Origin of the sequence: Streptomyces flavidovirens DSM 40150 (assembly GCF_000429085.1) — a bacterium.
GTDB lineage: Bacteria > Actinomycetota > Actinomycetes > Streptomycetales > Streptomycetaceae > Streptomyces > Streptomyces flavidovirens.
On record NZ_AUBE01000016.1, the window covers coordinates 114,223 to 171,749 of the forward strand.

At 69.8% G+C, this 57,527-nt stretch carries 46 protein-coding genes, 1 tRNA gene and 1 pseudogene (1 of these 48 running past the window's edge); 26 read left to right on the forward strand and 22 right to left on the reverse strand.

The annotated features are described in order from the left end of the window. Nucleotides 1-17: 17 nt before the first annotated feature. The 9 genes from G412_RS0121900 to G412_RS0121940 all read left to right on the forward strand — a co-directional run bounded on the left by G412_RS0121900 (nucleotide 18) and on the right by G412_RS0121940 (nucleotide 10,705). The gene (locus G412_RS0121900) at nucleotides 18-2,297 is read left to right on the forward strand and encodes an FdhF/YdeP family oxidoreductase (protein WP_028813951.1); all 2,280 of its coding nucleotides are present in this window, start codon (nucleotides 18-20) and stop codon (nucleotides 2,295-2,297) included. A gap of 50 nt (nucleotides 2,298-2,347) precedes the next feature. Further along, nucleotides 2,348-2,818: a PaaI family thioesterase gene (locus G412_RS0121905; protein ID WP_028813952.1), complete on the forward strand. Its 471-nt coding sequence runs from the start codon at nucleotides 2,348-2,350 to the stop codon at nucleotides 2,816-2,818. Between the two features lie 432 nt (nucleotides 2,819-3,250). Further along, nucleotides 3,251-4,129 carry a trypsin-like serine protease gene (locus G412_RS0121910; RefSeq protein ID WP_028813953.1) on the forward strand — a complete coding sequence of 293 codons (879 nt, stop codon included), beginning with the start codon at nucleotides 3,251-3,253 and terminating at the stop codon, nucleotides 4,127-4,129. Between the two features lie 53 nt (nucleotides 4,130-4,182). Continuing rightward, nucleotides 4,183-4,584: a hypothetical protein gene (locus tag G412_RS0121915; protein ID WP_028813954.1), complete on the forward strand. Its 402-nt coding sequence runs from the start codon at nucleotides 4,183-4,185 to the stop codon at nucleotides 4,582-4,584. 451 nt (nucleotides 4,585-5,035) lie between these two features. Beyond that, nucleotides 5,036-6,268 carry a branched-chain amino acid ABC transporter substrate-binding protein gene (locus tag G412_RS0121920; protein ID WP_028813955.1) on the forward strand — a complete coding sequence of 411 codons (1,233 nt, stop codon included), beginning with the start codon at nucleotides 5,036-5,038 and terminating at the stop codon, nucleotides 6,266-6,268. Nucleotides 6,269-6,394: 126 nt separating this feature from the next. Further along, complete coding sequence (locus G412_RS0121925) at nucleotides 6,395-7,327, forward strand: branched-chain amino acid ABC transporter permease (RefSeq protein WP_028813956.1); 933 nt, start codon at nucleotides 6,395-6,397, stop codon at nucleotides 7,325-7,327. Between the two features lie 5 nt (nucleotides 7,328-7,332). Further along, the gene (locus G412_RS0121930; protein ID WP_028813957.1) at nucleotides 7,333-9,069 is read left to right on the forward strand and encodes a branched-chain amino acid ABC transporter permease; all 1,737 of its coding nucleotides are present in this window, start codon (nucleotides 7,333-7,335) and stop codon (nucleotides 9,067-9,069) included. Between the two features lie 5 nt (nucleotides 9,070-9,074). Further along, complete coding sequence (locus tag G412_RS0121935) at nucleotides 9,075-9,992, forward strand: ABC transporter ATP-binding protein (protein ID WP_106964151.1); 918 nt, start codon at nucleotides 9,075-9,077, stop codon at nucleotides 9,990-9,992. Further along, nucleotides 9,989-10,705 (forward strand): ABC transporter ATP-binding protein, encoded by a 717-nt coding sequence (locus G412_RS0121940; protein WP_028813959.1) that lies wholly within the window; start codon nucleotides 9,989-9,991, stop codon nucleotides 10,703-10,705. Before G412_RS0121935 ends, G412_RS0121940 begins: the two co-directional genes overlap by 4 nt. Before the next feature lie 84 nt (nucleotides 10,706-10,789). On the opposite strand, the gene G412_RS0121945 is transcribed toward G412_RS0121940, so the two are convergent. Then, a complete protein-coding gene (locus G412_RS0121945; protein ID WP_028813960.1) occupies nucleotides 10,790-11,446 on the reverse strand; it encodes an ANTAR domain-containing response regulator in 657 nt (218 codons plus the stop codon). 99 nt (nucleotides 11,447-11,545) lie between these two features. On the opposite strand from G412_RS0121945, the gene G412_RS0121950 reads away from it, so the two are divergent. Next, a tRNA-Leu gene (locus G412_RS0121950) sits at nucleotides 11,546-11,620 on the forward strand. Nucleotides 11,621-11,730: 110 nt separating this feature from the next. After that, on the forward strand, nucleotides 11,731-12,513 hold the full coding sequence (locus G412_RS0121955) for a helix-turn-helix domain containing protein (protein WP_028813961.1): 783 nt from the start codon (nucleotides 11,731-11,733) through the stop codon (nucleotides 12,511-12,513). Between the two features lie 56 nt (nucleotides 12,514-12,569). On the opposite strand, the gene pyk is transcribed toward G412_RS0121955, so the two are convergent. Both pyk and G412_RS35530 read right to left on the reverse strand, forming a co-directional pair. Then, on the reverse strand, nucleotides 12,570-14,006 hold the full coding sequence (pyk, locus tag G412_RS0121960) for a pyruvate kinase (RefSeq protein WP_028813962.1): 1,437 nt from the start codon (nucleotides 14,004-14,006) through the stop codon (nucleotides 12,570-12,572). A 123-nt stretch (nucleotides 14,007-14,129) separates the two neighbouring features. Beyond that, entirely contained in the window at nucleotides 14,130-14,840 is a 711-nt protein-coding gene (locus G412_RS35530; protein WP_037649546.1) for an SIMPL domain-containing protein, read from the reverse strand. Nucleotides 14,841-15,005: 165 nt separating this feature from the next. On the opposite strand from G412_RS35530, the gene G412_RS0121975 reads away from it, so the two are divergent. Next, nucleotides 15,006-16,820, forward strand: coding sequence for a bifunctional metallophosphatase/5'-nucleotidase (locus tag G412_RS0121975; protein WP_028813965.1), 1,815 nt, complete (start codon nucleotides 15,006-15,008; stop codon nucleotides 16,818-16,820). A 110-nt stretch (nucleotides 16,821-16,930) separates the two neighbouring features. On the opposite strand, the gene G412_RS0121985 is transcribed toward G412_RS0121975, so the two are convergent. The 5 genes from G412_RS0121985 to G412_RS0122005 all read right to left on the reverse strand — a co-directional run bounded on the left by G412_RS0121985 (nucleotide 16,931) and on the right by G412_RS0122005 (nucleotide 24,629). Beyond that, complete coding sequence (locus tag G412_RS0121985; protein ID WP_028813966.1) at nucleotides 16,931-18,346, reverse strand: lysine N(6)-hydroxylase/L-ornithine N(5)-oxygenase family protein; 1,416 nt, start codon at nucleotides 18,344-18,346, stop codon at nucleotides 16,931-16,933. Next, nucleotides 18,343-19,773: a pyridoxal phosphate-dependent decarboxylase family protein gene (locus G412_RS0121990; protein WP_028813967.1), complete on the reverse strand. Its 1,431-nt coding sequence runs from the start codon at nucleotides 19,771-19,773 to the stop codon at nucleotides 18,343-18,345. The genes G412_RS0121985 and G412_RS0121990 overlap by 4 nt, the downstream gene beginning before the upstream one ends. A gap of 780 nt (nucleotides 19,774-20,553) precedes the next feature. Then, nucleotides 20,554-23,055, reverse strand: coding sequence for an aminopeptidase N (gene pepN / locus G412_RS0121995; protein WP_028813968.1), 2,502 nt, complete (start codon nucleotides 23,053-23,055; stop codon nucleotides 20,554-20,556). Nucleotides 23,056-23,415: 360 nt separating this feature from the next. Further along, complete coding sequence (locus G412_RS0122000) at nucleotides 23,416-23,730, reverse strand: chorismate mutase (RefSeq protein ID WP_028813969.1); 315 nt, start codon at nucleotides 23,728-23,730, stop codon at nucleotides 23,416-23,418. A gap of 20 nt (nucleotides 23,731-23,750) precedes the next feature. Further along, on the reverse strand, nucleotides 23,751-24,629 hold the full coding sequence (locus tag G412_RS0122005; RefSeq protein ID WP_028813970.1) for a helix-turn-helix domain-containing protein: 879 nt from the start codon (nucleotides 24,627-24,629) through the stop codon (nucleotides 23,751-23,753). Nucleotides 24,630-24,838: 209 nt separating this feature from the next. Between G412_RS0122005 and G412_RS0122010 the strand changes: the two genes are divergently transcribed. Further along, on the forward strand, nucleotides 24,839-26,614 hold the full coding sequence (locus tag G412_RS0122010) for a glycoside hydrolase family 35 protein (protein WP_028813971.1): 1,776 nt from the start codon (nucleotides 24,839-24,841) through the stop codon (nucleotides 26,612-26,614). 168 nt (nucleotides 26,615-26,782) lie between these two features. Here the strand turns inward: G412_RS0122010 and G412_RS0122015 are convergent, their stop codons facing one another. Beyond that, nucleotides 26,783-27,610: a S1 family peptidase gene (locus G412_RS0122015; protein ID WP_051338543.1), complete on the reverse strand. Its 828-nt coding sequence runs from the start codon at nucleotides 27,608-27,610 to the stop codon at nucleotides 26,783-26,785. Between the two features lie 209 nt (nucleotides 27,611-27,819). On the opposite strand from G412_RS0122015, the gene G412_RS0122020 reads away from it, so the two are divergent. Continuing rightward, on the forward strand, nucleotides 27,820-28,728 hold the full coding sequence (locus G412_RS0122020) for a hypothetical protein (RefSeq protein ID WP_028813973.1): 909 nt from the start codon (nucleotides 27,820-27,822) through the stop codon (nucleotides 28,726-28,728). Between the two features lie 23 nt (nucleotides 28,729-28,751). After that, nucleotides 28,752-30,266 (forward strand): ankyrin repeat domain-containing protein, encoded by a 1,515-nt coding sequence (locus G412_RS0122025; protein WP_028813974.1) that lies wholly within the window; start codon nucleotides 28,752-28,754, stop codon nucleotides 30,264-30,266. A 64-nt stretch (nucleotides 30,267-30,330) separates the two neighbouring features. Here G412_RS0122025 and G412_RS0122030 read toward each other — a convergent pair whose 3' ends face one another. The 3 genes from G412_RS0122030 to G412_RS0122040 form a co-directional block, all read right to left on the reverse strand. Further along, nucleotides 30,331-30,726: a guanyl-specific ribonuclease gene (locus G412_RS0122030; RefSeq protein ID WP_028813975.1), complete on the reverse strand. Its 396-nt coding sequence runs from the start codon at nucleotides 30,724-30,726 to the stop codon at nucleotides 30,331-30,333. A gap of 158 nt (nucleotides 30,727-30,884) precedes the next feature. Continuing rightward, nucleotides 30,885-31,817 (reverse strand): SDR family oxidoreductase, encoded by a 933-nt coding sequence (locus G412_RS0122035; RefSeq protein ID WP_028813976.1) that lies wholly within the window; start codon nucleotides 31,815-31,817, stop codon nucleotides 30,885-30,887. Next, nucleotides 31,814-32,617 (reverse strand): SDR family oxidoreductase, encoded by an 804-nt coding sequence (locus tag G412_RS0122040; RefSeq protein WP_028813977.1) that lies wholly within the window; start codon nucleotides 32,615-32,617, stop codon nucleotides 31,814-31,816. The genes G412_RS0122035 and G412_RS0122040 overlap by 4 nt, the downstream gene beginning before the upstream one ends. 56 nt (nucleotides 32,618-32,673) lie before the next feature. Here G412_RS0122040 and G412_RS35535 point away from each other — a divergent pair, with 56 nt between their 5' ends. The 4 genes from G412_RS35535 to G412_RS0122060 are packed head-to-tail and all read left to right on the forward strand — an operon-like array spanning nucleotide 32,674 to nucleotide 36,165. Continuing rightward, a complete protein-coding gene (locus tag G412_RS35535; protein ID WP_051338537.1) occupies nucleotides 32,674-33,477 on the forward strand; it encodes an enoyl-CoA hydratase family protein in 804 nt (267 codons plus the stop codon). Beyond that, a complete protein-coding gene (locus tag G412_RS0122050) occupies nucleotides 33,474-34,322 on the forward strand; it encodes a CoA transferase subunit A (protein ID WP_028813978.1) in 849 nt (282 codons plus the stop codon). The genes G412_RS35535 and G412_RS0122050 overlap by 4 nt, the downstream gene beginning before the upstream one ends. After that, nucleotides 34,319-35,077, forward strand: coding sequence for a CoA-transferase subunit beta (locus G412_RS0122055; protein ID WP_028813979.1), 759 nt, complete (start codon nucleotides 34,319-34,321; stop codon nucleotides 35,075-35,077). The genes G412_RS0122050 and G412_RS0122055 overlap by 4 nt, the downstream gene beginning before the upstream one ends. Then, nucleotides 35,074-36,165, forward strand: coding sequence for an NAD(P)H-dependent flavin oxidoreductase (locus G412_RS0122060; RefSeq protein ID WP_028813980.1), 1,092 nt, complete (start codon nucleotides 35,074-35,076; stop codon nucleotides 36,163-36,165). Before G412_RS0122055 ends, G412_RS0122060 begins: the two co-directional genes overlap by 4 nt. Before the next feature lie 127 nt (nucleotides 36,166-36,292). Here the strand turns inward: G412_RS0122060 and G412_RS0122065 are convergent, their stop codons facing one another. The 5 genes from G412_RS0122065 to G412_RS0122085 form a co-directional block, all read right to left on the reverse strand. Continuing rightward, nucleotides 36,293-38,029 carry a DEAD/DEAH box helicase gene (locus G412_RS0122065; protein ID WP_028813981.1) on the reverse strand — a complete coding sequence of 579 codons (1,737 nt, stop codon included), beginning with the start codon at nucleotides 38,027-38,029 and terminating at the stop codon, nucleotides 36,293-36,295. 89 nt (nucleotides 38,030-38,118) lie between these two features. Beyond that, nucleotides 38,119-38,322 carry a cold-shock protein gene (locus G412_RS0122070; RefSeq protein WP_015607926.1) on the reverse strand — a complete coding sequence of 68 codons (204 nt, stop codon included), beginning with the start codon at nucleotides 38,320-38,322 and terminating at the stop codon, nucleotides 38,119-38,121. Nucleotides 38,323-38,596: 274 nt separating this feature from the next. Then, nucleotides 38,597-39,754 carry an acetyl-CoA C-acetyltransferase gene (locus tag G412_RS0122075; RefSeq protein ID WP_028813982.1) on the reverse strand — a complete coding sequence of 386 codons (1,158 nt, stop codon included), beginning with the start codon at nucleotides 39,752-39,754 and terminating at the stop codon, nucleotides 38,597-38,599. Between the two features lie 40 nt (nucleotides 39,755-39,794). After that, nucleotides 39,795-40,406, reverse strand: a complete 612-nt coding sequence (locus G412_RS0122080; protein ID WP_028813983.1) for a TetR/AcrR family transcriptional regulator — start codon at nucleotides 40,404-40,406, stop codon at nucleotides 39,795-39,797. Nucleotides 40,407-40,471: 65 nt separating this feature from the next. Next, the gene (locus G412_RS0122085; protein ID WP_028813984.1) at nucleotides 40,472-41,278 is read right to left on the reverse strand and encodes an SDR family oxidoreductase; all 807 of its coding nucleotides are present in this window, start codon (nucleotides 41,276-41,278) and stop codon (nucleotides 40,472-40,474) included. A 48-nt stretch (nucleotides 41,279-41,326) separates the two neighbouring features. On the opposite strand from G412_RS0122085, the gene G412_RS0122090 reads away from it, so the two are divergent. The 4 genes from G412_RS0122090 to G412_RS35540 all read left to right on the forward strand — a co-directional run bounded on the left by G412_RS0122090 (nucleotide 41,327) and on the right by G412_RS35540 (nucleotide 45,943). Next, nucleotides 41,327-42,181: an enoyl-CoA hydratase gene (locus G412_RS0122090; protein ID WP_028813985.1), complete on the forward strand. Its 855-nt coding sequence runs from the start codon at nucleotides 41,327-41,329 to the stop codon at nucleotides 42,179-42,181. Beyond that, entirely contained in the window at nucleotides 42,181-43,326 is a 1,146-nt protein-coding gene (locus G412_RS0122095; protein ID WP_028813986.1) for an acyl-CoA dehydrogenase family protein, read from the forward strand. The genes G412_RS0122090 and G412_RS0122095 overlap by 1 nt, the downstream gene beginning before the upstream one ends. Further along, entirely contained in the window at nucleotides 43,326-44,309 is a 984-nt protein-coding gene (locus G412_RS0122100; protein WP_028813987.1) for an acyl-CoA dehydrogenase family protein, read from the forward strand. The genes G412_RS0122095 and G412_RS0122100 overlap by 1 nt, the downstream gene beginning before the upstream one ends. A 134-nt stretch (nucleotides 44,310-44,443) precedes the next feature. Next, nucleotides 44,444-45,943 (forward strand): FAD-dependent oxidoreductase, encoded by a 1,500-nt coding sequence (locus G412_RS35540; protein WP_051338539.1) that lies wholly within the window; start codon nucleotides 44,444-44,446, stop codon nucleotides 45,941-45,943. A gap of 43 nt (nucleotides 45,944-45,986) precedes the next feature. Here G412_RS35540 and G412_RS35545 read toward each other — a convergent pair whose 3' ends face one another. Further along, nucleotides 45,987-46,634: a HutD family protein gene (locus tag G412_RS35545; protein WP_078607250.1), complete on the reverse strand. Its 648-nt coding sequence runs from the start codon at nucleotides 46,632-46,634 to the stop codon at nucleotides 45,987-45,989. Next, on the reverse strand, nucleotides 46,631-47,347 hold the full coding sequence (locus tag G412_RS0122115; RefSeq protein WP_028813988.1) for a VWA domain-containing protein: 717 nt from the start codon (nucleotides 47,345-47,347) through the stop codon (nucleotides 46,631-46,633). Before G412_RS0122115 ends, G412_RS35545 begins: the two co-directional genes overlap by 4 nt. Before the next feature lie 198 nt (nucleotides 47,348-47,545). Between G412_RS0122115 and G412_RS0122120 the strand changes: the two genes are divergently transcribed. Further along, nucleotides 47,546-48,442: a rhomboid family intramembrane serine protease gene (locus tag G412_RS0122120; protein ID WP_028813989.1), complete on the forward strand. Its 897-nt coding sequence runs from the start codon at nucleotides 47,546-47,548 to the stop codon at nucleotides 48,440-48,442. A gap of 153 nt (nucleotides 48,443-48,595) precedes the next feature. Here the strand turns inward: G412_RS0122120 and G412_RS0122125 are convergent, their stop codons facing one another. The 3 genes from G412_RS0122125 to G412_RS0122135 all read right to left on the reverse strand — a co-directional run bounded on the left by G412_RS0122125 (nucleotide 48,596) and on the right by G412_RS0122135 (nucleotide 55,632). After that, complete coding sequence (locus G412_RS0122125; protein WP_028813990.1) at nucleotides 48,596-50,056, reverse strand: glutamate synthase subunit beta; 1,461 nt, start codon at nucleotides 50,054-50,056, stop codon at nucleotides 48,596-48,598. After that, nucleotides 50,049-54,608 (reverse strand): glutamate synthase large subunit, encoded by a 4,560-nt coding sequence (gltB, locus tag G412_RS0122130; RefSeq protein WP_028813991.1) that lies wholly within the window; start codon nucleotides 54,606-54,608, stop codon nucleotides 50,049-50,051. The genes G412_RS0122125 and gltB overlap by 8 nt, the downstream gene beginning before the upstream one ends. 292 nt (nucleotides 54,609-54,900) lie before the next feature. Then, nucleotides 54,901-55,632: a VIT1/CCC1 transporter family protein gene (locus G412_RS0122135; RefSeq protein ID WP_028813992.1), complete on the reverse strand. Its 732-nt coding sequence runs from the start codon at nucleotides 55,630-55,632 to the stop codon at nucleotides 54,901-54,903. A 259-nt stretch (nucleotides 55,633-55,891) separates the two neighbouring features. On the opposite strand from G412_RS0122135, the pseudogene G412_RS35550 reads away from it, so the two are divergent. Together G412_RS35550 and G412_RS35555 are read left to right on the forward strand one after the other, a co-directional pair. Further along, nucleotides 55,892-56,864, forward strand: a pseudogene (locus tag G412_RS35550) (ADP-ribosylglycohydrolase family protein); the annotation flags it as partial. Between the two features lie 400 nt (nucleotides 56,865-57,264). Next, nucleotides 57,265-57,527, forward strand: the start of a protein-coding gene (locus tag G412_RS35555) for an ADP-ribosylglycohydrolase family protein (protein ID WP_244283177.1). 1,138 nt of this gene lie beyond the right edge of the window; only the first 263 of its 1,401 coding nucleotides appear in the window; the start codon lies at nucleotides 57,265-57,267; its stop codon lies off the right edge, out of view.

Below are 57,527 nucleotides of genomic sequence, written 5' to 3' on the forward strand. Positions count from 1 at the left end.
GCTCAAAGGGGAGCGCCATGGCTGCCAAGCCGCCCGCAGGTGACCCGGTCCAGGACGCGCCGCAGGTCGCGGCCCCCCAGCACGCCGCGGCAGGGCTCCCCGCCATCGGACACACGCTGAAGATGGCCCAGCAGCAGATGGGCGTGCGCCGCACCGCGCAGACCCTCCTCAAGGTCAACCAGAAGGACGGCTTCGACTGCCCCGGCTGCGCCTGGCCCGAGGAGGACAAGCGGCACAAGGCGGAGTTCTGCGAGAACGGCGCGAAGGCCGTCGCCGAAGAGGCGACACTGCGCCGTGTCACCCCCGACTTCTTCGCCGCCCATCCCGTCGCCGACCTCGCCACGCGCAGCGGGTACTGGCTGGGCCAGCAAGGACGCATCACACAGCCGGTGTATCTGGCGGAGGGCGCCGACCGGTACGACGCGGTGACCTGGGAGCGGGCCTTCGAGATCATCGCGGAGGAGCTCAAGGCACTCGGCTCCCCCGACGAGGCCGTCTTCTACACCTCGGGCCGCACCAGCAACGAAGCGGCGTTCCTGCTCCAGCTCTTCGCCCGCGAGTTCGGCACCAACAACCTGCCGGACTGCTCCAACATGTGCCACGAGTCGTCGGGCTCTGCCCTGGTGGAGACCATCGGCATCGGCAAGGGCAGCGTCTCTCTCGAAGACCTGCACCAGGCCGACCTGATCATCGTCGCCGGCCAGAACCCGGGCACCAACCACCCGCGGATGCTCACCGCCCTGGAGAAGGCCAAGGCCGCCGGCGCGAAGATCATCTCGGTGAATCCGCTGCCCGAAGCCGGACTCGAACGCTTCAAGAACCCGCAGACCCCCCAGGGCATGATCAAGGGCGCCGCCCTCACCGACCTCTTCCTCCAAATCCGCCTCGGCGGCGACCAGGCCCTGTTCCGGCTGCTCAACAAGCTGATCATCGAAGCGGACGGCGCCGTCGACGAAGAGTTCGTACGCGAACACACCCACGGATACGAGGAGTTCGCGGCCACCGCGCACGCCGCCGACTGGGACGAGACCCTCACCGCCACCGGCCTGGAGCGCGCGAAGATCGAGCAGGCCCTCGCCATGGTCCTCACCTCCCGGCGCACCATCGTGTGCTGGGCCATGGGCCTGACCCAGCACAAGCACGCCGTGCCGACCATCCGCGAAGTCGTCAACTTCCTGCTGCTGCGCGGCAACATCGGCCGCCCCGGCGCCGGAGTGTGCCCCGTGCGCGGCCACTCCAACGTGCAGGGCGACCGCACCATGGGCATCTTCGAACGCCCCGCCCCCGCCTTCCTCGACGCCCTCGACAAGGAATTCGGAATCACCTCACCCCGCCACCACGGATTCGACGTCGTACGGTCCATCCAGGCCCTGCGCGACGGCGAGGCGAAAGTCTTCTTCGCCATGGGCGGCAACTTCGTCGGCGCGACCCCCGACACCGACGTGACCGAAGCCGCGATGCGCCGGGCCCGCCTGACCGTCCACGTGTCGACGAAGCTCAACCGCTCGCACGCCGTCACCGGCGCCCGCGCGCTGATCCTGCCCACCCTCGGACGTACCGACAAGGACGTACAGGCGGCAGGGAAGCAGTTCGTCACCGTCGAGGACTCCATGGGCATGGTGCACGCCTCGCGCGGCAACCTCGCCCCCGCGAGCCCCCACCTGCTGTCCGAGCCGGCCATCGTCGCCCGCCTGGCGCGGGCCGTCCTCGGCCCCGCTTCCGCCACGCCGTGGGAGGACTTCGAGAAGGACTACGGCACGATCCGCGACCGGATCTCCCGCGTCGTTCCCGGCTTCGAGGACTTCAACGCACGCGTAGCCCGTCCCGGCGGCTTCACCCTGCCGCACGGCCCGCGCGACGAACGCCGCTTCACCACCCCCACCGGCAAGGCCAACTTCACCGCCGCGCCCGTCGAGTACCCCAAGCTCCCCGACGGCCGGCTGCTCCTTCAGACGCTGCGCTCGCACGACCAGTACAACACCACGATCTACGGACTCGACGACCGTTACCGGGGCATCAAGGGCGGCCGTCGCGTCGTCCTCGTCAACCCGGACGACGCCCGCGAGCTGGGCCTCGCCGACGGGACGTACACCGATCTCGTCAGTGAGTGGAAGGACGGCGTCGAGCGGCGCGCCCCCGGCTTCCGCGTCGTGCACTACCCCACCGCGCGCGGCTGCGCCGCCGCCTACTACCCCGAAACCAACGTGCTGGTGCCGCTCGACGCCACCGCGGACACCAGTAACACCCCCGCCAGCAAGTCCGTCATCGTACGTCTGGAACAATCACGCACCGCCTAAGCGTTCGCTTAAGGACGATGGACGCCGTACGACGATCGGAGCCGGGCCCCATGGGCGAGCAGACCGCAGCTGTGAAGTTCCCGCAAGAGGTCATCGATGAGTACGCCGAGCTGGGCGTCGACCTGCCCGCCCTGTTCTCCGCCGGAGACCTCGGCACCCGCATGGGCGTACAGATCGTCGAGGCCTCCGCGGAGCGCGTCGTCGGCACCATGCCCGTCGAGGGCAACACCCAGCCGTACGGCCTGCTGCACGGCGGCGCCTCCGCCGTACTCGCCGAGACGCTCGGCTCCATCGGCTCGATGCTGCACGGCGGCGCCTCCAAGATCGCCGTCGGCGTGGACCTCAACTGCACGCACCACAGGGGCGCCCGCAGTGGCCTGGTGACCGGTGTGGCCACCCCCGTCCACCGCGGACGCTCCACCGCGACGTACGAGATCGTCATCACCGACGACCAGGACAAGCGGGTCTGCACGGCCCGCCTGACATGCCTGCTGCGCGACGCGGACGGCAGCAAGGGCTAAGCGCGTACGGCCGGGAGATCAACTGATCGCGGAGCGCCCGGCAGCGTCACACCGCTGACCCCGGCCAACGATCTTCGGGGCGGGGTCAGCGGCGGGGTGCGGCGGCGGGCTCGCGGTGCTTCCGCCCGCGCGCGAAGCGCCGCGAGCGGGGACACGGCCAACACCGTCACGCCCTTCCGCCGCGCCGTACCGCGCGTACGTACACCGGTGGCTCTCGCCATCACGGCCGCCTCCAAGGGGCCGGCGGCTGACCATCCCGCGAAGAGCGCGCACACTCCGCCGCGACCACCCCCTCTGCGTCAGACCTCAACGCCCTTGCCCGCCACCCCCCTTGTCCCACCACCGGCACAACCGGTTCACTGTCCCCCACCCCCACAGGAGAGCGCCGCCGGTCCCATCCCACACTTCGCACGTCACACCCAAGGGGTTCTCTTGACCGCAGTACGCATACGCCTCACCGCCGTCACCGCCGGAGCCTGCGCACTCGTCCTGGCGGCGGCCCTGCCGTCCTCCGCGATCAACTCCTACAACGCCACGCCCGCACCCGAGCGCACCGAAGTCGGAGCCCTCGTCGCGACGTGGGACAACGACGCGAACCCCACCACGCCCGACCGCGTCGACTGGGTCTGTTCCGGCACCATGATCGACGCGGATACGTTCCTGACCGCCGCGCACTGCACCACCGACTGGCCCGACAACGTGAGGTTCTACGTCTCCCTCGACCAGGACGTGCAGGCCGGCCTCGACAAGGCCGCGGCCCAGCACCCCGGCAACCCGGCGGCCGTCGCCGAAGCGGTCGCCGTCCAGGGCACCGCCCACAACCACCCCGCCTATCCGGGCCCCGCCTCCGACACCCACGACATCTCCGTCGTCGAAGTGCCGGCAGCCGGGCTCAAGGCGAGGTGGTCCTTCACGCCCGCCGCTCTCCCCCTTGCCGGCGCCCTGAACGCCCTCGGCCCCCAGGGCCTCGACGACACCTCCTTCACCGTCGCCGGGTACGGCACCCAGGAAGCCCGGCGCGGGCCCGGCGGCCACACCCACCCCGGCGGCGGCGTACGCATGAAGGCCCCCGTCACATACAACGCACTCAACGACGCCTGGCTGCGGCTCTCCATGACCGCACCCCAGGGCAACGGCGGTGCCTGCTACGGCGATTCGGGCGGACCCAACTTCGCCACCCTCGCCGGCAAGCGCACCCTGGTCGCCACCACGATCACCGGCGACACCCCCTGCTACGCCACGAACGTCACCTACCGGCTGGACACGCCGGGCGCCCGCGCGTTCCTCTCCCCGTACACAAAACTGCCGTAAGGGCGACGCTCTGCCGGTTGTGTCACACATCGTGACTGACCTAGCGTCTCCTCATGGGGACCGGACCGCACACGCATGCCGGATACGCCTTCTGCGCACTCCTGGCCGCACTGGTTGTCGCGGGCTGTACGGAGCCTCCTCATGCCTCCCGGCCCGCGACATCGGGCCCCGCTCCGCAGAGTCCCTCGCCCGAGGAGACCTGCACAAAACTCGTCTCTTACTGGGCGAAAGAGACACTCAAGGGCAGCAAATGGTCAGGCCTCGACTGGGAGCAAAAGGGGCTGTCCAACGAGCAGTACGCCCTGCACGAAGAGATCATCGCCGCAGGTCGCGCCGAGGTGAAGCGCCACGGGCGCGCTGCGGGTCTCAGGCTGGTCGACCGCCTGGCCCGGCAGCAATGCACCGCCCGCAACGGCGCCACCGGCAGCTCGGAGAACTGGCGTCCGCCGGGGTGACAGGCCGCGCAGCCGCGACGTAACGCGCGGCGCTAAGCGACTCCCCCTGAGGTAACACTCCGTAACAAGGATGCGATCACGCATTCGGCCGCCGCTCACATCACCCGCGCCGGTACTCCGGCCAGTGCCCTTTCAGCCACGCAGGCGCCGCCGACACCAAGATCACCCCAAGCGCCGTAGCGGAACTGGGGGTTCTCAGCATGTGGGACTTTCCGGCGGTGAAGGTATCGACGGATGTGTCCACACTGCCCTACCCAGCGTTGGCCTTGGCATAACAAGAGAGTCACATCCTGACTTCACACCTCCACGACCCCTCCACCTCCGCCTAGAGTCACGGCCAGTCACCGCGCCGCCGGGCGCGTCTGCTGCACGGCCCCTGTATCGACCAGAACGGCCCGGCGATCGTCACGGCACCTCAGCAGAGGAGGCCGCGCCAGGGAAAGGACCTTTCGTGCGACACCGTTCTTTGCTCATACTCACCACAGCGCTCACGACCGGAGCACTGACTCTCACGGCTTGTGGGTCGCGCGACGACAACAAGGGCGAGGGTGACAGCAGCAAGAAAACCACCGTCGTCATCGGTGTCGACGCCCCGCTGACCGGCTCCCTCTCCGCGCTCGGCCAGGGCATCAAGAACTCCGTGGACCTCGCGGCCAAGACCGCGAACAAGAACAACGAAGTCCCCGGCATCGAGTTCAAGATCGAAGCCCTCGACGACCAGGCTGTCCCCGCCTCCGGCCAGGCCAACGCCGCCAAGCTCGTCGGCAACAAGGACGTCATCGGAGCCGTCGGCCCGCTGAACTCCGGCGTCGCCCAGTCCATGCAGGGCGTCTTCGACAAAGCCGGTGTGGTCCAGGTCTCCCCGGCCAACACCAACCCGGCACTCAGCCAGGGTGACAACTGGGGCAAGGGCGAGCTGAAGCGTCCGTTCAAGACGTACTTCCGCACCGCCGCCACGGACGTCGTCCAGGGCAAGTTCGCCGCGCAGTACCTCTACAACGACGCGAAGAAGCGCAAGGTCTACGTCGTCGACGACAAGCAGACCTACGGCGCCGGCCTCGCCGCGATCTTCTCCGCCGAGTTCAAGCGGCTCGGCGGCAAGATCGCCGGCACCGACCACGTCACGGTGAAGGAGACCGACTTCTCCAGCACCGCCGACAAGGTCAAGTCGTCGAAGGCCGACTCCGTCTACTTCGGTGGCCAGTACCCCGAGGGCGGCCTGCTCTCCGACCAGATCAAGAAGACCGGCGCCAAGATCCCCACCATGGGCGGCGACGGCATCTACGACCCGGCCTTCATCAGCGCCTCCGGCGTGGCGAACGACGGTGACCTCGCCACCTCGATCGGCTACCCGGTCGAGAAGCTCGCGACGGCCAAGACGTTCATCGCCGACTACAAGGCGGCCGGATACAAGGACCCGTACGCGGCATACGGCGGCTACTCCTACGACGCCGGCTGGGCCATCATCCAGGCCGTCAAGTCCGTCGTCGCCGCCAACGACGGCAAGCTCCCCGCCGACGCCCGCGCCAAGGTCGTCGAGGCTATGTCCAAGGTCTCCTTCGACGGTGTGACCGGCAAGGTCGCCTTCGACAAGTACGGCGACACGACGAACAAGCAGCTCACCGTCTACAAGGTCGAAGGCAAGGTCTGGAAGGACGTCAAGTCCGACACCTTCAAGGACTGACGCACCACCGCCCCACCGCACCACCTGAACGCCCGCGCCACCCGCCCCACTTGAAAACAACCGCGCGAGGGCGCAACAGCGCCCTCGCGCGGAGTCATATCCGACAAGCTCATCGGAGGCCCTGCGGTGCACGAACTGCCGCAACAGCTGGCCAACGGCCTTGCCCTCGGCGCCCTCTATGGCCTCATAGCCATCGGGTACACCATGGTGTACGGCATCGTCCAGCTCATCAACTTCGCCCACGGCGAGATCTTCATGATCGGGGGCTTCGGCGCCCTCACCGCCTACATCGCGCTCCCCAGCGGGACGTCGCTCCTCGTGGCCATTCCCCTCATGATCGTCGGCGGCGCCATCACATCCGTCGCCGTCGCCACCGCCGCCGAACGCTTCGCCTACCGGCCGCTGCGCAACGCCCCCCGGCTGGCCCCGCTCATCACCGCAATCGGCCTCTCGATCGTTCTCCAGCAGCTTGTCTGGGGCCTCTACCCCGACGCGAAGAAGCCGCGCAGCTTCCCCGAGATCCAGGGCGAGTCGTTCAAGATCTTCGACAACCTGTACCTCCAGCGCGCCGACGCCTTCGTCCTCGTCCTCGCCCCCCTGTGCATGCTCGCCCTCGGCCTCTTCGTAGCCAAGAGCCGCAGCGGCCGCGCCATGCAGGCCACCGCCCAGGACCCCGACACAGCGAAGCTCATGGGCATCAACACCGACCGCATCATCGTCATGGCCTTCGCCATCGGTGCCGCGTTCGCAGCCGTCGCAGCCGTCGCATACGGCCTCGACAAGGGCCAGATCAACTTCGAGATGGGCTTCATCCTCGGACTCAAGGCCTTCACCGCAGCCGTCCTCGGCGGCATCGGCAACATCTACGGCGCCATGGTCGGCGGAGTCGTCCTCGGCCTCGCGGAATCCCTGTCAATCGCCTACATCGAAGAGATTCCCGGAATGCAGCAGCTCGGCGGCGGCGCCTGGGCCAACGTCTGGGCATTCGTACTTCTCATCGTCGTGCTCCTCGTCAGGCCACAGGGCCTGCTCGGCGAGCGCGTCGCGGATCGGGCGTGAGAGCCATGACAACCGACACCACGCAGACAGCCGAGACCGCACCGGCCAACCGCAACTCCCGCGCCAACATGTTCCGTTGGCTCACCCTCGCCGGCGGCCTCGCCACCACAGCCAGCACCTTCCTGGCCTGGACCTACACCGACGAGTTCCCCGGCGACCTCACCGTCTACGGATACCCCGGCGGCCTCCAGGTCCTCACCCTCGTCGCAGGCCTCCTCACCACCCTGTACGCCCTCGCCGCACTGGACATCAAGGGCCTGCGCTGGCTCGCGCCCACCGGCACCACCAAAGCGCTGCGACTGCTCGCCCTCGGCGCCCTCGGCACCACCTGGTTCACGGTCATCGCCATCGCCGTCGAACTCGGCGGCATGGTCAACCTCGAACCCGGCGGCTTCGTCGCAGCCGTGGCCTCCGCCATCCCCGTCGCCGCCGCGTTCCAACTGCCCGACGACACCCGCAAGGCCAAGCGCCCCAAGGAACTGCCCTCCTGGGCCGAAATCCTGATCATCGTCGCCGCCTTCGCGATCGGCCTCTTCGTCGTCACCTACGGCATCGACACCGAATACGCCGAACTCTTCACCGGCTACATGATCACCGCCGGGTTCGCCATCGCCGCGCTCTTCAAAGCCGGCCTCATGGCACGCCTCTCGGCGCTCACCACCAAATACCGCTCCATCGCCGTGGCAGCCGCCTTCGTCGCCGCAGCAGCCTTCCCCTTCACCCAGAACACCGACCAGTTCACCCTCATCGCGGTCAACATCCTCATCTTCGCGACCGTCGCACTCGGACTGAACATCGTCGTCGGCCTCGCCGGACTCCTCGACCTCGGATACGTCGCCTTCCTCGGCGTCGGCGCCTACACCGCCGCCCTCGTCTCAGGCACCACCGCATCCGCCTTCGACGTCCAGTTCCCCTTCTGGGCATCCGTCCTCACCGGCGGCGTCGTCTCCCTCATCTTCGGCGTCGTCATCGGAGCCCCCACCCTGCGGCTGCGCGGCGACTACCTCGCCATCGTCACCCTCGGCTTCGGCGAGATCTTCCGCATCACCGTCGGCAACCTCGACGGCGTATCCGGCCCGCAGGTCACCAACGGCCCCAACGGCGTACCCAACGTCCCCGACCTCGTCTTCTTCGGATACGACTTCGGCGAATCCCACACCATCGCCGGCATCGAACTCGGGTCGTACGCCAACTACTACCTGCTCATGCTGCTCGCGATGATCCTCGTCGTCCTCGTCTTCAGCCGCGCCGGCAGCTCCCGCATCGGCCGCGCCTGGGTCGCCATCCGCGAAGACGAGACCGCCGCCACCGCCATGGGCATCAACGGCTTCCGGGTCAAACTCATCGCCTTCGCCCTCGGCGCCACCCTCGCCGGCCTCGCCGGCACCGTCCAGGCACACGTCCAGAGCACCGTGGTCCCCGAAATGTACGTCTTCGCCGGACCCGTACCGCCCAACTCCGCCTTCCTCCTCGCCGCCGTCATCCTCGGCGGCATGGGAACCATCAGCGGACCCCTCATCGGCGCCACGCTGCTCTACATGATCCCCGCCAAGCTGCAGTTCCTCCAGGACTACCAGCTGCTCGGGTTCGGCATCGCGCTGATCCTCCTCATGCGCTTCCGCCCCGAAGGCCTCATCGCCAACCGGCGCGCCCAGCTCGAGTACCACGAGACCGACCAACTCGACGTACCGGACAAGGGCCTGACCGACTCCGGCGTCGGCATCACGAAGGCGGGGGCGTGAACGACATGACGACCACCACCGAGAACACCGTCGAAAACACCACCGAGACCCCCGCGGTCCTCGACGCCAGCGGCGTCACCATGCGCTTCGGCGGCCTCACCGCCGTACGCTCGGTCGACCTCAAGGTGCACGCCGGCGAGATCGTCGGCCTCATCGGCCCCAACGGCGCCGGCAAAACCACCTTCTTCAACTGCCTCACCGGGCTCTACGTCCCCACCGAAGGCAAGGTCTCCTACAAGGGCACCGTCCTGCCGCCCAAGCCCCACCTCGTCACCCAGGCAGGTATCGCCCGCACCTTCCAGAACATCCGGCTCTTCGCCAACATGACCGTCCTGGAAAACGTCCTCGTCGGACGCCACACCAGGACCAAGGAAGGCCTCTGGTCGGCCCTCCTGCGCGGCCCCGGCTTCAAGAAAGCCGAAGCCGCCTCCCACAAGAGGGCCATGGAACTGCTCGAGTTCATCGGCCTCGAACACAAGGCCGACCACCTCGCCCGCAACCTCCCCTACGGCGAACAGCGCAAGCTCGAAATCGCACGCGCCCTCGCCAGCGACCCCGGCCTGCTGCTCCTCGACGAGCCCACCGCCGGCATGAACCCGCAGGAAACCCGCGTCACCGAAGAACTCATCTTCGCCATCCGGGACCAGGGCATCGCCGTACTCGTCATCGAGCACGACATGCGCTTCATCTTCAACCTCTGCGACCGCGTCGCCTGCCTCGTCCAGGGCGAGAAGCTCGTCGAAGGCACACCCTCCGTCGTCCAGGGCGACGAGCGAGTCGTCGCCGCCTACCTCGGCACGCCCTTCGAAGGCGCACCGGGCGCGGAAGAGGCTGCGGAAGTCGAAGCAGCCGAAGAAGCGCAGGGCACCACGAGCAAGACCAGCACCACCAGCACCACCAGCCCGGAAGGGGAAACCCCGTGACCGCTCTCCTCGAGGTCGAGGACCTCCGGGTCGCCTACGGCAAGATCGAAGCCGTCAAGGGCATCTCCTTCAGCGTCGAAGCAGGCCAGGTCGTCACCCTCATCGGCACCAACGGTGCGGGCAAGACCACCACCCTCCGAACACTGTCCGGACTGCTCAAGCCCTCCAGCGGCCGCATCACCTTCGACGGCAAACCGCTCGGCGGAGTCCCCGCACACAAGATCGTGTCCCTCGGGCTGGCCCACTCCCCCGAGGGCCGGCACATCTTCCCCCGCCTCACGATCACGGAGAACCTCCAGCTCGGAGCGTTCCTCCGGACGGACAAAGCGGGCATCGAGAAGGACATCCAGCGCGCCTACGACCTCTTCCCCATCCTGGGAGAACGCCGGAAGCAAGCCGCGGGCACCCTCTCGGGCGGCGAACAGCAGATGCTGGCCATGGGACGCGCACTCATGTCCCAGCCCCAGCTACTGATGCTCGACGAACCGTCGATGGGCCTCTCCCCGATCATGATGCAGAAGATCATGGAGACCATCGTCGAACTCAAGGCACAGGGCACCACCATCCTGCTCGTCGAACAGAACGCCCAGGCCGCACTCTCGCTCGCGGACCAGGCCCACGTCATGGAAGTCGGCACCATCAAGCTCTCCGGCCCCGGCAGCGAACTGCTCCACGACGAGTCCGTCCGCAAGACGTACCTCGGCGAGGACTGAACCACACGAACACAAGGAGAGGCCGCCCCCACGCAGCGCGGGGGCGGCCTCTCCTCTATACGTACATACGTACGCCGTACCGTGCTACTCGCCCTTCGCGGCCTTCTTCTCCTCGGCGTCCTCAATGACCGCCTCCGCCACCTGCTGCATGGACAGGCGACGATCCATCGACGTCTTCTGAATCCACCGGAACGCGGCCGGCTCCGTCAGCCCGTACTGCGTCTGCAGCACCGACTTCGCCCGGTCCACCAGCTTCCGCGTCTCCAGCCGCTGCGTAAGGTCCGCGACCTCGCTCTCCAGCGCCTTCAGCTCCGTGAACCGCGACACCGCCATCTCAATGGCCGGTACGACGTCACTCTTGCTGAACGGCTTCACGAGGTACGCCATCGCACCGGCATCCCGCGCCCGCTCCACCAGATCGCGCTGCGAGAACGCGGTCAGCATGAGGACGGGGGCGATGGACTCCTCCGTGATCTTCTCGGCGGCGGAGATGCCGTCCAGCACGGGCATCTTCACATCGAGGATGACGAGGTCGGGCCGGTGCTCCCGGGCGAGCTCGATGGCCTGCTGCCCGTCACCGGCCTCGCCCACGACCGCGTAGCCCTCTTCCTCGAGCATCTCTTTGAGGTCGAGGCGGATGAGGGCTTCGTCCTCGGCGATGACGACGCGGGTCGTCAGCGGCGGGACGTGCGACTTGTTGTCGTCGTCGGCGACGGGCTGGGGCGACTCGGGGGTGGTCACGGGGCTCCTCGTTCCACGGCAGGTACAGCTCCCCAAGAGCGTACCTAGCTGCGGTAAGGTGGACGCGCAGTGGGTCAAGGGAAACCTTGGATACCGCGAGCCCCGGTAGCCCAATTGGCAGCAGGCAATGGATTCAAAACCCATACAGTGTCGGTTCGAGTCCGACCCGGGGCACTTCTCCTTCGATTCCAAGGTTCACCTACAGTTTGGCGATCTTCACTCGCCCTGGTGAATGCGGTCGTAAATCCGTGCGAGATCACAAGGATCCCGCCAGTCTCGCAATCATGTACGACCTCAGGACGCGTGAGCACGCGCTTACCCTCGTCGCCCAAGGCCGCAGTCTCAACTCCGTGAGCAAGCAGACCGGCATATCCAGGTCCGCCATCCGCGAGTGGCAGATCCGGATCGAGCCGACGCCGCGCATGCTCGGACAAGCCGCACCATGCCCAAGGTGCCTGCCCGTACCCGGCCTTCCAACAGACTCCGCCGCGTACGCCTACCTACTGGGTCTCTACCTCGGCGACGGCTGCATCAGCCCACACCGTCACGGCGGCTACTACCTACGCATTGCGTGCGCAGATGCCTGGCCCAGGCTCATCGACCTGTGCCGCACTGCCATCTCAAGCGTCCGCCCCGAAGACTCCGTCCATGTCCTCCAGCGCCAGGGCTGCGTAGCGGTCACCAGTTACAGCCGCCACTGGCCGTGCCTCTTCCCACAGCACGGTCCTGGAAAGAAGCACGAACGCACGATCTCGCTCCGCTCCTGGCAACAGGCCATTGTGGATGCCCACCCCTGGGATTTCATCCGTGGGCTCATCCACTCCGACGGGTGCCGGATCACCAACTGGACCACCCGTCTCGTCGGCGGCGAGCGGAAGCGCTATGAATACCCGAGGTACTTCTTCACCAACACATCCGTCGACATCCTGCGCCTCTTCACGGACACCCTCGACGCGGTCGGCGTCGAGTGGAAGCCGTCACGGCAGAGCCGCGCCGCGCAAAGCGTCTCGGTCGCCAAACGCGCATCCGTCGCGTTGATGGACGCGCACGTCGGGCCCAAGCACTGACACCGTGCGGGTAGGGCCCCCTGGGGTGTGGGGGCCCGTTGCCCGTGGCGGCAGGGTTACTTCGCGGCTGGGTCGTCCTCGCCGATGTGGTGGACGCGGACGAGGTTCGTGGAGCCCGCGATGCCGGGCGGGGAGCCGGCGGTGATGATCACGACGTCGCCCTTCTGGCAGCGGCCGATGCGCAGGAGGTGTTCGTCGACCTGCGCGACCATCGCGTCGGTGGAGTCGACGTGCGGGCCGAGGAAGGTTTCGACGCCCCAGGTGAGGTTGAGCTGGGAGCGGGTCGCGGGGTCGGGGGTGAAGGCGAGCAGCGGGATGGGTGAGCGGTAGCGGGAGAGGCGTTTGACGGTGTCGCCGGATTGGGTGAAGGCGACGAGGAATTTGGCGTTGAGGAAGTCGCCGATGTCGGCTGCGGCGCGGGCGACGGCTCCGCCTTGGGTGCGGGGTTTGTTGCGTTCGGTGAGGGGTGGCAGGCCTTTGGCGAGGATGTCTTCTTCTGCGGCTTCGACGATGCGGCTCATGGTGCGGACGGTGTCGATGGGGTATTTGCCGACGCTGGTTTCGCCGGAGAGCATGACGGCGTCTGTGCCGTCGATGACGGCGTTGGCGACGTCGGAGGCTTCGGCGCGGGTGGGCCGGGAGTTCTCGATCATCGAGTCGAGCATTTGGGTGGCGACGATGACCGGTTTGGCGTTGCGCTTGGCGAGTTTGATGGCTCGCTTTTGGACGATCGGGACTTGTTCGAGGGGCATTTCGACGCCGAGGTCGCCGCGGGCGACCATGATGCCGTCGAAGGCGGCGACGATGTCGTCGATGTTTTCGACGGCTTGGGGCTTTTCGATTTTCGCGATGACGGGGAGGTGGCGGCCTTCTTCCTTCATGATGCGGTGGACGTCTTGGATGTCGCGTCCGCTGCGTACGAAGGAGAGGGCGATGATGTCGGCGCCGGTGCGCAGGGCCCAGCGGAGGTCGTCGATGTCTTTTTCGGAGAGGGCGGGTACGGAGACGGCGACTCCGGGGAGGTTGAGGCCTTTGTGGTCGGAGACCATGCCTCCTTCGATGACGAGGGTCTGGACGCGGGGTCCGTCGACGCCGGTGACTTCGAGGGTGACTTTGCCGTCGTCGACGAGGATGCGTTCGCCTGTGGTGACGTCGGTGGCGAGGCCTTGGTAGGTGGTGCCGCAGGTATGGCGGTCGCCTTGGACGGGTTCGACGGTGATGGTGAACTCGTCGCCTCGTTCAAGGAGTACGGGTCCTTCGCGGAAGCGTCCGAGGCGGATCTTCGGGCCTTGAAGGTCGGCGAGTACGCCGACGCTGCGGCCTGTTTCGTCGGAGGCTTTGCGTACGCGCTGGTAGCGCTCCTCGTGTTCGGCGTAGGTGCCGTGGCTGAGGTTGAAGCGGGCGATGTCCATTCCGGCTTCGACCAGTGCCTTGATCTGGTCGTATGTGTCGGTGGCGGGCCCCAGGGTGCAAACGATTTTGGCTCGGCGCATAGGTCGAGCCTAGGCCTTACCAGCCAGTAGGAAATTGGCTGTGCGTGACTGTCCAACAACCTTTGCATGAAAGGTTATTGACAAGTGTTGAATTGTGCGCGGGGGTGCTCTGATGAGCGTTGTTCAGAGCTTGGGCGGCGTCATGATGAAGCGGGCGTTCACCAGGGCGTGGAGGGTCTGGCGCTGGGGTTCGAGGTCGAGGGCGGGGGCGTCTTCGGCCATTTCGGAGGTCATGCCCCGGCGTGCGAAGCCGCCGGCGTAGGCGACGGGTACGGGGCGGCCGTCTTCCGCTCCGGGGTCGGCGAGTTCGACGAGGGCGGCGAGGTCGGCGCCGAGGGCCTGGGCGTATTCGCGGGCGCGTTTGACTGCTTCCCGTACGGCTTGGCGGCGTACTTCGCCGTGGGCGGGTGAGTCGGGGCGCATGGCCCACCAGGGGCCGTCGACCTGGGTGAGTTCGAGGTCGGCGAGGCGGGTGGTGAGTTCGCCGAGGGCGGTGAAGTCGGTGAGGGCGGCGGTGATGTGGACGCTTCCGTGGTAGGAGCGGACGCGGTCGCCGCGGCCGTGTCTGGTGAGTTCGGGGCTGATGGAGAAGGCGCCGGTTTCCAGCTTTTCGACGGCGTCGCCGTAGCTCTTGACGAGGTCGAGGGCGAGGGTGTTGCGCCGGGTGAGGTCTTCGAGTGCGGTGCGGCGGTCCGTACCGCGGGCGCTGACGGTGATGCGGATGTGGGCGGTTTCCGGGTCGAATTCGAGGCGTGCTTCGCCCTGGACGGCGAGGCGGGGGGCTTGGGGGGTGCCGTAGGGGGCTGGGGGGCTGACTCGGGGCTCGGGGTTCATCGGTTCGTCGGTCACGCTCTCCACTGTCGCACTCGGGTGTGACAGCGGGCGGTCATCAGATCGAAACGCGGTAGGGGTGTTGCTGGTGTGGCTCGTTGGGCCAAACTCTACGCGCGTCACGTTGTGCGACCGAAGCGCGGAAGCACGGATCGAGGAGACAAGAGAATGCCGCTGAACCGTAGGACGTTCCTGGGCCGCTCGGCCGCCGCCGGGGCCGGTGTTGCCGTGGCCGGCGGGGCTGTGGCCACACCCGCCGAAGCACAGGGCCTCAGCCGCAGTCACGGCCACGGGCGTCCGCCCAAGCGGTACTCCTTCACCGTCATGGGCACGACGGACCTGCACGGCAATGTCTTCAACTGGGACTACTTCACGGACAAGGAGTTCGACGACAAGGCGCACAACGATGTGGGCCTGGCGAAGATCTCCACTCTGGTGAACCAGATCCGCGAGGAGAAGGGCCGCCGTAACACGCTGCTCATCGACGCGGGCGACACCATCCAGGGAACGCAGCTTTCGTACTACTACGCCAAGGTCGATCCGATCACCGCGAAGCACGGCCCGGTGCACCCGATGGCGCAGTCGATGAACGCCATCGGCTACGACGCGGCCGCTCTGGGGAATCACGAGTTCAACTACGGCATACCGGTGCTGCGCAAGTTCGAGGAGCAGTGTGACTTCCCGCTCCTCGGTGCGAACGCGCTGGACGCGAAGACGCTGCGTCCGGCGTTCCCTCCGTACGTCATGAAGAGGCTGCGTACGCCGCACGGCCGTGACGTGCGGGTGGCGGTGCTGGGCCTCACGAACCCGGGTATCGCGATCTGGGACAAGCAGAACGTGCAGGGGAAGATGACGTTCCCGGGTCTGGAGGAGCAGGCGGCGAAGTGGGTGCCGAAGCTGCGTTCCATGGGTGCGGATGTTGTCATCGTTTCGGCGCATTCGGGTTCGAGCGGTACGTCTTCGTACGGTGACCAGCTTCCGTACGTGGAGAACGCGGCGGGTCTGGTGGCCGAGCAGGTTCCGGGCATCGAGGCGATCCTGGTGGGGCACGCGCACACGGAGATCGCCGAGTACTTCGTGGAGAACAAGGAGACGGGCAAGAAGGTCGTCCTGTCGGAGCCGCTCAAGTGGGGGCAGCGGCTGACGCTCTTCGACTTCGATCTGGTGTGGTCGAGGGGCCGCTGGACGGTGGAGAAGGTGGGGGCGAAGGTCCTCAACTCCAATACGGTCGCCGAGGACCCGGAGATCACGAAGCTGCTCGGTGACGAGCACGAGAAGGTCGTCGCGTACGTCAATCAGGTGATCGGTACGTCGACGGTGAGGATGACGACGGCGGAGGCGGCGTGGAAGGACGAGCCGCTGATCGACCTGATCAATCACGTGCAGGCCGAGACAGTGAAGGCGGCGCTGGCGGGTGGGGCGTACGCGGGGCTGCCGGTGCTGTCGCAGGCGTCGTGCTTCTCGCGGACGGCGGCGGTTCCCGAGGGTGAGGTGACGATCAGGGACGCGGCGGGTCTGTATCCGTTCGAGAACACGCTTGAGGCGCGGCTGCTGACCGGTGCGCAGCTGAAGGAGTACTTGGAGTTCTCGGCGCGGTACTACGCGCAGACCGCGGCGGGGGCCGCGGTGGACACGGCGAAGCTGACGAACGCGGGGAACATCCCCGACTACAACTACGACGTGGTGTCGGGTCTGACGTATGAGATCGACATCGCGAAGCCGGCCGGTTCGCGGATTGTGAATCTCGCGTTCGAGTGCAGGCCGGTCGATGCGGCGGCTGAGTTCGTGCTGGCGGTCAACAACTACCGGGCGAGTGGCGGGGGGGCGTTTCCGCATGTCGCGGGTGCGAAGCAGCTGTGGGCGAATTCGGAGGAGATCCGGAACACGATCATCACGTGGGTGAAGGGGAAGGGCACGCTGGACCCGGCGGAGTTCGCGGCGGTGGGGTGGAAGCTGACGCGCGACGGTGTGCCGGTGTTCTAGGCGGCGCGGGATCTTCGGGGGGGCCGCTGCCGCTGTCTGCCGCTGTCCTGAGGGCGGCCTGCCGCTGTCCTGAGGGCGGCGGGCCCCTCGCCGGCTTGTGGCGGCGGTTCCTACCGGCCCTGGACCAGGGGGGTGAGGGCCGGTTGCTGGGCGGGGACGCGAGGGGCTTCGCGGCGTTCCAGGCCGAAGCTGGTGAACGCTGTGCGGCGCGGCATCGGGTAGGGGTCTTTGCCGGTGAGGGAGTTGAGGATCGTCGCGCTGCGCCACGCGGCGAGGCCGAGGTCGGGTGCGCCGACGCCGTGCGTGTGCCGCTCGGCGTTCTGTACGTACACGGATCCGGTCACCGAGGGGTCGAGAACGATACGGAACTGGTCGTCGATCCGGGGTCGCTCCGAGGCATCGCGGCGGATGTAGGCGTCGAGTCCTGCGAGGAGCTGTCCCAGGGGGCGTTCGCGGTAGCCGGTGGCGAGGATGACGGCGTCGGTGGTGAGGCGGGAGCGGGTGCCCTGCTGGAGGTGTTCGAGGTGGAGTTCGACTTTGGTGGTGCCGACGCGGCCGGCTGTGCGGACGGAGACTCCGGGGGTGAGGACCGCGTCGGGCCAGCCGCCGTGGAGGCTGCGCTGGTAGAGCTCGTCGTGGATGGCGGCGATGGTGTCGGCGTCGATGCCTTTGTGCAGTTGCCATTGGCGCGGGCCGAGGTCGTCGCGTACGGACTCGGGCAGGGCGTGGAAGTAGCGGCTGTAGTCGGGTGTGAAGTGCTCCAGGCCGAGCTTGGAGTACTCCATGGGGGCGAAGGCCTCGGTCCTGGCCAGCCAGGTGATTTTTTCGCGGCCTGCGGGGCGGGCGCGCAGCAGGTCGAGGAAGACTTCCGCGCCGGACTGTCCTGAGCCGATGACGGTGATGTGTTCGGCGGCCAGGAGCCTTGCGCGGTGGGCGAGGTAGTCGCAGGAGTGGATGACGGGGACGGTGGGGGCTTCGGCGAGTGGTTTGAGTGGTTCGGGGATGTAGGGCTGGGTGCCGACGCCGACGGCGACGTTACGGGTGTAGGCGCGGCCGAGGGCTTCGGCTTCGCCGTCGGCGTCGAGTTGGGTGAAGTCGACTTCGAAGGCGTCGCGTTCGGCGTTCCAGCGGACGGCGTCGACCTGGTGGCCGAAGTGGAGTCCGGGGAGGTTGTCGCTGACCCAGCGGCAGTAGGCGTCGTATTCGGCGCGCTGGATGTGGAAGCGCTCGGAGAAGTAGAAGGGGAAGAGCCGTTCGCGGGTGCGCAGGTAGTTGAGGAAGGACCAGGGGCTGGCGGGGTCGGCGAGGGTGACGAGGTCGGCGAGGAAGGGGACTTGGAGGGTGGCGCCTTCGATGAGGAGGCCGGGGTGCCAGTGGAAGGCGGGGCGTTGTTCGTAGAAGGCGGTGGCCAGGCCGCCGTGTACGCCGTCGGCGAGGGCGGCGAGGGACAGGTTGAACGGGCCGATGCCGATGCCCACCAGGTCGTGGGGCAGTTCGGGTTCTTGGGGCTGTGGGGCGGCGGTCATCGGTGGGTGCTGCCTTCCGGAAGTGAAAGGGGTGAGGGGAGGGAGGGGTGTGAGAGGAGTGAGAGCAGTGCTTTGAGGTCGTTGGGGGTGGTGTGGGGGTTGAGGACGGTGGCTTTGAGCCAGAGGCGGCCGTCGGCGCGGGCCCGGCCGAGGACGGCGTGGCCTTCTGTGAGGAGGGTGCGGCGGATGGTGGCGATGTCGTCGTCGCTGGCGTTGGTGGGGCGGAAGAGGACGGTGCTGATGGTGGGGCGGTCGTGGAGTTCGAGACCGGGGGTGTTCTCCACGAGGTCGGCGAGGTGCTGGGCGGCGGCGCAGGTGTGGTCGACGAGGGCGGCGAGTCCCGTACGGCCGAGGGCGCGGAGGGTTACGGCGATCTTGAGGATGTCGGGGCGTCGGGTCGTACGCAGGGAGCGGCCGAGGAGGTCGGGGAGGCCGGCTTCGGTGTCGTCGTCGGCGTTGAGGTAGTCGGCCTGGTGGGCGAGGGGGGTCAGGGCGGCGGTGCCGGGGACGGCGAGGAGCCCGGCGGCGACGGGTTGCCAGCCGAGTTTGTGCAGGTCGAGGGTGACGGTGTGGGCGCGGTCGAGCCCGTCGAGGCGGTGTTTGTGTACGTCGCTGAAGAGGAGTGGGCCGCCGTACGAGGCGTCGATGTGGAGCTCGGCGTTGTGGCGTGCGCAGAGGTCGGCGATCTCGGGGAGCGGGTCGATGCGGCCGGTGTCGGTGGTGCCGGCGGTGGCGGCGACGAGGAGGGGGTGGTGCAGGTCGGTGAGGGCTTCGTCGAGTGCGGCGAGGTCGATGACGCCGGCGGGGGCGGGGACGGTGACCGGTTCGGGGAGGCCGAGGAGCCAGGCGGCGCGGGGCAGTGAGTGGTGGGCGTTGGCGCCGTGGACGAGTTGTACGGGGCCGTGGCGTTCGCGGGCGAGGAGGAGGGCGAGCTGGTTGGATTCCGTGCCGCCGGTGGTGACGAGGGCGTCGGGTGCGGGTCCGTGGGGGTAGATCTCGGCGGCGAGCGTGCGGGTGACGTGCGCTTCGAGGGCGGAGGCCGCGGGTGCCTGGTCCCAGGAGTCCATGGACGGGTTGAGGGCGGACACGGCGAGGTCGGCGGCGGCGGCGACGGCGAGCGGCGGCGTGTGGAGGTGCGCGACGCACAGGGGTTCGGCGGGGTCCGCGGCGCCGTGGGCGAGTGCCTGGACGAGGGTACGGAGGGCTTCTTCGGCTCCGGTGCCGGTGTCGGGCAGTACGGTCGCGGTGGCGTCCAGGAGGCGTTGGGCGACGGTGTCGGGGCCGCCGGCGGGGATGGGTCCGCCGCGGGCGAGGGCGCCTTCGTGGAGGGCGTCGAGGACGGTGTCGAGCAGGGGCCGCAGGGCAGCGCGTCCGCCTGAGCCGCCGGCGAGGGGCGGGAGGGGGGTGCCGGGGGGCGGCGTACTCATGCGAGGTCCTTCGGGTGCGCTGGGCTGGCACACCAGCGTGTACAGGCATGAGCCGGTGCGTCCGGAGTGCTCAACGATCTCAACCCGAAAGTGGTACTCCCGCGCGGCTGGGGAGAGTTGGATTCGGCTGAGCTGATATGGGCCGGGTGGTGGGGGCGGGGCCGGCGGGGGCCGTCATGGCACGCGGTCGCCGGGCCGGTCACGGTGCCCGTGCCGTGCCCGTGTCCATGGCGGCTACAGCCGTAGGGGCCGGCACCCGGCCCCGGTGCGAGCGCCCGCCGCAGCCGCAGGCCTGCGACCGTTACGCGCCCCGCCCTTGGACGGGCGACAGCCGCAGCCACAGACGGGCACCGAGCCCTCGGAGGCATGCGGCCACGCGGACCGGCGACGGCCGCAAGCAAGCGCCGACACCGGGCCCCGGTGCGAGTAGCCGCCGTAACCGCACGCCTGCGACCGCACCCGCCCGCCCTTGGACGCGCGGCAGCCGCAACCGCAGACGGGCACCGAGCCCTCCGAGGCAAGCGGCCACGGTAGACCGGCGACGGCCGCAAACAACCGCCGGCACCAGGCCCCGGTGCGAGCAGCCGTCGTAACCACACACCTGCGACCGCACCGCCCACCCTTGGACGCGCGACAGCCGCAGCCGTGGACCGGCACCGGCCCCGGCGCCAAGGGTCGCCGTAACCCCGCACCTGACTGCCCTCGCCCCCTGGCCGGGCAGCGGACCTGACCGCAGGGCGGTGGCCGGGGCGGTGCGTGCCGGTGCGGTCTGTCGGCTCGTCAGTCGCCCCGTACCGCGATGGCGCGTCGCAGGTCGTCGAGTTGGTCGGTCAGTTTGCGGCGTAGGGCCGGGATCATTTCGGTGTCGTGCAGGGCGTTCTCGCCGAGGCGCAGTGAGTCCTTGTCGATGGCGAAGTGGGGGAAGGCGTAGCGGCCCGCGGCTTCGGCGATGGCGGGGCCCCGGCGGTCGGCGACGGCCTTGGCGTCGCGGTAGTAGCGGGGGATGTAGTCGCGTACGAGAGCGGTCTGTTCGGGTTGCCAGAAGCCCTGGGCGGTGGCGGTGAAGAGGTAGTTGGAGAGGGTGTCGTCGTCGAACATGCGGGTCCAGGCGGCGGCTTTGGCCTCGGGTGTGGGCAGGGCGGCGCGGCAGCGGGCGGCGCCTTCCTGGCCGGTGGCGCTGAGGTCGCGGTCGAGTTCGGCGGCGATGGCGGTCTCGTCGGTGGCGCCGAGTACGGCGAGGCGGCGCAGGATGCGCCAGCGCAGTTCGGGGTCGAGTTCGGGGCCGCCGGGGACGCTGCCGGTGTGGAGCCAGTCCTGGATGGCGTCGGGCTGGGTGGCGGCGTCGATGAAGTGGCGTACGGCGGTGAGGCGCAGGCCGGTGCCGTTGCCGTCTTCGGTGCGGCGGATGAGGTCACGGCAGATGGTGGTGAGGGTGGCGAGGGCGGCGGGACGTTGGGCCGCGTGGAGGTAGCGGTCGGCGATCTGGGCGTGGGCGAAGGCGAGTACGCCCTGGACGATCGCGAGGTCCGTTTCGTACGGGAGGTGGGCGCGGGCGGTTTCCAGGTACGCGGCGGGTTCGAGTTCGCCGTCGCGGACCATGTCGCGCAGGGAGTTCCACAGGATGGCGCGGGTGAGCGGGTCGGGGACGGCGGAGAGGTTGCGCAGTACGACGTCTTCGGACTGCTCGTCGAGGCGGATCTTGGCGTAGGTCAGGTCGCTGTCGTTGAGGACGACGAGCGCAGGGCGGCGGCCGGGGCGTACCGTCGCGGCCTCGTCCTGCGGTACGTCGACTTCGAACCGCTCGCGCAGGACGAGGCTCCGACCGTCGAGGGGGTCGCGGTCGTAGGCGCCGACGGCGAGGCGGTGGGGGCGGCTGCCTTTCCGGTCGACGGTGATGTGCCACATGCCTTCCGCTTGCCCGGTCGTGGGGGCGAGTGTGTCGACTCCGGTGGTGCGGAGCCACTGGTCGGCCCAGGCGTGGACGTCGCGGTCGGTGGCGGAGGCGAGGTTGTCGATGAAGTCGGCGAGGGTGGCGTTGGCGAACTTGTGGCGGGCGAAGTGGGTGTTGATGCCGGCCAGGAAGTCCTTTTCGCCGAGCCAGGCGACGAGTTGGCGCAGGGCGGAGGCGCCCTTGGCGTAGGAGATGCCGTCGAAGTTGAGCATGGCGGACGCGGTGTCGGGGACGGCGTCGGGGTCGGGGGCGACGGGGTGGGTGGAGGGGCGTTGGTCGGCGTCGTATCCCCAGCCTTTGCGGGTGATGGCGAAGTCGGTCCAGGTGTCGGTGAAGCGGGTGGCTTCGGTGAGGGTCTGGTAGCCCATGTATTCGGCGAAGGACTCGTTGAGCCAGATGTCGTCCCACCACTGGAGGGTGACGAGGTCGCCGAACCACATGTGGGCCATTTCGTGGGCGATGACCATGGCGCGGGTCTGGCGTTCGGTGTCGGTGACGGCGGAGCGGTAGATGAATTCGTCGCGGTAGGTGACGAGGCCGGGGTTTTCCATGGCGCCGGCGTTGAATTCGGGAACGAATGCCTGGTCGTAGGAGTCGAAGGGGTAGGGCTCTTCGAACTTCTCGTGGTAGCGGTCGTAGCAGGCGCGGGTGATGCCGAGGATTTCGCCGGCGTCGGTGTTGAGGTACGGCGCGAGGGAGCGGCGGCAGTGGATGCCGAAGGGCAGGCCGGCGTGTTCGGTGCGTACGGAGTGCCAGGGGCCCGCGGCGACGGCGACGAGGTAGGTGGAGATGAGGGGGGTGGGGGCGATGGTCCAGCGGCCGGCGCCCTGGTCGGGCCGATGCTGGGCGACGCCGTTGCCGAGGACGGTCCAGTCCTGGGGGGCGGTGACGGTGAGGGCGAAGACGGCTTTGAGGTCGGGCTGGTCGAAGGCGGCGAAGACGCGCTGGACGTCTTCCAGGAAGAGCTGGGTATAGACGTACGTTTCGCCGTCGGTGGGGTCGGTGAAGCGGTGCATGCCTTCGCCGGTGCGGGAGTACCGCATGTCGGCGTCGACGCGCAGCTCGTGGTCGCCCGCGGTGAGGCCGGTGAGGGGGAGGCGGTTGCCGACGAGCGTTTCGGGATCGAGTGGCTGCCCGTCGAGCGTGACGGCGCGCAGGACGGCGGGCTTGAGCTCGACGAAGGTGTCCCCGCCGGTGCGGGCGGTGAAGTGGATGACGGTGCGGGAGTCGAAGGTCTCTTCGCCGCGGGTCAGATCGAGTTCGATCGTGTACCGGTGTACGTCGATGAGCTGGGCTCGGGTCTGCGCTTCGTCGCGCGTCAGTACGGGCATGGGGACATGCTGCCCGATGGTGTGCGGTGGCACATGCGCCGAGGCACCGTAGTGGTCACCGGCGGAGCGATGGGCAGGGCTCCCGCCACCGGCCACGCCGAGTCAGGCGCGACAGACGCGGCTGTCGCCCTTTGTCTTGCTGATCGTCGTGACAGTCGTCTCGCTGGACGGTTGCCATGGACACGCACTCCAGCGGGGCCTAGTGGCCCGGCGTCCGTACGGGCAGGCCCCGGTCGGCGGCTGCCTCCGCCAGGCGTTTGTCGTAGGTGACGAACGCGGTGGTGACGTGCGGGGCTTCCCACTCGTACGAAGTACGCCTGCTCCGGGCCGTCGGTGCGGCGCGCCCGGGTGGGCTGCCGGCTAGGACTTGGCGATCGTTTCGTGGTGGCGGATGACCTCGGCGATGATGAAATTGAGCAGTTTTTCGGCGAATGCCGGGTCCAGTTTGGCGCTTTCCGCGAGTTCGCGCAGGCGGATGATCTGGCGGGCCTCGCGGGCCGGGTCGGCGGGGGGAAGCTGGTGCCGTGCCTTGAGGAGGCCGACCTGCTGGGTGCATTTGAAGCGCTCGGCGAGCATGTGGACGACGGCGGCGTCGATGTTGTCGATGCTGTCGCGCAGCCGGCTCAGTTCGGCGATGACGGACTCGTCGATTTCGCTGGATTCGCTGGAGGTCATGGTCAGCGAGCTTACGTCGGTCAGGTCGCGATGGTCGGCGGGTGTTCGGGATCTGGGATCTGGTGGCTCCAGCCGCCGTGGACGGCGCGGCCCTGCTGTTCCCGGAAGCGGACGGGGGCCATGCCGACGCGGCGGGTGAAGAGGCGGGAGAAGTAGGCGGGGTCGTCGTAGCCGACGCGGCGGGCGACGGCGGCCACGGGGAGTTCGGTGGCGGCGAGGAGTTCCTTGGCGCGGCCGAGGCGGATGCCGAGGAGGTAGTCCTTGGGGCTGCATCCGGCGCCGCGGCGTACGGCGGTGCGCAGCTCGGCGGGGGTCATGCCGTGGCGGGAGGCGTGTTCGGCGACGGACAGGGGCTGGAAGGCGTCGCGGGCGAGGGCCTGGAGTACGGGGTCTGTGTCGGCTCCCGCGTCGGCGCGGGCGCGGCGCAGGGCGACGAGGAGTTCGTGGACGGCGGCGCCGGTCTCGACTTCGAGGAGGGGGTTTCCGCGGCGTGCGGCGCGGGCGATGCGGCCGACGGCGGCGCGGGCGGCGGCGGTGTCGGCGAGGGGGACGACGGGGCGGTCGGGTTCTATGTAGCCGAGTTCGGTGTACGTGGTGGTGGCGGGGCCGGTGAAGTCGACGAAGCTCTCGTCCCAGCCGGTGGCCGGGTCGGGTCCGTAATGGTGCGGTGTGCCGGGTATGAGCCAGATCAGGGCGGGTGCCGTGACGGCGGCGCGCCGCCCGTCGGGGCTGCGGTACCAGCCGCTGCCGGCGCTGATGACGACGGCGACGTGGTGGTCGAGGGTGCGGGGGCCGACGGTGGGCAGTGTGCCGTGCTGGAGGCCGACTCCGAGGCACACCAGGCCGAGCTTGTGGTGGGTGGGGCTGGGGGTGAAGTAGCGCATCCAGGTGTGGTACATCCGCTTTGTTTTCCTCCCCGTCTGCTCATGTGGCGTTCCGTGGGTGATCCCTTGGCGATCCCCTGCTGATCCCCTGTTGATGCCCTGGTGACCCCCTGGTGACCCCCTGCTGATCCCTTGCGTCCAAACAGCGCTGATCTTTGTCCATGGACCGTTCCACCGCCAGGGGTGAGGCTGAAGCCCTGACAGTGGAGCGAGAGGCGGGGACCGTGGCTGACTTCACGGTGGGTGAGTCGGATTTCGAGCTGGACGGGCGGCCGGTGCGGCTGCTGTCGGGCGCTTTGCACTATTTCCGGGTGCATGAGGGGCAGTGGGGGCACCGGCTCGCGATGCTGCGTGCCATGGGGCTGAACTGTGTGGAGACGTACGTCCCGTGGAATCTGCATGAGCCGGAGCCCGGGCGGTTGCGTGACGCGGGGGCGCTGGGCCGATTCCTGGACGCGGCGCGGGAGGCGGGGCTGTGGGCGATCGTGCGTCCTGGGCCGTACATCTGTGCCGAGTGGGAGAACGGCGGGCTGCCGCACTGGCTGACGGGTGCGCTCGGCGCGCGCGTGCGCACGCGCGATGAGCAGTATCTGGGGCATGTGGAGCGGTGGTTCGGGCAGTTGCTGCCGCAGGTGGTGGAGCGGCAGATCGACCGGGGCGGCCCGGTGGTCATGGTGCAGGTCGAGAACGAGTACGGCAGTTACGGCTCGGACCAGGTGTATATGCGGCGTCTGGCCGGGTTCTTGCGGGAGTGCGGGGTGACCGTGCCGCTGTTCACCTCCGACGGGCCCGAGGAACACATGCTGTCGGGTGGTTCGGTGCCGGGGGTGCTGGCGACGGCGAACTTCGGGTCGGGGGCGCGCGAGGGCTTCGAGGTCCTGCGGCGGTACCAGCCGTCGGGTCCGCTGATGTGCATGGAGTTCTGGTGCGGCTGGTTCGACCACTGGGGGGCGGAGCATGTCGTACGGGATCCCGCCGACGCGGCGGCGGCGCTGAGCGAGATTCTTGAGTGCGGCGCCTCCGTCAACATCTACATGGCGCACGGGGGAACGAGCTTCGCGGGCTGGTCGGGTGCGAACCGTGCCGGGCAGCTCCGCGAGGGGGAGCTGGAGCCGACCGTGACGTCGTACGACTACGACGCGCCCGTCGACGAGTTCGGCCGCCCCACGGAGAAGTTCTGGCTGTTCCGCGACATTCTCGCGCGCTACCAGGACGGCGGGGCTCCGGTGCCGGACGTACCGGCCACGCCGGACACGCTGGGTGAGCCGGTGCGGGCGCAGATCGCGGAGTGGGCGCCGCTCCGCGACGTACTGGAGGTGCTCGGCGGGCCGGAGACACACTGCGCGGTGCCGCCGACGTTCGAAGAGCTGGGCGTGGACCGGGGGCTGGTCCGCTACCGGGTGGACGTGCCGGGGCCGCGGCGGGCGTACCCGCTCGGCGTGAGGGGGCTGCGGGACCGGGCTGTGGTGTACGTCGACGGGGCGCGGGCGGGGGTGCTGAGCGGCGGGGCGGGCGAGTCCGCCGCGTACACGGCGCTGGACGAGCCCGTGGCGGGGCCCGCTTCGGTGGAGCTGTGGGTGGAGTCGCTGGGGCGGGTCAATTACGGGCCGTGTGTCGGCGAGTCCAAGGGCATCACGGGTGGCGTGCTGCATGAGCTGCAGTATCTGCACGGTGTACGGGCGCGGGGGCTGTCCCTGGACGCGTTCGAGGACACGGAAGCGGTCGGGAAGGTCGCGTACCGGTCCCCGGAAGGGGTGGTGGGGGCGTCGGGGCTGTTCCGGGGAACGTTCGAAGTGCGGGGTGCGGGCGACGCGTCGCTGCGGCTGCCGGGGTGGGAGCGGGGCTTCGTATGGGTGAACGGCTTCTGCCTGGGCCGGTACTGGGCGGCGGGGCCTCAGGAGGCCCTGTACGTTCCCGGACCCGTTCTGCGGGAGGGTGCGAACGAGGTGTGGGTGCTGGAGCTGGAGAGCGCCGGTGAGCGCTTCGCCGAGTTCGGCTGACGGGGAGCGGACGCCCAGGAGAGCCGGTCCGTTGCGCCGCTCCCATGTAAGCACCCGGTGCTCCTGGAGCTGTGCCCCTTACATCTGACAAAGGTGGGGCGGGTGTTGGACTGACGCGTCCAGCACCCGCCCGGTCCGCGAACGTTCAGCGGTGGTTCCCAGTCAGGGTCAGAGGCCCGCGGCAGCCGACTTGATGGCGGCGGCGAAGGTCGACACCTCGGTGTACACGCCGGGGTAGTTGGGACGTGCGCAGCCATTGCCCCAGCTGACTATCCCGACCTGTATCCAGGCGTTGGTGTTGTCCCGGCGGAACATCGGTCCGCCCGAGTCGCCCTGGCAGGTGTCGACACCGCCCTCGGTGAAGCCGGCGCAGATCTCCTCGCCCGCCACCAGGTCGGGGTACGAACGCTTGCAGCTCGTGTCGGAGACGAACGGGACCTGGGCCTTGAGGAGGTAGCGCTGCTGGCCGCCGCCCTCCCTGGCCGCTCCCCAGCCGGCGACCGTGAAGGTGCCGCTGTTGTACGCCGTCGTGTCGGCGATCTTCAGGGTGGGCAGGTCGATGGGCCTGGCGAGCTTGATCAGCGCCCAGTCCTTGCCCGTGCCGTTGTAGCCGGGGGCCTGGAGGACCTTGGTGGACTTGACCTTGATGGCGCTGGAGCTCCGCAGGTCGACGACACCGGCGGTGGCGGTGATGCTGGTGTTGTTACCGGATCCGCTCACGCAGTGGGCGGCGGTCAGGACGATGTCCTTGGCGTAGAGCGAGCCGCCGCAGCCCATCGAGAGCCGGACCATGAACGGGAACTCGCCCTGGGCGGCGCGGGTTCCGCCGACGACGGGCGGCGTCGACGCGGCGGCCGCGGACGCGCCGGCGGGCTGGATGCTGACCGCGGCGAGGATCACTGCGCCGGCGGCGGCACATCTCTTGAAGGCACGCAGAAGGTTCTTCAACGAACTGCCTCTCGTGGGAAACCGTGGGGGGTCGCTGTGCCCGCGCATGACGGACAGCGCGCACACCACCCGAAAAAGATGGCATGAGCCCGTCAAGGCGTTGCTGGATTATGCGGAGCCGTCCGCCCTGCCGACAAGGGAGGCAATCCAGCCACACCCCGCGCAGGCGCCACACCGTCGGCATCCGCCCGGCGAATCCGCCTACAGTGGAGACCGGTTCACCGTCGTTGTGCAGACGTACGGAGGTGAGTGCGGACGTGACCAGCGGGAGCGAGGTCGTACACGGCTATCCGCATCTGACGACCGTGCGGTCCGCCCTCGCCGCGCTCCACAGACGGCTCTCGTACGACGGCGTGCACTCCTACGCCCCGAGCGTCTTCCCCGCCGACGTGGCCTTCTGCGACCAGGACGATCTCCACCTCGGGACCCAGCGCGTGGCCCGCGCCCTCGTCCAGCATCTGCGCCTGCCGGACGCCCGCATGATCGTGAGTTTCCGCGAGATGGAGCACGCCGCCAGCGTGGAGCTGGCAGCGGGTCCGGAGTACTTCATCGAGCTCAACGACCGCTTCAGGACCCACCGCGACGACATCGGGGCCGCCCTCGCCCACGAGATCACCCATGTGCTGCTGCACCGCCTCGGCCTGGCCTTCGCCGGCACCCGTGACAACGAGATCCTCACCGACACCGTGACGACATACCTCGGGGCGGGCTGGCTGCTGCTCGACGCGTTCCGTGAGGACGGCGCGTCCAGCCAGAAGCTCGGCTATCTCACCCCGGAGGAGTTCGGGTACGTCCTGGCGAAGCGCGCGATCGCCTTCGGTGAGGACCCCGCGCCCTGGTTCACCAGCGCGCAGGCCTACACGGCGTACACGAAAGGCCTCGCGCAAGCCCGCCGGGACGGGCAGCAGCCGCCGCTGACCGCCGCGGGGTGGGCGGGGCGCCGGAAGTACGCCAGGGAGCGGCGGTACGCACAGGAGAACGGCAGCCGTACGGACCACGGTTCCTCGTCCCCCTCGGCGTCGTACGCCTTCGAGGGGGGCGGGCGCGACACGCTGCGGGTGTCGTTCCCGTGTCCCACGTGCCAGCAGCGCATCCGTGTTCCCGTGAGCGGCCGGGTACGGGCACGCTGCGCGCTGTGCCGCACGATTCTCGAATGCGACACCTGAACACACGCACGTAGTGTCGGCACATGACGAAAGATCCGGAAGCGGGTCCGAGGACCCTGTCCGAAGCGGTGTACGACGGCGGGGACGACGCCGTCGTACGGCTGCTGCGCTCCGGCGTACCGGCCGAGCAGACCGACGACGAGGGCGAGAGCGCGCTCTACAGAGCGTCCGTACAGAACCGTCCGGGCATGGTGCGGCTGCTGCTCGCGGCGGGCGCCGATCCGGACCGGGCGAGCGGCCGGGAGGGCGGTGACCTGCCGTTGTGCGGCGCCGCGGTCGGCGGCCACACGGAGGTGGTGGAGGCCCTCCTGTCGGCGGGCGCGACGCCCGACCTGCGCGAGGCGCTGGGGTTCACCGCGATGGCGTGGGCCGTCCGGCAAGGGCACGCGGACACGGTCGAGGCGCTTTTGGAGTACGGCGCCGATCCGGACCTCGCCGCTCCCGGTACGGAGCCGCCGCTCGTGCTCGCCGCGCGGCGCGGGTCCACGGAGACCGTACGGACCCTTCTGCGGCACGGCGCTTCCGCGCGGCGCGAGGCGCTGGAGGAGGCGCTGCGGTGGCTCGAAGTCGATGTGGAGGACGAGCTGCGGGCGGGGCTGCTGGAGACCTTCGCGGACGGTGTGGCGGAGGTCGCGACAGTCACCAGCCGCATCGTGGAGGACGGCGGGGAGACGGTCGTCGTCGAACTGCTGCGGGACGGCACGTCGTCGGCCGGCGCCGAGCAGCAGACCGGGCACGCCGCGATCGCCACGCTCCTGGAGGAGCGGCTGGGCATCCGTACGCCTTTCGAGGAGCTCGCCGAGCGGGCGCTGAGCGGCGGTGATCCCGGCCGGGACGAGTGGATGGAGTCCGTGGCCGCGCTGTGGCGGCGCGGTGACGAGGAGACGTTCCAGGCGGCGGCCGAGTGGTGTGTGAGCGGTGATCCTCTGCGGCAGACGTTCGCCGCCGACGTTCTGGCGCAGCTCGGCTTCGAGCAGGGCGGGAAGCCGTTCGCCGCGCGGTCCCTGCCGCTGCTGCGGGAGCTGGCGCGCGAGGCGCGGGAATCCGGTTCCGAGCCGGCTCAGGCGGCTGTGCTGGCGCTGGGGCACCACGGTGATCCTGCGGCGCTTCCCGAGATCCTGCGCCACGTCGACCACCCCGACGCCGATGTACGTCACCGGGTGGCCCTCGCCCTCATCGGCCTTGTCCCCGCCGGTCACCGGGAGGGTACGGCGGCGCTGATCACTCTCAGCGGCGACACCGACGAAGAGGTGCGCGACTGGGCGACGCTGGCGCTCGCCGGTCTCGACGCCGATACGCCGGAGATCCGCGAGGCGCTGGCGGCCCGCCTGGAGGACCACGATCCCGACACCGCGGCGGAGGCGGCACGCGGCCTGGCGGCGCGCGGGGACGCCCGGGCGGTGGACGCGCTGGGCCGGCTGCTGCGGGAGGAGGATCCGCAGGGGTACGCGTACGCGACGGCGGTCGAGGCGCTGGAGCACATCGAGGACGCGACGGTGAGGCTCCGGCTGCAACACACGCCGCCGCGCTACCGGTGAGGGGTCCTGTGACCGGGTCTCCGTTCCTCAAGCGGACACTGAGGAACACGCCTGCGCGGAACCCTCAGCAGCCGTGGTCGACGAGGTCGAACGACGCGTAATGGTCGGCCGTGTAGTAGTCCTCCTGCGCCGCTTCACCCGTGACGACGCGGCGGGCGCCGCGGTTCGGTGAGCCCGGTGTGACCACGGTGTACTCGTGGTAGTAGCCGGTGGTCCGGTCCGGCAGGATCTGCTCCCGGTTCTGGAAGACGGTCCCGTCCCGCTCGTACGGGTAGGGCCCGCCGGCCTCGATGAGGTCGAGCGTGTCGTGCGCCTGGGCGGGCAGGGCGGAGTAACAGATGTCACCGACCACGGGGGCAGGGGCGGCGCTCGCCGCGAGCGTGACCGGGCCGCCGACGAGGAGGGCGCAGACGAGGGCGGCGATGCCGCTGATGGCTGAGAGACGTGGGGGGATTCTCATGCGCCTCATGATGAGGCGCGTAGAGCGTGCCGCGTCAATGCCAACTGGCCTCGGTTCTCCGTACGTTCACCTGCCCCACCGCCAACCTCCGGACGCTCCACACGTTCTCGCGTCGCCGGACCATCGGGGGCTGTCCGGCCGCACGGGGCCGGCGCCCGCTACCGCGCCCCGTACACCCGGCCCGGTGTCGCGGACTCGGCCAGGAGCCGGGCCGCTGCGCCGCCCGCCTCCGCCGGGGTCCATCGCGCGCCCTTGTCCGCCGTGGCGCCAGGGCGCCAGCCCTCCATGACCGTGATGCGGCCCGCCTCCGCTTCGAATACGCGGCCGGTCACCCCCGCCGATGCCGCCGAGCCCAGCCACACGACCAGCGGCGAGACGTTCTCCGGGGCCATCGCGTCGAACTCGCCGTCCGCTCCCGGCGCCGCCATCGTCTCGGCGAAGGTCTGCTCCGTCATCCGGGTACGGGCCGCCGGTGCGATCGCGTTGACCTGGACGCCGTACGGCCCCAGTTCCTGCGCCGCGACCAGCGTCAGCCCGACGATGCCCGCCTTCGCGGCCGAGTAGTTGCCCTGCCCCACACTTCCCAACAGGCCCGCCCCCGAGCTGGTGTTGACGACACGTGCCGCCACCTCCCGCCCCGCCTTCGCTTGCGCCCGCCAGTACGCGGCGGCGTACTTCAGCGGCAGGAAGTGGCCTTTCAGGTGTACGCGCACGACCGCGTCCCAGTCGTCCTCGTCCAGGTTGACCAGCATCCGGTCCCGCACGAAACCGGCGTTGTTGACCAGGGTGTCGAGCCTCCCGAACGTCTCGACCGCCGTGGTGACCAGGGACGCCGCGCCCCCGGCCGTCACGATGTCCCCGCCGTGGGCCACCGCCTCTCCCCCCGCCGCCGCGATCTCCTCGACCACGCACTGCGCCGGACCCGCGGACGCCCCCGCGCCGTCGGGCCCGGCCCCCAGGTCGTTGACGACCACCTGTGCGCCCTCCGCCGCGAAGGCCAGGGCGTGGGCCCGCCCCAGCCCCCGTCCGGCGCCCGTCACGACGACGACTCGCCCGGCGCAGATTCCCGTACCGGTCCCGGTCCCGGTCATTTCCCTTCCCCTTTCACTTGTCCCCGTTCTCCCCGCGACTGCCCGCTGTTGACGGTCGCCGCGTCCAGGAACGCGGGGCGTTCCCCGCCGCCGTGGACGAGGAGGGACGCACCGCTCACGTACGCCGCCCGCCCGGACGCGAGGAAGACGGCCGCGTCGCCGATCTCGCCGGGTTCCGCGAGGCGGCCCGCCGGGACGGTCCGGCCGACGGCCGCGACGCCGGCCTCGTCGCCGTAGTGCAGGTGCGAGAGCTCGGTGCGGACCATGCCGGGGACGAGCGTGTTCACCCGTACGCCGGGCGCCCACTCCACCGCCATCGATCTGGCCAGGTTCTCCAGCCCCGCCTTGGCCGCCCCGTACGCCGCCGTCCCCGGCGAGGGCCTGGTCCCGCTGACACTGCCGATCATGACAACCGATCCCCCGGTCGCCCGAAGGTGCTCGTACGCCGCCAGAGAGGCCGTCATCGGTGCGGTCAGGTTCAGTTCCACGACCCGCGCGTGACGGGCCGCCTCGCCCTCCCCCAGCAGCCGGTACGGCGTCCCGCCCGCGTTGTTGACCAGTACGTCGAGCCGTCCGTACGTCGCCACGACGCCGGTGAAGAAGTCCTGGACGGCCGCCCGGTCCCGCAGGTCGAGTGGCCGGAACTCCGCCTCGCGGCCGCTCGCTTCCACCACCTCGTCCGGCGGCCGGCGCGCGCAGATCACGACCTGCGCCCCCGCGGTCAGGAACGCCCGCGCGATGCCGGCGCCGACGCCGCGCGTGCCGCCTGTGACGACGGCGACCCTCCCGTTCAGTTCCATTCGCTGCTACCTTCCGCACCTAACAAACGTTTGGTGGAAAGGTAGCTGATCCGCCCATGGGTGTCTCCACCTCAAGCCCGGAAAGCACTGGCATTTCCGTCGTGACGGTCGACTTCCCGCCCGTCAACGCGCTTCCCGTACAGGGCTGGTACGACCTCGCCCACGCCGTCCGAGCCGTCGGCCGCGACCCCGCCGTCCGTTGCGTCGTACTCGCCGCCGAGGGACGCGGCTTCAACGCCGGGGTCGACATCAAGGAGCTGCGGCGCGACGCGGGCCACACCGCCCTCGTCGGCGCCAACCGCGGCTGCGCCGAGGCGTTCGCCGCCGTCTACGAGTGCGAGGTCCCCGTCGTCGCGGCCGTGGGCGGCTACTGCCTCGGTGGCGGCATCGGCCTCGCCGGCAACGCCGACGCGATCGTCGCCTCCGACGACGCCACCTTCGGCCTGCCCGAGCTGGACCGGGGCGCGCTCGGCGCCGCCACCCACCTCGCGCGCCTGGTCCCGCAGCACCTCATGCGCGCGCTGTACTACACCTCGCGCACCGCCACCGCCGCCGAACTGCACGCCCACGGGTCGGTCTGGAAGGTCGTCCCGCGCGCCGAGCTCCTCGGCGAAGCGCTTGCCCTGGCGCGCGAGATCGCGGGCAAGGACGGCACCCTCATCCGGCTGGCCAAGGCCGCCATCAACGGCATCGACCCTGTGGACGTACGCCGCAGCTACCGCTTCGAGCAGGGCTTCACCTTCGAGGCCAACCTCAGTGGCATCGCCGACCGCGTCCGTAACACCTTCGGCAGCACCACCGGCCGCACCACCGGCCACACCGTCAGCGACACCTCGGGTCAGGAGGGCAGCCGTCCGTGACCGACAAGACGATGACAGCCGAAGAAGCCGTCGGGCGGCTCCGCAGCGGCATGACCGTCGGCATCGGCGGCTGGGGCTCGCGCCGCAAGCCGATGGCCCTGGTCCGAGCACTGCTCCGTACCGAGATCAGTGATCTCACCATCGTCTCCTACGGCGGCCCCGACATCGGCCTCCTCGCCGCCGCCGGCAAGATCCGCAAGCTCGTCACCGCCTTCGTCACCCTCGACTCGATCCCCCTGGAGCCGCATTTCCGTACGGCTCGCCAGAACGGCACGATCGACCTCACCGAGATCGACGAGGCGATGTTCATGTGGGGGCTCCACGCGGCCGCCAACCGGCTCCCCTTCCTCCCCGTCCGGGCCGGCATCGGCTCCGACGTGATGCGCGTGAACCCCGCCCTGCGTACGGTCACTTCGCCGTACGACGACGGGGAGGAGTTCGTCGCCGTACCCGCCCTGCGCCTGGATGCCGCACTCGTCCACCTGAACCGCGCCGACCGGCTCGGCAACGGCCAGTACCTCGGACCCGATCCGTACTTCGACGACCTCTTCTGCGAGGCGGCCGACACGGCGTACGTCTCCTGCGAGCAGGTGGTCGAGACGGCGGAACTGACGAAGTCCGCGCCGCCGCAGAGCCTCCTCGTCAAGCGCCACTACGTCACCGGCGTCATCGAGACCCCGAACGGCGCGCATTTCACCTCGTGCGCCCCCGACTACGACCGCGACGAGGCCTTCCAGCGGGTGTACGCCGCGACCCCCTGGCCCGAGTTCGCCGGACGCTTCCTGTCCGGCAGCGAGAAGGCCTATCAGTCCGCCGTACAGGCGTGGCACGAGGAGCAGAAGTGACCACCAAAGCCACCAGACCCGTCACTGCCACCCGCGCCGAACACTGCGTCATCGCCTGCGCCGAAGCCTGGCGCGACAACGGCGAGATCCTCGCCAGTCCCATGGGCACGATTCCCGCCATCGGTGCCCGTCTGGCCAGGCGCACCTTCTCCCCCGACCTCCTCCTCACCGACGGCGAGGCCGTGCTGATCAGTCTGGACGGGGCTCCGGAGGGCTGGCTTCCGTACCGTCAGCATCTCGCCATGGTCACCGGTGGCAGGCGCCACGTGATGATGGGCGCGAGCCAGATCGACCGCTTCGGCAACCAGAACATCTCCTGCATCGGCGACTGGCGGCAGCCCGCCCGCCAGCTCCTCGGCGTTCGCGGAGCGCCCGTCAACACCCTCAACAACCCGACGAGTTACTGGGTCCCGAGGCACTCCACCCGCGTCTTCGTCGACAAGGTCGACATGGTGTCGGGCGTCGGTTACGACAGCGCGGCCGCCGCGGGCCCGAGCGCCACCCGCTACCACCGCATCCCCCGTGTCGTCACCGACCTCGGCGTCCTCGACTTCGACACCCCCGACCACTCGATGCGCCTCGCCGCCGTGCACCCCGGCGTGACGGCCGCCCAGGTCCGGGAAGCGACAGGCTTCGCGCTCACCGTCCCCACGGACGTCCCGTACACCCGCGAGCCTTCCGCCGAGGAACTCCGCCTGATTCGCGAGGTCATCGATCCGGAGGGCTTGCGCGACCGCGAGGTCAGCGCCCGATGAAGACGGCGCTCACCGAGCTCACCGGCGTCGAACACCCCATCGTCCAGACCGGCATGGGCTGGGTCGCGGGACCTCGCCTCGTATCGGCCTGCGCCAACGCGGGCGCGCTCGGCATCCTGGCGTCCGCGACGATGACCACCGAGCAGCTCCTGCGCGCCGTACACGAGGTCAAGTCCCGTACGGACGCCCCCTTCGGCGTCAACCTGCGGGCCGACGCGAGTGATGCACGTGATCGTGTACGGGTCATCATCGACGAGGGCGTGAAGGTCGCCTCGTTCGCGCTCGCGCCCTCCAGGGACCTGATCGCGGAGCTGAAGGACGCGGGCGTCGTCGTCATCCCGTCCGTCGGCGCACGCCGGCACGCCGAGAAGGTGGCGGCGTGGGGCGCCGACGCCGTCATGGTGCAGGGCGGCGAGGGCGGGGGCCACACCGGGGAGGTGGCAACCACGGTGCTCCTCCCCCAGGTTGTCGACGCCGTGGACATCCCCGTGATCGCTGCGGGGGGCTTTTACGACGGGCGTGGCCTGGTCGCGGCACTGGCGTACGGCGCGGCAGGCATCGGGATGGGCACGCGCTTCCTGCTCACCCGCGACTCGACGGTCCCGGACACGGTCAAGGCGCGGTACCTGGCGGCGAGCGTAAAAGACGTCACGCTCACGACCGCCGTCGACGGTCTTCCGCACCGCCTGCTCCGTACGGACCTCGTCAACTCCCTCGAAGGGGCGGGCCGTACGAGGGCGCTGGCGCAGGCGGTGCGCCGTGCGGCCGGATTCAAGAGGATCTCGGGACAGAGCTGGGCCGCGATGGTCCGCGACGGCCTGGCCATGAAACACGGCAGGGACCTGACCTGGAGTCAGGTGTTGCTGGCCGCCAACACCCCGATGCTGCTCAGGGCCTCCATGGTGGAGGGCCGCACCGATGTCGGGGTGATGGCGTCCGGGCAGGTGGCGGCGGTGATCGACGATCTGCCGTCCTGCGCGGAACTGGTGGCACGTGTCATGGCCGAAGCGAACGAAACGCTCGAACGACTTCAGGCAGCTCCGACGTCACTCCGCACCTCGCCCAGCAGTGTGCCGACACCGGAATGATTCCTTTTCAGCAAAGGAATCGCGAGGGCACCCGGATCTGATGATTGCGTTCCACGAGGCCCGCTGCCTGCCCCCTGCGGCCATGGGGGCAGGCAGCGGAAAAGCGCCGCAGGGAAGCCGGTCGCCCCTACGCGGCCGCGCTGCGGCTACCGCCCTGGGCGCGGCCACCACGCCCACGGCCGCCACCACCCTGCGCCGCTCCCGCACGGCCACCGCTCTGTGCCCGCGCACCGGCACGCTCGCCCTGCGCACGGCCACCGGCGCCACCACGGCCACCCGCACCGGCTCCGGCACGACCACCCGCGCCACCAGCACCAGCGCCGGCACCCGCACCGGCACGACCACCAGCGCCACCCTGGGCGCGCTCGCCCTGCGTACGGCCACCACCCTGCGTACGGGCGCCACCGCCCAGGCCGCCGCCGGCACCGCGACCGGCGCCACCGCCACGCCCACCGCTCTGCTGCGGACGGCGCTTCGGCTTCGCGGAAGCCTGCTGCTGCTGCGGGACCTCGATCACGATGGCGACGCCCGAGGGCTCGCGCGCACCGGTGATCCGGGTCAGCTCGTCGTCGCTGGACTTGACCCGCGCGGTCTGCGGGACGATGCCGGCGGCCGACATCAGCTGCGTCATCTCACGCTTCTCGTCGGGAAGCACCAGCGTGACGACGCTGCCGGACTCGCCCGCGCGAGCGGTACGGCCGCCACGGTGCAGGTAGTCCTTGTGGTCGGTCGGCGGGTCCACGTTGACCACGAGGTCGAGGTCGTCGACGTGGATGCCGCGGGCCGCCACATTGGTCGCCACCAGCGCGGTGACCTGCCCGGTCTTGAACTGGTCGAGCGTGCGGTTGCGCTGCGGCTGCGAACGGCCGCCGTGCAGTGCCGCCGCGTACACACCGCTGGCCAGCAGCCGCTTCGCGAAGCGGTCCGCGGCGCGCTTGGTGTCCACGAAGAGGATGACCCGCCCGTCGCGGGCGGCGATGCGCGTGGCGACGGCCTTCTTGTCGGTCTCGTCGGCGACGTACAGCACGTGGTGCTCCATCGTCGTCACCGCGCCCGCCGACGGGTCGACGGAGTGGACCACCGGATCGGTCAGGAACATCCGCACCAGCCGGTCGACATTCCGGTCCAGGGTCGCCGAGAACAGCATCCGCTGCCCGTCCGGCTCGACCTGCTTCAGCAGCGCCGTGACCTGCGGAAGGAAGCCCATGTCGGCCATCTGGTCGGCCTCGTCCAGAACGGTGATCGACACCTGGCCGAGGTCCGCGTCACCGCGCTCGATGAGGTCCTTCAGGCGGCCGGGGGTGGCGACGAGCACCTCGGCTCCGCGCCGCAGCGTGTTCGCCTGCTTGGTGATCGACATGCCGCCGACGACCGTGGCCATCCGCAGGTTCACGGCCGTGGCGTACGGCGTGAGCGCGTCGGTGACCTGCTGCGCCAGCTCGCGGGTGGGCACCAGGACCAGGGCGAGCGGCGCGCGCGGCTCGGAGCGCCTGCCCGCGGTGCGGGCGAGCAGCCCGAGGCCGAAGGCGAGGGTCTTGCCGGAACCGGTGCGTCCGCGGCCGAGGATGTCGCGGCCCGCGAGCGTGTTCGGCAGGGTCGCGCCCTGAATGGGGAACGGCTCGGTCACACCCTGGGCCGCCAGGGTCTTGAGCAGGGCCGCGGGCATGTCGAGATCGGCGAAGTTCTCGACGGGCGGCAGCGCCGGGGTAATCGTCTCCGGCATCGCGAATTCACCCTGCACAGGCGTGGCCCTGCGGGCGGCTCCCTTTGCGGGGGCCTTGCCGCGAGCGGGCTGCGCGGAGCGGTTGCGGGCGGGACGCGCGGAGCGTGCGGTGGTGGCGGCGGGGCGTTCGGAGCGGGTCATTCAGGTTTTGCCTTCCTGTAAACAAGCACAAGCCGGGGCCCGCACCTTCACGGTGCGGGCCCCGGCTGGCGAGGTATCGCGTCGGCGAATTAGGCCGGGACGATGTTCTCCGCCTGCGGGCCCTTCTGGCCCTGCGTGACGTCGAAGGAGACCTTCTGGCCCTCCTGGAGCTCACGGAAGCCCTGGGTGGCGATGTTCGAGTAGTGAGCGAAGACGTCAGCGCCGCCGCCGTCCTGCTCGATGAAGCCGAAGCCCTTTTCCGAGTTGAACCACTTCACGGTTCCAGTAGCCATGTCATTCTCCTAAAAAACTGGGGCAGATCCGGAAATCCGCACCGTACGGATTCCACGTCGCCGCAATGAGCCCCATCCGGAGAACCGGAAAACAAAATGCGCCTGAGGAAGCATTCCCGTCAGGCGCACATAATGTTTATGGGTACCAAAACTGCAACTCGCTCACTCTAACACGATGGCGCCGGAGCACCACCCCTTGGCCGCAAGAAGATCGTCGTACCACCGGAGGCGCGAGCCCGCCCCCTCAGCAGCCCCCTCAGCCTCCTCGGCCTCCTCAGACGCGTTCGATGATGGTGACGTTCGCCTGGCCGCCGCCCTCGCACATCGTCTGGAGGCCGAACCGGCCCTGCGTACGCTCCAGTTCGTGCAGCAGCGTCGTCATCAGTCTGACGCCGGTCGCCCCCAGGGGGTGACCCAGCGCGATCGCACCGCCGTTGACGTTCACGCGGGCCGGGTCCGCGCCCGTCTCCTTCAGCCAGGCCAGCACGACCGGCGCGAAGGCCTCGTTGATCTCGACCAGGTCCACGTCGTCGATCGCCATGCCGGCCTTCTTCAGTGCGTACGCCGTCGCAGGAATCGGCGCCGACAGCATCCGGATCGGGTCTTCCCCCCGCACCGACAGGTGGTGGATACGGGCACGCGGCGTCAGCCCGTGTACTGCGACCGCCCGTTCGGACGCGATCAGCATCGCCGCCGCCCCGTCCGAGACCTGCGACGAGCACGCCGCCGTGATCGTGCCGCCCTCCAGTACCGGCTTCAGCCCCGCCATCTTCTCCAGCGTGGTGTCGCGGCGCGGCCCCTCGTCGACCGTCACGCCCCCGTACGCCACCGTCTCCCGCTCGAAGCGCCCCTCGTCGGTGGCGCGCACCGCCCGCTGGTGCGAGCGCAGTGCGTACTCCTCCATGGCGAGCCGCGAGATGCCCCACTTGCCGGCCATCAGCTCCGCCCCGTGGAACTGGTTCACCGGCAGTGAGCCGTACCGCTCCCGCCAGCCCTGCGAGCCCGCGAACGGGCCGTCCGTGAGGCCCAGCGGCTCGGCCGCCTGCCGGGACGCGAAGGCGATGGGGATCTGCGTCATGTTCTGCGTGCCCCCGGCGACCACCAGATCCTGGGTCCCCGACATCACACCCTGCGCCGCGAAGTGCACCGCCTGCTGCGAGGACCCGCACTGGCGGTCGATCGTGACGCCGGGCACCTCTTCGGGCAGCCCCGCCGCCAGCCACGCCGTACGGGCGATGTCGCCCGCCTGCGGTCCCACCGTGTCCAGGCAGCCGAAGACGACGTCCTCGACCGCCGAGGGGTCGATGCCGGAGCGCGAGACGAGGGCCTTCAGAACGTGCGCTCCGAGGTCGGCCGGGTGGGCGGCCGCGAGGCCTCCCCTGCGCCGGCCGACCGGGGTCCGTACCGCTTCGACTATGTAGGCCTCGGCCATGGCTGCTGCTCCTTCGTATGACGAGTGTCGGACAAGCGGTTCACGTACGCAGAGCGATGCCGTCCAGGACCATCGACAGGTACTGGCGGGCGATCTCGTCGGGGCTGTGCAGGCCGCCCGGCCGGTACCAGGACGCGGCGACCCAGACGGTGTCGCGGACGAATCGATAGGTGAGCCGGATGTCGAGGTCGGCGCGGAAGACCCGCGCCTCGACGCCGCGTTCCAGCGTCCCCAGCCACGCCTTCTCGAACTTCTGCTGCGAGTCGGCGAGGTAGCGGAAGCGGGGCTGCGCGGACAGGTGCCTGGACTCCTTCTGGTAGATCGCGACGGCGGCGCGGTGCCGGTCGATCTCCCTGAAGGACTCGGTGACGAGCGCCTCGATGGTCTCCCTGGGCCCGAGCCCGGCGGCGAGCACGGCGTCGTACCCCTGCCACAGCTCGTCCAGGAAGGTGGAAAGGATCTCGTCGAGCATCGATTCCTTGGAATCGAAGTGGTAGTAGAGGCTGCCCGCGAGCATGCCCGCCGCGTCCGCGATCTTGCGGACGGTGGTGGCGTTGTAGCCCTGGGCGGCGAACACCTCGGCTGCCGTGCCGAGGAGTTCACGGCGCCGCTCGGGCGAGGCGGTCACCTGGTTTTTCTTCTTGTCGGGCACGTTGTCAGGCACGTTGTTAGGCACGCTGCCATTGTCCGCCCGGGCACGGTCCGCCTGGGCATCGTCTAGGCGCGCTGGCTGCTGATGGAGACTGTCTCGCCGGTCATGTACGAGGAGTAGCCGCTGGCGAGGAAGACGATGACGTTCGCGACCTCCCAGGGCTCGGCGTACCGCCCGAACGCCTCACGCTCGGTGAGTTCCGCGAGCAGCTCGGCGGAGGTGACCTTCACCAGGTGCGGGTGCATGGCGAGGCTGGGGGCGACGGCGTTGACCCGTACGCCGTACGCCGTCGCCTCGACCGCCGCGCACCGGGTGAGCGCCATGACGCCGGCCTTGGCGGCCGCATAGTGGGCCTGGCCGGCCTGGGCGCGCCATCCGACGACGGAGGCGTTGTTGACGACGACACCGCCCCGGCCGGCCGCCTTCAGGGTGCGCAGGGCCGCGCGGGTGCAGCGGAAGGTGCCGTTCAGTGTCACGTCGATGACCTTGGACCACTGCTCGTCGGTCATGTCGACGAGTTCTGCCGTGCCGCCGAGGCCCGCGTTGTTGACCACGATGTCCAGGCCGCCGTGTTCGCGTACCGCGCGGTCGAAGAGCGCCTGTACGTCGCTCTCTTCGGTGACGTCGCACGGCAGGGAGGCGACGTTCCCGGCGCCGAACTCCTCGGCGAGCGCCTCCTCGGTGTCGTTCAGGCGGCGGGCGTGGGCGTCCCCGATGACGACGCGCGCGCCCTCCTCCAGGAATTTGCGCGCTGTGGCGCCGCCGATACCGGCGCCGGCCGCTGCGGTGATGACGGCGGTACGCCCCTTGAGGAGACCGTGGCCCGGTACGTACTCGGGCCGCGGGGCGCCGAACTCCTCGACGCTGCTCATGGCCGTACGTTAACCTACCAAACACTTGTTAGGGAAGGATGAGCCGCGATGCCCACGCCCACCGCCCACGAGCCTCCTGTGCTGTACGAGCGACGCGGGCCCCTCGCGTACGCCACGCTCAACCGCCCGCGCTACCGCAACGCCCAGAACTCCGCGATGACCTACGCCCTGGACGCGGCCTTCTACCAAGCCGCGGCGGACTCCGAAGTGAAGGTGATCGTGCTGGCCGGAGCCGGCGAGCACTTCTGCGCCGGCCACGACATCGGCACCCCCGAACGCGACGCCCATCTGCCCTTCGAGCGCAGGGCGGGCCTGTGGTGGGACCACTGCGGCAAGCAGGGCGCCGAGTCGCGCTTCGCGCGTGAGTCGGAGGTCTATCTGGGGATGTGCCGGCGCTGGCGCGAGCTGCCGAAACCGGTCGTCGCGTCCGTCCAGGGAGCGTGCGTCGCGGGCGGGCTGATGCTCGCCTGGATCTGCGACCTGATCGTCGCTTCCGAGGACGCGTTCTTCGCCGATCCGGTGGTGCGGATGGGCATACCCGGAGTCGAGTACTTCGCGCACCCGTGGGTGATGCCGCCGCGGATCGCCAAGGAGTTCCTCTACACGGGCGACCGGATGCCGGCGCGCAGGGCGTACGAGGTCGGCATGGTCAACCGCGTCGTGGAACGGGCCGAGCTGGCGGAGCGTACCGAGGAGCTGGCCCTGCGGATCGCCGGGATGCCGCGCCTGGGGCTCGCCCTCACGAAGCGGGCCGTGAACCAGGCGGAGGACCTTCAGGGCATGCACACCGGCATGGACTCGGTCTTCGCACTGCACCACCTCGCCCACGCCCACAACGCCGAGACCGCCGCGGACCCGCTCGGCGGGATGGATGTGTCCGCGATGAAGAAGGCGAGTACCTGATGGACTTGCGGCACACGCCGGAGGAGGACGCCTTCCGCGCCGAGGCGCGGGCGTGGCTGGCCGCACACGTCCCCGCGGAGCCGCTCCCCTCCCTGGAGACGGAGGAGGGTTTCGCCGCGCACCGCGCGTGGGAGGCACGGTTGCACGCGGACCGCTGGTCGGTGGTGTCGTGGCCGCGGGAGTACGGCGGGCGGGGCGTCGACATCTTCATGTGGCTGCTCTTCGAGGAGGAGTACTTCGCGGCGGGCGCTCCGGGGCGGGTCTCGCAGAACGGCATCAGCCTTCTCGCGCCGACCCTCTTCGACCATGCCACCGAGGAGCAGCGCGCCCGCGTTCTGCCGGCCATGGCGAGCGGTGAGGTGATCTGGGCGCAGGCCTGGTCCGAGCCCGAGTCGGGGTCGGACCTCGCCTCCCTCACGTCACGCGCCGTACGGACGGAGGGCGGGTGGCTGTTGTCCGGGCACAAGACGTGGTCGTCGCGGGCCGCCTTCGCGGACCGGGCCTTCGGGATTTTCCGTACGGGCCCCGAGGCGGCCAAGTCGCACCACGGCCTGACCTACCTGATGTTCGACCTGAGGGCGGACGGGGTCACGGTGCGCCCCATCGGCCGGCTCGACGGCAAACCCGCCTTCGCCGAGGTCTTCCTGGACGACGTGTTCGTGCCGGACGAGGACGTCATCGGCGAGCCGGGGCAGGGCTGGCGGATCGCCATGTCTACGACGGGGAACGAACGTGGGCTGACCCTGCGCTCCCCCGGCCGTTTCACCGCCGCCGCCGACCGGCTCGTACAGCGGTGGCGTACGTCGGCGGATCCTTCGGACACGGCGCTGCGTGACCGGGTGGCGGACGCGGTGGTGGGGGCGCGCGCGTATCAGCTCTTCACGTACGCCAACGCTTCGCGCTGCGCGGCGGGCACGGTCCTCGGAGCGGAGTCCAGCCTCAACAAGGTCTTCTGGTCCGACTACGACATCGCCCTGCACGAGACCGCGCTCGATCTGCTGGGCGCGGACGGGGAGCTGGCGGGGAGCGAGTGGGCGGAGGGCTATGTGTTCGCGCTGGCCGGGCCCATCTACGCGGGGACGAACGAGATACAGCGCGACATCATCGCCGAGCGCCTCCTCGGCCTGCCGAAGGGCCGCCGCTGATGAGGTTCCTGCTGACCGACGAACAGGCCGCTTTCGGACGTTCCCTGGACGCGATGCTGACGGCCGCGGACACACCTTCTGCCGTACGGGCATGGGCGGCCGGAAACGCCGTTCCCGGCAACGCGCTGTGGGCGCGGCTCGCTGAGGCGGGGGTCTTCGCGCTGGCCGTTCCCGAGGCGTACGCGGGGGTGGGGCCGCTGCCGGTCGAGCTGGCGGTGGCCTGTGTGGAACTCGGGCGGCATGCGGTGCCCGGTCCGGTGGTGGAGACCGTCGCGGCCGCCGTCCTGCTGGCCCGCCTCGCCGAGCACGGCGAGGAGGGTCCCGCGAAGCGGCTGCTGCCGGCGCTGGCGGCGGGCGCGGCGAACGCGACGCTCACGCTCCAGGGCTGCGGCCCGTACGCGCTGGACGCGGATTCGGCGACGTACCTCCTCACCGTGCGCGGTGACGAGCTGCGGCTCTCTCGCGGGTACGGCGCACTCCAGACGTCGGCGGATCCGGCGCGCCGGCTGTACCGGCCGGAGCCGGGCGGCGAAGTGCTCGCCTCGGGACCCGCCGTGACGGCGGCGGCCGCGTACGCCGCCGACCACGCGGCGTTCGCCACCGCCGCGCAGGCGCTGGGCACCGGGCTGGCGCTGCTGGACCGGACGGTGGCGTACGTCAAGCAGCGCACGCAGTTCGGGACGGCCATCGGCGGTTTCCAGGCGGTCAAGCACCGGCTGGCCGACACCTTGATCGGGCTGGAGTTCGCCCGGCCGCTGCTCTTCGGCGCGGCGCTGTCCATGACGTCTGCCGACATCGCCGCCGCGAAGCTCACGGCGGGCGAGGCCGCGTACGCCGCCGCGCGGACCGCGCTCCAGTTGCACGGGGCGGTCGGCTACACGCAGGAGCTCGACCTCTCACTCTGGCTGCGCAAGGCCCGTCCGCTGCGTGACGCGTGGGGGACGCCGTCGCAGTGCCGGGCGAAGGTACTGGCTGCGCCATGACGCCGCCGGGCGTCACCGCGGCGGCCCAAAACTGACAACACCTGTAGGCCAACACCCGTTGACATCGCCCCGCCCTCCGCTCTACATTGGGCCTACAAGCGTTGACCAACATGTGTTGGCATCAGGAGGTCGCCATGCACGGCAGCACGACCGGTACCCCGTTCCAGCGCAACGTCGTCGTAGTGGGGGCCGGCCCCACCGGCCTGCTCCTCGCCGGCGACCTCGCCGCCGCCGTTGTCCCCGTCACGGTGGTGGAGCGTCGCCCGCAGGGCATCAGCAATCTCACCCGGGCCTTCGGCGTGCACGCCCGCACCCTGGAGCAGCTCGACGCCCGCGCCCTCGCCGACGAGCTGGTCGCGACCGGCCAGATCATCAGTCGGCTGCGGCTCTTCGGCTCGCTCTCCCTCGACATCTCCGATCTCCCTTCGCGCTTCCCGTACTTGCTGGTCACTCCGCAGTTCGAGGTGGAGAAGCTGCTCCTGCGCCGGGCCGAGAAAAACGGAGCGACGTTCCTGTACGGAGCGGAGGTCACCGGGCTCACGCAGGACGAGAGGGGTGTGACCCTCGACGTGCGGCACGAGGACGGAACGGCCGACGCGCTGCGTGCCGCCTACGCCGTGGGCGCCGACGGGGTTCGCAGCGCCGTGCGCAAGGCCCTGCGCATGCCCTTCCCCGGACACTCGGTCATCAAGTCGATCGTCCTGGCCGACGTGCGCCTCACGGAGGAGCCCGACCGTACGGCCGTGGTCAACGGCATGGGTACGGCCTTCGGCTTCCTCGTCCCCTTCGACGACGGGTACTGGCGCGTGGGCGGCTGGGACCGTACGCGCGGCGCGATCCCCGACACGGCGCCCGTCGAACTGGAGGAGCTGCGCGCGATCACCCGTCGCGCCTTCGGCAGCGACTTCGGTATGCACGACGCCCGCTGGATGTCCCGGTTCCACAGCGACGAACGCCAGGTCCCGCGATACCGGGTGGGCAGGGTTCTCCTCGCGGGCGACGCGGCGCACACGCACTCCGCGGCCGGTGGCCAGGGCATGAACACCGGCCTCCAGGACGCGGCCAACCTCGGCTGGAAGCTGGCCTCCGTGGTCAACGGCCAGGCACCGGAAGGCCTGCTGGACTCGTATCACGACGAAAGGCACCCGGTCGGCAAGGCCGTGCTGCGCAGTAGCGGCGCGCTCCTGCGCCTGGCCATGGCCCACACCCCGCTGCAGCGCGGGCTCCGAGCCGTGCTGACCCTGGCCATCGGCAAGGTACGCCCGGCTGCCCGCAGGGCGATCGGCCAGATCACGGGCATCGGTTACGCGTACGACGCTCCGCGCGGCGCCCACCCGTTCACCGGCAAGCGCGTTCCGGACGTCAAGCTCCAGGAGGGCTGGCTGTACGAGCAGCTTCGCGCGGGGCGGTTCGTGCTGATCACCCCGCAAGGCGCGGAGGTCGACCACGACGGGCGGCTCACCGTGGCGCACTGGGCGAGTGACCGCCGTACGACTCTGCTCGTCCGTCCCGACGGTTACGCGGCCTGGGCCTCGGAAACCGCCGGCACGGAGCCCGTCACTGTGCGGACCGCCGTCGGGGAGATGGGTATCTCCTGGAAGCCCGCGACGCGTGGGGCGATACCGCGCGACTGACGCGCGCGGACGGCCCGCGGGTACCGCCCGCAGGCCGCGCGGCTCAGCCGGTTGTGAGGGGGAGGGTGGAGGTGGAGGTGGAGGTGGAGGTGGAGGTGGAGGTGGAGGTGGAGGTGGAGGTGGAGGTGGAGGTGGAGGTGAGCGTGGGGGTGAGGGTGACGACCGCCGCGTGTCCTTGGGCGGACAGCGCGCCCGGCGACCCGGTCACCACGGCGTCGTACGGTGCGAGGGTGATGCCGTCGAACGATGCGGTCCCGTCGAGTGCGACGATCACCACCGTCCCGTTGGGCGGGAGTGCGACGTCCAGGCCGCCGCGCACCACCGCGACCCGCGCGGTGGTGCGGCCCCTGCGGTGCATGACGTTGAAGTTCACGACCCGGCCGCCGAGCAGCCGGCAGTCGGTGACGACGTCACCGGGGAAGTCCTGCGGGACGAAACACTGGGCCACGAGCCGCCGCTCCCCGCCCACCACGAGGTCCATCCCGGCACCTTCGGCCATCGTCAGGATGCGGTCCACCTCGGGGAACGCGGAGAACGGGCCGTCCGCTTCGACCTCCGCGAGGCTGATCCGCCAGTCGAAGCCGGCCATCCCGGCGCCCTCGGGCGAAGCCGCGATCTCGCGGGTGACCCCGCCGCCGTTCTTCCACGCCACAGCCTCACGGTCGGCCGCCCTCAGCACCCGGACCGTCATCGCACGATGCCCTGCGCCCGCGCCGCGGCCAGCCAGGCGGGGAACTCGCGCACCAACTGGTCGTACAACTCCCCGTCCGAGACCTGGCGCGGGTCCAGCCCGGCATGGAAGTAGCCCGCGTTGTCGACCGGACGCCTCGCCGGGACGGCCAGTTCGTCCAGCTTGCGCAGGAAGTCGAACTGCGTGCTTCGCGTGTTGCCGAAGCCCACGAACTGCCAGAACAGTGGCAGCTTCGCGGCCTTGCAGACGTACCGCTCCGCCGCCAGCTTGTTGATCGGGCCGCCGTCGGTCTGAAAGACGACCAGTGCGGGCGCGGTCGATCCGCTGCCCAGGTAGTGGTCGATCACCGCGTCCATGGCCAGGTGATAGCTGGTCCTGCCCATGTGCCCGAGCCCGGCGACGATCTTGTCGATTCGTCCCTGGTGGTTGTCGAGGGCGATGTCCGTGATCGCGTCGACGTCCGTCGAGAAGAACACGAGCGGCACGCTGCCGTCGTCGTCGAGATGGGCGGACAGCCCGAGCACCCGGTCGGCGAGCGCCTGCACGCTGCCGTCCTGGTAGTACGGCTTCATGGAACCCGAGTAGTCGAGGACGAGATAGACGGCCGCGCGCTGCCCGCTCAGCCCCTGCTTCCGCACCGAGGCCCCGGCGCTCTTGTACAGGCTGACGAGCGCGGGCGCGGTCTCCTCGACCTTGTGGAGGCTTATCGCCACGTCGGATCTCCGTTTCGTACGGGGTTACGGGGCTGGCGGGAAAGGGCAGCACAGGCAGGCCTGCTGAGGTTACGTCACCGGTCTCCGGCCGTGGCCCGCACTGCGAACAGCGGCCGGTACGGACCGTGCGTTATCTTGAGCGGCGCCGACCCCCACCGGCTCTCCCCGTTTGCCCAGAAGAAGCCCAAGGAGCCGGCCGTGGAAGCCGCCGTCACGACGTGTTACCGCCACCCCAAGTACGAGACGTACGTGAGATGCACGCGGTGCGAGCGGTTCATCTGCCCCGACTGCATGCGGGAGGCGGCCGTCGGTCACCAGTGCCCCGACTGCGTGGCGGAGGGCCACAAGTCCGTCCGGCAGGCGCGCACGGTCTTCGGTGGCGCGGTGACCGGGGCGGCCGCGCCGGTGGTGACGTACGCGCTGATCGCTCTGAACGTGGTCGCCTACCTCGGTGAACTGGCGCGCCCCGACATCGTCGGCCGGTTCGGCATGCTCGGCTGGGGCCTGCTGGGTCCCGAGGCCGGGGGCTACGCCGCCCCGACCGTGGCCGGGGTGGCCGACGGCGAGTGGTACCGGCTGCTCACCGGCGCGTTCCTCCACCTGCCTGCGACCGGGGGCAGCTTCGGGATCATGCACATCGTCATGAACATGCTCTGCATGTGGAACGTGGGCAGGACGGTCGAGGACCAGCTCGGCCGGGCCCGTTACGCCGCTCTCTACCTGCTTTCCGCGCTCGGCGGCTCTGTACTGGTCTACCTGATCGCGCCGCACAGCATCGTCGTGGGCGCCTCGGGCGCGATCTTCGGCGTCTCGGCCTCGTACTACGTGATCTGCCGCCGCCTGGGCCACGACATGCGGGCCGTCCACCGCTTCATGGCCGGACTCATGATCTGGATGGTGGTGTCCGCCCTCTTCTCCTCCTGGCAGGCCCACCTGGGCGGCCTGCTCACCGGCGGCCTGGTGAGCCTGGCCCTGGCGTACGCACCCCGTAAGAACCGGACCGCGATCCAGGTGGCCGCGGGCGCCGGGGTGCTGGTGCTGCTGATCGTGCTCGTACTGATGAAGTCGTCATCGCTGACGTCATTCGCGGCCTGACACGCCGAGCCTGACCCGGCGCCTCACCCGCCCACGCCCGCCCGCACACCCACACGCGCCGCGGCGCCCACCCAGTGTCCGGTCGGGGACAGGGCAGGCGCCGCGTTCAGTTCCGCACGCCGTTGTGCGGGACGTTTATGTGCCGGGCGTACGTCAGACGGTCAGCGCACGGTCCGTCGGCTTCACCGGGGCGGGCAGCTCGCTCGCCCCCGTCAGGAACCGGTCCACGCCACGCGCCGCCGACCGCCCCTCGGCGATCGCCCACACGATGAGCGACTGACCGCGGCCCGCGTCACCGGCGACGAAGACGCCGTCGACGTTCGTCGCGTACTGCCCGTCGCGCGCGATGTTGCCACGCGCGTCGAGCTCCAGACCGAACTGCTGGACCAGGCCGTTCGCCTGGTCGGTGCCGGTGAAGCCCATCGCCAACGTGACGAGCTGAGCGGGGATCTTCCGCTCCGTGCCCGGCTTCTGCTCAAGCTTGCCGTCCTTGAACTCCACCTCGACGAGGTGCAGGAACTGGACGTTGCCGTCCTCGTCGCCCTCGAAGTGGGTGGTCGAGACGGAGTAGACCCGCTCGCCGCCCTCCTCGTGCGCGGAGGTGACCTTGTAGAGCATCGGGAAGGTCGGCCACGGCTGGTTGGCGTTACGCTCCTCGCCCGGCTTCGGCATGATCTCCAGCTGGGTGACGGACGCCGCGCCCTGACGGTGGGCGGTGCCCACGCAGTCCGCGCCGGTGTCGCCGCCGCCGATGACCACGACGTGCTTGCCCTCGGCGGTGATCGGGGAGACCGTCAGGTCGCCCTCCTGCACCTTGTTGGCGAGCGGCAGGTACTCCATCGCGAAGTGGATGCCGTTCAGCTCACGGCCCGGTACGGGCAGGTCACGGGAGACCGTCGCGCCGGCGGCGATGACCACCGCGTCGTAACGACGCCGCAGCTTCGCGGCGTCGATGTCGCGGCCGATCTCCACCTCCGTACGGAACTTGGTGCCTTCCGCGCGCATCTGCTCGATGCGCCGGTTGATGTGCACCTTCTCCATCTTGAACTCGGGGATGCCGTAGCGCAGCAGTCCGCCGATGCGGTCGGCGCGCTCGTACACCGCGACCGTGTGACCGGCCCGCGTCAGCTGCTGGGCGGCGGCGAGACCCGCGGGCCCCGACCCGATGACGGCGACCGTCTTGCCCGAAAGACGCTCGGGCGGCTGCGGGGTGACGTCGCCATTCCCCCACGCCTTGTCGATGATCGAGACTTCGACGTTCTTGATGGTGACGGCCGGCTGGTTGATGCCGAGCACGCACGCCGACTCGCAGGGAGCCGGGCACAGCCGCCCGGTGAACTCCGGGAAGTTGTTGGTGGCGTGCAGCCGCTCGCTCGCCGCCGCCCAGTCCTCGCGGTAGGCGTAGTCGTTCCACTCGGGGATGAGGTTCCCGAGCGGGCAGCCGTTGTGGCAGAACGGGATGCCGCAGTCCATGCATCGGCCGGCCTGCTTGCTGATGATCGGCAGCAGGGAGCCGGGAACGTAGACCTCGTTCCAGTCCTTGACGCGCTCCCCGGCGGGACGGGTCTTCGCGACCTCGCGGCCGGTGGTCAGGAAGCCCTTGGGGTCAGCCATTGGTCGCCGCCTCCATCATCTTCTCGGTGGTCTCCTGCTCGGAGAGACCGGCGAGCTCAGCGGCGTCCTTGGCGGCGAGCACTGCCTTGTACGTGGACGGGATGATCTTGCTGAAGCGGGCCACGGCGGTGTCCCACTCGGCCAGCAGCTTGGAAGCGACCGTGGACCCGGTCTCCTCCTCGTGGCGGCGCACCACATCGTGCAGCCACAGCTTGTCGGCGTCGTCGAGCGCCTCGACCGCCCCGGCGTTGCCGGAGTTGACGTTGTCCGGGTCGAGATCGATGACGTACGCCACGCCGCCGGACATGCCGGCCGCGAAGTTGCGCCCGGTCTCGCCCAGCACCACCGCGCGGCCGCCGGTCATGTACTCGCAGCCGTGGTCGCCCACGCCCTCCGAGACGACCGTGGCACCGGAGTTACGGACGCAGAAGCGCTCACCGGTCCTGCCCCGCAGGAAGAGTTCGCCGCTCGTGGCGCCGTACGCGATCGTGTTGCCCGCGATCGTCGAGTACTCGGCGAGGTGGTCGGCGCCCCGGTCCGGCCGGACGATGATCCGGCCGCCCGAAAGGCCCTTGCCCACGTAGTCGTTGGCGTCGCCTTCGAGCCGCAGCGTCACGCCACGGGGGATGAAGGCACCGAAGGACTGACCGGCCGAACCCGTGAAGGTGATGTCGATGGTGTCGTCGGGCAGACCCGCCCCGCCGAACTTCTTCGTCACCTCGTGACCGAGCATCGTGCCGACGGTCCGGTTGATGTTGCGGATCGCGACCTGCGCGCGGACCGGCCCGGCGGCCTCGGCGTTGTCCACGGCCAGGGCGTCGGCGGCGAGCTTGATCAACTCATTGTCGAGCGCCTTCTCCAGCGCGTGGTCCTGGGCCGTGATCTGGTGACGGACCGCGCCCTCGGGCAGCTCGGGGACGTAGAAGAGGGGCTCCAGGTCGAGACCCTGCGCCTTCCAGTGCTCCACGGCCGCGTCGGTGTCGAGCAGCTCGGCGTGGCCGACGGCCTCTTCGAGCGTACGGAAACCGAGCTCGGCCAGCAGCTCGCGCACTTCCTCCGCGATGAACTGGAAGAAGTTGACGATGTACTCGGCCTTGCCGGAGAACCGGTCGCGCAGGACCGGGTTCTGCGTGGCGATGCCGACCGGGCACGTGTCGAGGTGGCAGACGCGCATCATGACGCAACCGGAGACGACGAGCGGCGCGGTCGCGAAACCGAACTCCTCGGCGCCGAGCAGCGCGGCGATGATCACGTCGCGGCCGGTCTTCAGCTGACCGTCGGTCTGGACGACGATACGGTCGCGCAGCCCGTTGAGCAGCAGCGTCTGCTGGGTCTCGGCGAGCCCGAGCTCCCAGGGACCACCGGCGTGCTTCAGCGACGTAAGCGGAGAAGCACCGGTGCCACCGTCATGCCCCGAGATCAGCACGACATCGGCGTGCGCCTTGGAGACACCCGCGGCGACCGTGCCGACACCGACCTCCGACACCAGCTTCACGTGGATTCGCGCGGCCGGGTTGGCGTTCTTGAGGTCGTGGATCAGCTGAGCCAGGTCCTCGATGGAGTAGATGTCGTGGTGCGGCGGCGGCGAGATGAGCCCCACGCCCGGCGTCGAGTGCCGGGTCTTCGCGACCCACGGGTAGACCTTGTGTCCGGGGAGCTGACCGCCCTCACCGGGCTTGGCGCCCTGCGCCATCTTGATCTGGATGTCGTCGGCGTTGACGAGGTATTCACTCGTCACACCGAAACGCCCCGAGGCGACCTGCTTGATGCTGGAGCGCCGCGCCGGGTCGTACAGCCGCTCGGCGTCCTCGCCGCCCTCACCGGTGTTGGACTTGCCGCCGAGCTGGTTCATGGCGATGGCGAGGGTCTCGTGCGCCTCCTGGGAGATGGAGCCGTACGACATGGCGCCGGTGGAGAAGCGCTTGACGATCTGGGAGGCGGGCTCGACCTCGTCGATCGAGATGGCCTGACGGCCCGACTTGAACCCGAACAGCCCACGCAGCGTCATCAGCCGCTCGGACTGCTCATTCACCCGGTCCGTGTACTGCTTGAAGATGTCGTACCGGCGGTTGCGCGTGGCGTGCTGGAGGCGGAAGACCGTCTCCGGGTCGAACAGGTGCGGCTCACCCTCGCGGCGCCATTGGTACTCGCCGCCGATCTCCAGCGCGCGGTGCGTGGCGGCGATGCCGGAGGCCGGGTACGCCTTGGCGTGCCGGGCGGCGACCTCCTTGGCGATGATGTCGAGACCGGCGCCGCCGATCTTGGTCGCCGTACCGTTGAAGTACTTCTCGACGAAGGCCTCGTCCAGACCGACGGCCTCGAAGACCTGCGCGCCCCGGTAGGAGGCGACGGTCGAGATGCCCATCTTGGACATGACCTTCAGGACACCCTTGCCCAGGGCGTAGATCAGATTCCGGATGGCCTGCTCGGGCTCGGCGCCCTCGATGAACGTGCCTGCCCGGACGAGGTCCTCGACGGACTCCATGGCCAGGTACGGGTTGACGGCGGCCGCGCCGAAACCGATGAGCAGCGCGACGTGGTGCACCTCGCGCACATCGCCGGCCTCGACGAGCAGCCCCACCTGGGTGCGCTGCTTCGTGCGGATCAGGTGGTGGTGCACGGCAGAGGTCAGCAGCAGCGACGGAATCGGCGCGTGCTCGGCGTCCGAGTGCCGGTCGGAGAGCACGATCAGGCGGGCGCCGGCCTCGATGGCGGCGTCGGCCTCGGCGCAGATCTCCTCGATACGGGCGGCCAGCGTGTTGCCGCCGCCGCTGACGCGGTAGAGGCCGGACAGCGTGGCGGCCGTCAGGCCCGGCATGTCGCCGTCGGCGTTGATGTGTATCAGCTTGGCCAGCTCGTCGTTGTCGATCACCGGGAACGGCAGCGTGACGTTGCGGCAGGTCGCCGCGGTCGGCTCCAGGATGTTGCCCTGCGGGCCGAGCGAGGAGCGCAGGGAGGTGACGAGTTCCTCGCGGATGGCGTCCAGCGGCGGGTTCGTGACCTGCGCGAAGAGCTGGGTGAAGTAGTCGAAGAGCAGCCGGGGCCGCTCGGAGAGCGCGGCGATGGGCGAGTCCGTACCCATGGAACCGAGCGGTTCGCCGCCCGTACGGGCCATCGGCGCGAGGATGACGCGCAGCTCTTCCTCGGTGTACCCGAAGGTCTGCTGGCGACGGGTGACCGACGCGTGCGTGTGCACGATGTGCTCACGCTCGGGCAGGTCCTCCAGCTCGATCTCGCCGGCTTGCAGCCACTCCTGGTACGGCGCCTCGGCGGCGAGGCCGGCCTTGATCTCGTCGTCCTCGATGATCCGGTGCTCGGCCGTGTCGACGAGGAACATCTTGCCGGGCTGCAGCCGCCCCTTGCGGACCACCTTGGCGGGGTCGATGTCGAGCACACCTACCTCGGACGACAGCACGACAAGCCCGTCGTCGGTCACCCAGTAGCGGCCGGGACGCAGACCGTTGCGGTCGAGTACGGCGCCGACCTGGGTGCCGTCGGTGAAGGTGACGCAGGCCGGGCCGTCCCAGGGCTCCATCATCGTGGCGTGGTACTGGTAGAACGCGCGGCGGGCGGGGTCCATGGAGTCGTGGTTCTCCCACGCCTCGGGGACCATCATCAGCACCGCGTGCGGCAGCGAGCGCCCACCCAGGTGCAGCAGCTCCAGCACCTCGTCGAAGGAGGCGGAGTCGGACGCGTCGGGCGTGCAGACAGGGAAGATCCGCTCCAGCTTCTCAGCCCCGAACAGGTCGGACGCAAGCTGGGACTCACGGGCCCGCATCCAGTTGCGGTTGCCCTTGACCGTGTTGATCTCGCCGTTGTGTGCGACGAAGCGGTACGGGTGGGCGAGCGGCCAGCTCGGGAAGGTGTTCGTGGAGAACCGTGAGTGGACCAGAGCCACCGTCGTCGCGAAGCGCCGGTCGGACAGGTCCGGGAAGAACGGTTCGAGCTGCCCGGTGGTGAGCATGCCCTTGTAGACGAGGGTGCGCGCGGAGAGCGACGGGAAGTAGACACCGGCCTCACGCTCGGCGCGCTTGCGCAGGACGAACGCCTTGCGGTCCAGCTCAAGACCCGACGACGTACCGTCCGCCACGAAGATCTGAGCGAAGGCGGGCATGGTGGCGCGAGCCCCATTGCCGAGCAGCGAGGGGGTGACGGGAACCTCACGCCACCCCAGGACGTCGAGCCCTTCCTCAGCGGCGATCGTCTCAATGTCCGAGACGGCCTGTGCGGAGCCGTCTGCGGGAAGGAAGGCGATGCCGACGGCGTACGCCCCGGCCTCGGGGAGGTCGAAGTCGGTGACCTCGCGGAGGAAGGTGTCGGGGACCTGGAGCAGGATTCCGGCGCCGTCGCCGGAGTCGGGCTCGGATCCCGTGGCACCGCGGTGTTCGAGATTGCGCAGTACGGTCAGCGCCTGCTCGACCAGCTCATGGCTGGCCACACCGGTGAGGGTGGCCACAAAGCCGACGCCGCAGGCGTCGTGCTCGTTACGGGGGTCGTACATCCCCTGCTGGGCGGGGCGACCGTCCATGGGCGACCAGGCGTCGGAACGCATCGGCACTCCCGTCGTCGTCGTGGCATATGCAACTACCGAGGGACGACGTTGGCCCTCCGCGAAATTTCGTGCAGGTTACATGATGGCTGGCTTCTCGCGAAGTGGATAGCTCATTCCAACATGCGGACACCGCGCATAGCGGTGCAGGTGGTTCACGTGCGGACAGACCGACACTTGTCTGGTCGTCACAGAGCAGGCCTCATTGCCTGCGGTGTCGTGGGCTTTTGCCCGGCGATTGCGAAGACGAAACCACCGAGTAACAGATTACTTATGTGGAGCCCCGCATAGTGTCTCACCCTACGGCTGTTCCGAACAGAGCACCGAGGGCGTACGTCACACCGGCCGCGGCACCACCGAGCGCCAGCTGCCTCATCCCGCTGAACCACCAGGACCGCGCCGTCACCTTCGCCACGAGCGCTCCGCAGGCGAAGAGCCCGACGAGCGCGAGCAGCACCGCGGGCCACAGCGTCGAGGCCCCGAGCAGATACGGCAGTACGGGCACCAGGGCGCCCAGCGCGAACGCCCCGAACGACGATACGGCGGCGACCATGGGTGAGGGAAGGTCGCCGGGATCGATGCCGAGCTCCTCGCGGGCGTGGATCTCCAGTGCCTGCTCAGGATCCCTGGACAGTTGACTGGCGACCTCACGTGCCAGTCCTGCCTCGACTCCCCGCGACTCGTAGAGCGCGGCGAGCTCCTCCAGCTCGTCCTTCGGGTGCTTGCGCAACTCGCGCCGTTCGACGTCGAGTTCGGCTTCGACGAGTTCGCGCTGCGAGGCCACGGAGGTGTATTCACCCGCGGCCATGGAGAAGGCGCCGGCGGCAAGCCCGGCGAGCCCGGTAATAACAATGGTCTGCTGCCCCACGGACCCACCTGCCACGCCGGTCATGAGCGCCAGGTTCGAGACCAGACCGTCCATCGCGCCGAAGACCGCCGGGCGCAGCCAACCCCCATTCACGTCACGGTGCGTGTGGTTGTCGCGGTGCGCCTCGTGGAGCGTCGCCTCGGTCTCGATGATGGCCATGTCGCCAGTTCCCCTCTCGCCGGAGGCGGGGCCGTATGCGGCCCCTCCACCCCCTCAACACCATCGAAAGTACGCACGATTCAAGCCTCCCGCCAGCAAGGAAGGCCGTACTTACCCGCAGCTCAGACCCCACGCCGACCGGGTGACGCTGCCGTTTCGGAGCCTTTGCCGGGCGCTCGCGTGGCACAGATCCAGGAACGAGCCCAGGGAGTTGATTGCCATGCAATCCCGCACCGATCACGGCCGCGCGCTGCAGGCCCTGCGCGAACTTCACGCCGTTCGCGCACTCCGCGACAGAGGGCGGGGCGCACTCCTCGGCCTGGCGGTGGGCGACGCGCTCGGGGCCCCCGCGGAGAACATGAAACCCTCCGAGATCCGCCGACGTTGGGGTCGTATCGAAGGCTTCGTGTCCTCCGACCCCGCCGGTACGGACGACACGGAGTACGCGATCTTCTCCGGTCTCCTCCTGGCCCGCCACGGCTCGGCGCTGACCGTGGCCCACGTCGAGAACGCGTGGCACCTGTGGATCGCCGACCTGGACGAGGGGCCGTTCCGCGGTGCGGGCTTCAGCGAGCGCGGCACCCTGGAGAACCTCCGCCGCGGCCTGGCCGCCCCCATCTCCGCCCAGCACCGGCACGCGTGGAGCGACGGCCTGGCGATGCGGGCCGCCCCCTTCGGCGTCTTCGCGGCGGGCCGCCCGGCGGAGGCGGCGCGGCTGGTGGCGATCGACGGCTGCGTGAGCCACGAGGGCGAGGGCATCTACGGCGGCCAGGCGGTGGCGGCGGGCGTCGCGGTGGCCATGACGGGCGGCACGCCCTCCGCGATCACCGCCGCCGCCCTGTCCGTCATCCCGTCCGACTCCTGGACGGCCCGCTCCCTGCGCCGCGCGGTGGCGGCGGCCCCGGACGGCGAACGGGCGGTGCGCTCGGCGGTGGTGATCGGCGGCTACCCGTGGACGGACCTGGCCCCGGAGGCGGTGGGCCTGGCGTTCGGCGCGTTCGCGGCGGCGCGGGGTGACTTCAGGGGCTCCGTCCTCACCGCGGTCAACATGGGCCGCGACGCCGACACGACGGCAGCGGTGGCAGGCGCCCTGGCCGGCGCGATGTGCGGGGCGGGGGCGATCCCTCCGGCCTGGGCTTCGGCGATCGCCCCGGCGAGAGGCAGCTGCCTCCCGTCGATGCGAAACCACCACGTCCTGGACGTAGCCGACCTCCTGATCCCGGACGACGACCCTCCCGACACCACCCCACCGACCAACGGCATCACGTACGACGACGAAATCCCGGCCAGGAAGCCGTCGGGGGCCAGCACCCCCTGGCACAGCGGACACCCAGACAACACCCCCTCAGCGGGCGGCCCCACAGCCGGCACCCCCTGGGCCGACGGAGCCCCAAGCACCACCCCCCGGAACGGCGCAACACCAGCCAGCACCCCCTCCGACAGCGGAACCACAACCGACAAGCACCCCTCGGGAGGCGGCACCACAACCGGCACCCCCTGCGGCGGCGGAACGTCAGGCAGCAACCCCTCGGGGCGCGGAACCACGGCCGGCACCCCGACACGCGGCAACGCCGCCCCGCGCAGCGCAATCACAGGCGTCGGCCCGCACTCCCAGCCATTCCGGGCAGCATCATGACCCCCTACACCCCCGCCCAGGGTGACAGCCCCAGCTCGGGCGCAGCGGCAAGCGGGCGGGGGTCCGGGGCCGGGTCAGCAGAGGCCTCGGCGAGCACCGCAACCCCGGCCACGCTCCCGCCACGGAGCGCCGAAACCCAAGCTGCGCTCGCGCCGCCCCACGCGTCCGGGAGCGGCCTCGGCCCGAGCCCGGGAGCCGCCCCCGAGGCACCCGGCACGCGGTGCGGAGTAGCAGTAGCAGTAGCAGACCCACCCCCACC

Bases quoted from the DNA above. Each gene is read 5' to 3' on its own strand.
- G412_RS0121900 (WP_028813951.1), top strand. From the start codon at position 18: ATGGCTGCCAAGCCGCCCGCAGGTGACCCGGTCCAGGACGCGCCGCAG.
- G412_RS0121905 (WP_028813952.1), top strand. From the start codon at position 2,348: ATGGGCGAGCAGACCGCAGCTGTGAAGTTCCCGCAAGAGGTCATCGAT.
- G412_RS0121915 (WP_028813954.1), top strand. From the start codon at position 4,183: ATGGGGACCGGACCGCACACGCATGCCGGATACGCCTTCTGCGCACTC.
- G412_RS0121930 (WP_028813957.1), top strand. From the start codon at position 7,333: ATGACAACCGACACCACGCAGACAGCCGAGACCGCACCGGCCAACCGC.
- G412_RS0121935 (WP_106964151.1), top strand. From the start codon at position 9,075: ATGACGACCACCACCGAGAACACCGTCGAAAACACCACCGAGACCCCC.
- G412_RS0121955 (WP_028813961.1), top strand. From the start codon at position 11,731: ATGTACGACCTCAGGACGCGTGAGCACGCGCTTACCCTCGTCGCCCAA.
- pyk (WP_028813962.1), bottom strand. From the start codon at position 14,006: ATGCGCCGAGCCAAAATCGTTTGCACCCTGGGGCCCGCCACCGACACA.
- G412_RS35530 (WP_037649546.1), bottom strand. From the start codon at position 14,840: ATGAACCCCGAGCCCCGAGTCAGCCCCCCAGCCCCCTACGGCACCCCC.
- G412_RS0121975 (WP_028813965.1), top strand. From the start codon at position 15,006: ATGCCGCTGAACCGTAGGACGTTCCTGGGCCGCTCGGCCGCCGCCGGG.
- G412_RS0121985 (WP_028813966.1), bottom strand. From the start codon at position 18,346: ATGACCGCCGCCCCACAGCCCCAAGAACCCGAACTGCCCCACGACCTG.
- G412_RS0121990 (WP_028813967.1), bottom strand. From the start codon at position 19,773: ATGAGTACGCCGCCCCCCGGCACCCCCCTCCCGCCCCTCGCCGGCGGC.
- pepN (WP_028813968.1), bottom strand. From the start codon at position 23,055: ATGCCCGTACTGACGCGCGACGAAGCGCAGACCCGAGCCCAGCTCATC.
- G412_RS0122000 (WP_028813969.1), bottom strand. From the start codon at position 23,730: ATGACCTCCAGCGAATCCAGCGAAATCGACGAGTCCGTCATCGCCGAA.
- G412_RS0122005 (WP_028813970.1), bottom strand. From the start codon at position 24,629: ATGTACCACACCTGGATGCGCTACTTCACCCCCAGCCCCACCCACCAC.
- G412_RS0122015 (WP_051338543.1), bottom strand. From the start codon at position 27,610: ATGCGCGGGCACAGCGACCCCCCACGGTTTCCCACGAGAGGCAGTTCG.
- G412_RS0122025 (WP_028813974.1), top strand. From the start codon at position 28,752: ATGACGAAAGATCCGGAAGCGGGTCCGAGGACCCTGTCCGAAGCGGTG.
- G412_RS0122030 (WP_028813975.1), bottom strand. From the start codon at position 30,726: ATGAGAATCCCCCCACGTCTCTCAGCCATCAGCGGCATCGCCGCCCTC.
- G412_RS0122035 (WP_028813976.1), bottom strand. From the start codon at position 31,817: ATGACCGGGACCGGGACCGGTACGGGAATCTGCGCCGGGCGAGTCGTC.
- G412_RS0122040 (WP_028813977.1), bottom strand. From the start codon at position 32,617: ATGGAACTGAACGGGAGGGTCGCCGTCGTCACAGGCGGCACGCGCGGC.
- G412_RS35535 (WP_051338537.1), top strand. From the start codon at position 32,674: ATGGGTGTCTCCACCTCAAGCCCGGAAAGCACTGGCATTTCCGTCGTG.
- G412_RS0122060 (WP_028813980.1), top strand. From the start codon at position 35,074: ATGAAGACGGCGCTCACCGAGCTCACCGGCGTCGAACACCCCATCGTC.
- G412_RS0122065 (WP_028813981.1), bottom strand. From the start codon at position 38,029: ATGACCCGCTCCGAACGCCCCGCCGCCACCACCGCACGCTCCGCGCGT.
- G412_RS0122070 (WP_015607926.1), bottom strand. From the start codon at position 38,322: ATGGCTACTGGAACCGTGAAGTGGTTCAACTCGGAAAAGGGCTTCGGC.
- G412_RS0122075 (WP_028813982.1), bottom strand. From the start codon at position 39,754: ATGGCCGAGGCCTACATAGTCGAAGCGGTACGGACCCCGGTCGGCCGG.
- G412_RS0122085 (WP_028813984.1), bottom strand. From the start codon at position 41,278: ATGAGCAGCGTCGAGGAGTTCGGCGCCCCGCGGCCCGAGTACGTACCG.
- G412_RS0122090 (WP_028813985.1), top strand. From the start codon at position 41,327: ATGCCCACGCCCACCGCCCACGAGCCTCCTGTGCTGTACGAGCGACGC.
- G412_RS0122095 (WP_028813986.1), top strand. From the start codon at position 42,181: ATGGACTTGCGGCACACGCCGGAGGAGGACGCCTTCCGCGCCGAGGCG.
- G412_RS0122100 (WP_028813987.1), top strand. From the start codon at position 43,326: ATGAGGTTCCTGCTGACCGACGAACAGGCCGCTTTCGGACGTTCCCTG.
- G412_RS35540 (WP_051338539.1), top strand. From the start codon at position 44,444: ATGCACGGCAGCACGACCGGTACCCCGTTCCAGCGCAACGTCGTCGTA.
- G412_RS35545 (WP_078607250.1), bottom strand. From the start codon at position 46,634: ATGACGGTCCGGGTGCTGAGGGCGGCCGACCGTGAGGCTGTGGCGTGG.
- G412_RS0122125 (WP_028813990.1), bottom strand. From the start codon at position 50,056: ATGGCTGACCCCAAGGGCTTCCTGACCACCGGCCGCGAGGTCGCGAAG.
- gltB (WP_028813991.1), bottom strand. From the start codon at position 54,608: ATGCGTTCCGACGCCTGGTCGCCCATGGACGGTCGCCCCGCCCAGCAG.
- G412_RS0122135 (WP_028813992.1), bottom strand. From the start codon at position 55,632: ATGGCCATCATCGAGACCGAGGCGACGCTCCACGAGGCGCACCGCGAC.